Here is a 41238-nt window from a genome sequence, read left to right on the forward strand (position 1 = left end):
ATGGCTGACAGCTAAGCCGGTCAGTTCATGGAGTCCAAGGAGTAACTGTTTACCAAATTGCTGTACCTGTTTGACGGGGTCGTTTGGAATCTGGTTGGCTGGGTCCTTTGCCATGATGTGTTCCTTTTTATTATTTTATAATCCATTTATTTTTATAATATTAATAAGTCATTATGCTTTTAATCATTTAAATCTATTCATTTTCCTGACGGTTATCAGAAATTGACAAGTGATAGTTTGATAATAACAAACCGAAAAACGTTATCGGTTGTGAATAGATATTACAGTGTGTTTAAAGGAAGGCGTGTAATGTTTAAGTCGCATCAAAATTCGATTATAAATAGGTTTTCTACATGTCCATTTGTCGAAAACTACGATCACCCAACTGCGCTTTAACTTCCTTGATCGCTATCCTAATTGAATCACTTTTTTAAATTAACGATATTAGTTATCGGTATAGATTAAATAACATAATATAAAAATTACATGATATTATGAGTTTTTGCAAGTTTTTTGAAACAAATTAAATAAAATCAATAAATTAATTTTAAAAAGTAAATTTATTGAAACTGATAGAATACCAACCAATTAGTATTTAAGTCGTTTAAAATTTATCGAAGCTTAAAATGAAATAAGCAATGTTAGATAAAAAGAGGTGATCTGAATGATTGCAACCGGAAAAAAATCGTTCTGCAAGCTTAACTTGCAGAACGCTAATTGAGACAATCTTAATTAAATAATTTATGCCCCTGTAAGCAAATCCAATCCCACATACTGCCAAAGAATCCTGTTTCTTCAACATTTTGTAATGCAACTAATGGTTGCTCATTGATGACTTTACCATCTAATAAAAATTGCATTTTGCCTACAGTTGTTCCTTTTTTAATTGGCGCATAAATATAATCGTCAATTTTGTATTGAACTTGAACATCTGCAGCACGGCCTTTTGGTACAGTTATAAATGCACCATTAATAGCCCCTAGTTGAATTTTGTTCTCATCACCATACCATATTGATTCAGTGGTAAGTGGTGTACCTTCCTTGACTGGATTTGCGGTTTCGAAGAAGCGAAAGCCCCAAACCAGTAGTTTTTTACTCTCTTGTTCACGACCTTTAAAAGTGCGCCCACCTAATACAACTGAAATTAATCGGGTATTTCCGTCGACAGCGGAAGCGACTAAGTTATAACCCGCAGCATTGGTATGACCTGTTTTAATACCGTCAACATTTAACGTCGTATCCCAAAGTAAACCATTTCGGTTCATTTGTGGTTTTGATAATGTATAAGTAAACTCTTTTTCTTTATAAATAGCGTATTCTTGCGGCAAGTCACGGATAAGTGCTTGACCGAGTAATGCCATATCTTTAGCGGTAGTATATTGCCCCGGTGCATCTAATCCATGCACAGTTTCGAAGTGAGTATGGGTTAAACCAATTTTTTGCGCATAATCATTCATTAAGTTTACAAATGCGCCTTGGCTTCCGGCAACATGTTCAGCCATTGCAATACAGGCATCATTACCTGATTGGATGATAATACCTTTGTTGAGATCGGAAACCGAAACGGTTTTACCCACTTCGAGAAACATGAGTGACGAGCCTTTTAATATAGGATTTCCGGTTGCCCAGGCATCTTTACTAACCACAACCATGTCATCATTTTTAATTCGACCAGAATGCAACGCTTGACCAACGACATAACTGGTCATCATTTTGGTTAAGCTAGCCGGATCGCGCTGTTGTTCAGCATTATGTTGCGCAAGAATTTCGCCTGATTTGGCGTCAATTAAAATATAAGCTTCAGCATCTAATTTGGGAATAGCTGGAATAGGGATATCAGCTGATGCTGAAGTACAAATAGCAAGTGCTAACCAAGCAAAAGATAATTTAAATTTCTTTTTCATGTAATTAAATTCCGTTAAATATTTTTAGATAACATATATCGATGTGTATGAATAGACATCATAATGCCAAAACTTGCCATTAAAACGACTAAAGATGAGCCACCATAACTTATTAGCGGTAATGGTACACCAACTACTGGTAAGATTCCACTGACCATACCAATATTAATAAACACATAAACAAAGAAGACTAAAATTAAACCACCTGATAATATTCTGCCAAAAGTGGTTTGTGCTTGTGCAGAAATAACAAGTCCACGTATAATTAAACACAAAAATAGCACTAATAAAACCACAGTTCCGATAAAACCAAACTCTTCAGCAATCACCGAAAAAATAAAGTCAGTATGTCTTTCTGGCAGGAACTCTAATTGCGATTGAGTACCATGAAGCCAACCTTTACCCCATATACCACCTGATCCAATGGCGGTTTTAGATTGAATTATATGATAGCCAGTACCATTTGGATCGCGTTCAGGATTAAACAGGGTTAATACCCGTTCTCGCTGATAGTCATGCATTAAGAAAAACCACATAATCGGTAAAAATGCCGCAATTAAAATCAACGCAACAAGAATAAATCGCCAGTCAATGCCTGCCAAAAAGATAATGAAGATACCTGACATGACAATTAAAATTGCGGTACCTAAATCCGGTTGCATAGCAACTAATAATGTTGGCACACCAATGATTGCAAGGGTTTGCAACGTTGTTTTAAGTGGTGGAGGGCAACCATCTCGATGAATAAATTTAGCCACCATTAATGGTACGGCAATTTTAGCAATCTCAGAGGGCTGAAAACGTATTACGCCTAAATCTAACCAACGTTGTGCGCCTTTACTGGTGTAACCAAATATATCAACTAACAAAAGAACAATAATACAAACTACATATAAATATGGTGCCCATTTTTCATAGGATCTCGGTGAAAATTGCGCAAAGAAAATCATAACAATAAAACCAAGTAGTATTTGTACTACACGCTTTTCCATCATATCGATGCTTTGACCACTAGCACTCCAAAGAATATAAAGACTGTATGCAAGTAATAAACTAATAAATAGAAAAAAAAGTGGATCTATGTGTATCTTTTGCCAGAAAGATTTTTTAATATTATTCATAGTTAATCTTCATTTCCTTGTCCTGAATTTGATGAAGCATCATCTGACTCGCTAGAATTATCACCAAGCAGATAGTAATCAAGTATTTTTCGAGCCACGGCGCCGCCGTTAGAGCTACCGCCTCCGCCATTTTCCAGCACAATTGCTAGAGCTATTTTTGGCTTATCATACGGAGCATAAGCGACAAATAAAGCATGATCTCGTAAATGTTCGGGTATTCTATGTGCATTATAAGTTTCGTTTTCTTTCAAACCATAAACTTGCGCTGTACCTGATTTACCTGCAGCTTGATACTGTGCCCCGGCATAAACTTTGCGGGCTGTACCATGCGAGCCAAACATTACTCTATGCATACCTTCTTTGGCTAGTTGCCAATAGTTAGCTTTCACATCAATTAAATCATTAGGTTGCTCAAATGATTGCGGATCTATATCTGGCTTGTTTTCGTTTGAATTGATAATGTCACTTTTTTTATATAATAAAAAGTGAGGAGTATAAGTTTTACCATTATTAATCAAAATGGTTAAGGCTTTTGCCATTTGCATTGGAGTAGCAGTCCAATACCCTTGCCCGATACCAACCGGAATGGTATCACCTTGTAGCCAAGATTTTTTGTGGCGTTTTATTTTCCATTCACGACTTGGCATAACAGCACGAGTTTCTTCATTTGAAGAGATATCTATGCCTGTGCGTTCGCCATAACCAAATTTAGTCATCCAGTCGTTTAAACGATCAATGCCCAAATCATAAGCAACTTGATAAAAATAGGTATCTACTGACTCTTCAATCGCTTTTAGCACATCAACACGGCCATGTCCCCATTTTAACCAATCTCGATAACGTTTTTCCGTTCCGGGTAATTGCCACCAACCGGGATCGTTAACCACCGTTTTTGGTGTAACAACACCTTCGCTTAGCGCAGCAATAGAGATAAAAGGTTTCACTGTTGAAGCTGGTGGATAAGCACCTAATAAAGCACGATTAAATAATGGTTTATTCGGATCATTAAGTAAGTCATTATATTTAGCGCTTGATATGCCACCGACAAAATCATTTGAATCATAACTAGGACTAGATACCATAGCCAATACTTCACCATTATTAGGATCGATAGCCACAACGGCCGCTTTACGCCCAGCTAGGATCTGTTCAATAAAGAGTTGTAACTTAAGGTTGATCGATAAATAGATATCTTCACCTGCTTGTGGTGGATGTTGTTCAAGCATACGGACAATACGTCCCCGACTATTTACTTCGACTTTTTCATAACCTGCCGTGCCATGCAATACATCTTCATAGTAACGTTCAATCCCCATTTTTCCGATATTGAGGGTAGCGACATAATTACTGGTTTTATTCTCCTCTTCAAGACGTTTTTTATCTTGGCTATTGATTTTCGAAATATAACCGAGAATATGCGTAAGTGAAGCGCCATATGGATAATACCGATGTTGTATTTTCACTATTGAAACAAATGGAAAACGATGCTGATCAACAACAAAACGAGCGATTTGATCGTTAGTCAGATTCTCTTTTAGAGGCACTGGCCGATGTGCTCGATAGTTGCGACGCTCTTTATAGAAGTTTTCAATGTCTTCATCGGTTAAATCAACAATTTTTTTTAATTGCTCAAACTGCTCTTTTAAATTTTTGGTTTTATCAGGAATAATATTAAGTTGATAAGTAATATTATTGATAGCTAATGGAGTACCATTACGGTCGTAAATCATGCCACGGCTTGGTGGAATAGGAATGATTTCGATACGATTATTATTCGATTTGGTACTGTAATAACTAAAATTTGAAATCTGCAAATCAGCTAAATTGCCAAGTAAAACAGACAACAATAAAATAATTACAACAAATGCAAATAGCGCCCTACGCAAAAATAAATTAGTTTCTGCCGAATGATCACGAATATTGCCTTTCTTTTTTTTACTTGAGATAGAGATAATATTACTCCTCTATATACTATTGTCTTGTGGATGTTGCTTTTTATTATGGTGTTGTTCTTCCCATTTATCGTAAGCATTCACTATTTTAGCCACTACCGGATGACGTACGACATCTTCGCTATTGAAGAAGTTAAAACTGATTTCATCAACTTGGCTTAACACTTCTATTGCATGTCGTAAGCCGGATTTTTGATGACGGGGTAAATCGATTTGGGTAATATCACCAGTGATGACCGCTTTAGAATTAAAACCAATGCGTGTTAAAAACATTTTCATCTGTTCAATGGTGGTATTTTGGCTTTCATCTAAAATAATAAAAGCGTCGTTAAGTGTACGCCCACGCATATAAGCCAATGGTGCAACTTCAATCACACTTTTTTCAATTAATTTTTCAACCTTTTCAAATCCCAGCATTTCAAATAAAGCATCATAAAGCGGACGTAAGTAAGGATCCACTTTTTGGCTTAAGTCACCGGGTAAAAAGCCCAGTTTTTCGCCCGCTTCTACCGCAGGGCGAGTTAACACAATTCGACGAATTTGTTGTTTTTCAAGCGCATCAACCGCAGCAGCTACCGCCAAATAAGTTTTACCCGTTCCGGCCGGACCAATACCAAAGGAAATATCATAATCTAAAACATGCGCAATATACTGTGCTTGATTTGCCGTTCTCGGTTTAATCACGCCACGCTTAGTTTTGATCATGACTAATTTGCCACCATGTTGATCGATATAGGCAGGTAAATGTTCACTAACTTTGTTAAGCGCGCCTGATTCTTTAATCGCTAGATGAATTTGCTCTGGTTCAATATTAACAACTTTAGTTTTTAATTTAGTTTGTTTATAAAGAGACTGCAAAATTTCATTGGCAGCCTCAACACAAATCTTATCGCCTGTGATTGAAAACAAGTTACCACGATGATTAATTTCAATACCAAGTCGACGTTCAAGTTGTTTAACGTTATCATCATGAGGGCCACAAAGACTATTTAACCTTTGATTATCATCTGGTTCAAGCACGGTTTGATGTGTAATAATTTTCAATAATAAGCCCTCTAATTATTATGTTAATTGCTAAGTTTTCCTTCACATAAAGAGCATTTTTCAACGCCTTTTAAAAATTCCATTTTACAATGCTGGCAAGTCACAATATTTCCCGACACAACCTGATCAACCAACCTGGTCGCCTGTTGTTGATCTAAACCTTGCGTTTTTAGTTTATTGATCATCATTGAGATTGGTGTACCGCTTTTTAATTCTTGCTCAACATCATTGCCTATTTCTTCTTCTAAGCTAGGCGGTACATAGTTTAAAACATTTTCATTATATTCTGAATGACAATGATTACATCTAATGTATCTTCCTAATGTTTGAAAACTGAATATTGGAATAAAAAACAACGTAAAATATCTTGCCATTTTAACTTGCGTATATTTTTGTTGTTTTTCATCTGATTTGATGTTTTGCACAGTACAACAATTAGGGCAATTAAATTGCCCTGTTTCTTCATCTACTTCACGACCTCTAGAACCAAATATAATGAACATTTTCTTTCCTTTCCGTTATGAAATAATATTATTTTTATAATTAAATACGTTATTTAATTATGGATGATAAATACCAACGCCTAGATCGTTTTCTTTGCGAGTTCTTGAAATCACAGACATAGGTGATTGACTCACCCTCAGATCCATTTCATCCTCGGTACGCACGACTTTACCTCTTAATGAATTTGGATAAACATCGGTAATTTCAACATCAACAAATTTACCAATCATATTTGGATGACCTTCGAAGTTAACAATACGGTTATTTTCAGTTCTGCCCGTTAATTCCATGAGATCTTTTTTGGATGGTCCTTCGACTAAAATACGTTGCACTGTATTTAGCATACGACGGCTAAATTGCATTGCTTGCTGATTGATCCGTTCTTGCAGGATATAAAGACGTTGTTTTTTCTCTTCCTCAGAAACATTATCTTCCATTTCAGCTGCGGGTGTGCCAGGGCGTGCTGAATAAACAAAGCTATAGCTTAAGTCAAAATTGACATCGGCAATTAGTTTCATGGTTTGTTCAAAATCTTCCTGTGTTTCACCCGGAAAACCGACAATAAAATCAGAACTGATTTGAATATCAGGACGAACTTTACGTAATTTTCGAATAATCGATTTATACTCAATCGCTGTATGAGTTCGTTTCATTAAATTTAAAACACGGTCAGATCCACTTTGCACCGGTAAATGCAAAAAGTTAACCAGTTCCGGCGTGTCACGATAAACATCGATAATATCATCAGTGAATTCAATAGGATGACTAGTCGTGAAGCGAATTCGATCAATACCGTCAATGGCAGCAACTAAACGAAGTAGTTCGGCAAACGAACAAATATCGCCATCAAAAGTAGGACCACGATATGCATTCACATTTTGCCCAAGCAAATTAACTTCACGCACACCTTGTTCTGCTAACTGTGCTATTTCGTAAATTACATCATCACAAGGCCTACTGACCTCTTCGCCACGGGTATAAGGTACAACACAATAAGTACAATATTTATTACACCCTTCCATAATTGACACAAAAGCCGTTGGGCCTTCGCTACGTGGTTCAGGTAAGCGATCAAATTTCTCAATTTCAGGAAAGCTAACATCCACAACATGGTTACCTTTACCGCTACGAATTTGCTCAATCATCTCTGGCAAACGGTGAAAAGTTTGTGGCCCAAAAATAATATCGACAAATGGGGCTCGTTTACGTATGTGGGCACCTTCTTGAGAAGCCACACATCCCCCCACACCGATAATAATATCAGGGTTATGTTGTTTTAAGTTTTTCCAGCGTCCCAATTGGTGAAAAACTTTTTCTTGTGCTTTTTCTCGAATAGAGCAGGTATTTAATAATAAAATATCCGCTTCTTCTGCATTGTCTGTTAATGTTAAACCGTGGGTGGATTCAAGGAGATCGGCCATTTTAGTTGAATCATATTCATTCATCTGGCAGCCCCAAGTTTTGATATGTAATTTTTTGCTCATCAATAACTCAGCTATATTTAATTGTTAAAATGAAAACGGGTTTAAATCCGCGATTTTAGCGTGCTATATTGTAATCCTTTGTGAATGTAGGGTCTATATAAAGATGAGCTTAAATTAGTCTTTTTATCATTGATAAGTAAAAAAATATTTTTTAATTCATTCTAACTAATAATTTCATAGAAGTTTATAGTTAATGAGTAATAAATAAACAAATTGAAACCGTTTTCATTACAATTTTTTATCGCCAATAAATTCCAGCTAAAATAGACCTAAAAACCCAGATTAAAAAAGTCTAAATCGTCTTAATCGTTATTTTAAACGCATAACACCCGGTGATATATGTTTTATTATTGGCATTAATAATATAAAAATGATTATCAACAAAACCTTTTATAACTGAGCAGACTAAATTTTTAATTAAACAACCGATTATGATAATCATTCTTCTTAACATGTTTTTATTTTATGTTATTATCTGCGACTAATTTACCTAACAGATGAAAGTAAGAAGATATGTCAAAAACATTTAGTCCAACAAAACGTCTTTTAGTTAAGGGCATTATTGCGACTTGTTTATTGTCAGTTTCTCGTGTTGGCTTTGCTGCGACAAAGGCACAGATTGTTGCTGTTCGTGTTTGGCCTTCTTCAACTTATACTCGCATCACGTTAGAATCAAATATCAAACTTAACTATAAACGTTCTGCACTACGTAACCCTGACAGAATGGTGATAGACATAGATAAAGTGGATTTAAATACTACACTAAAAAGTATTTCATCAAAAGTTTTAAACCACGATCCTTATATAAAATCAATCAGAGTTTTACAACTTGATCCTAAAACGGTCAGAATAATGATTGTATTAAAGCAAGGTGTAGAGCCAAATACATTCACGTTACCGCCTATTGAAACGTTTAAACATCGTTTAGTGATGGATCTTTATCCGTCTAAATCTGCTTCACCGGAAGATGACGATCCGTTACTGGCATTGCTCGAAGAGTACACCAAAGGCGACTTGAACCAAAAACAATCACAGATCAAAACAACTACGAATAAAAATAAAAATGCCCCAGTTGTTGTTGTGCTAGATCCAGGCCATGGTGGTGAAGATCCCGGCGCTATAGGATATAAAAAGACCCGAGAAAAAGATATTGTTTTACAAATTGCTCGCCGGACTTACAACCTGCTAAAAAAAGAGCCAAATATAAAAGTCTACATGACGCGCAACGAAGATGTCTTTATCCCTTTAAATGTGCGAGTTGCAAAAGCTCGCTCGTTGCATGCAGATCTGTTTATCTCAATCCATGCTGATGCCTTTACCAACCGATCGGTAAAAGGATCGACAGTTTTTGCCTTATCAACCAAAGGTGCCAGTAGTTCAGCAGCTAGCTATTTAGCGCAAACTCAAAATAAAGCTGACCAAATCGGTGGCGTTAGCCGTAGTGGTGATAAGTACTTAGATAATACAATTTTAGACCTGGTACAAAAAACCACACTAAGTAATGGTGTGTTATTGGGTAATGCCATTTTAAATCGTATGAAAGTGGTCAATCAATTACACAAACCATCAATTGAAAAAGCAGGTTTTGCGGTATTAAAAGCCCCCGATATCCCTTCTGTTTTGGTTGAAACAGCTTTTATCAGTAATATAAATGAAGAGAAAAAGCTAAAAACGGCTTCATTCCAAAATCAGATATCAAAAGCCATTTTAAATGGTATTAAAGATTACTTAAAAAAACGTAAGAATTAGTTTTGTCAAAAACTTTCAGAAAATACCTACGTTTTAGTATAAAACTATTGAATGATGACTAAACGCCGTTCAGCATCTAACTCAGGAATCGTTAATTTAATATCTTGTTTCAAAGTAAAACCGGCAGGAATAGCATCGATTTCACTTCCTTTCAGCGCATAAAAAGATCCTTGTTGATTCGGCAAATGTTTACACCAATTAAGCATATCTTGCAAAGAGGCAAAAGCCCGACTAATTACACCGTCAAACTGTTTATCGCAATAGGCTTCAATTCGGCTCTGAACGGGATTAATATTAGTCAGTTTTAGTTCAAATTGTACCTGCTTTAAAAAGCGAATACGCTTGCCTAAACTATCAACTAAATCAAATTGTTTATCAGGATTGATAATGGCCAACGGAATGCCCGGTAAGCCCGGTCCGGTGCCAACATCAATAAAACTGTTACCAACTAAATAAGGTGAAACGACAACGCTGTCCATGATGTGTTTTATCAACATTTCATTAGGATCACGCACAGCGGTTAAATTATAAGCTTTGTTCCACTTATTAAGCATTTGAACATAATCAATTAACTGATCTATTTGCTGATCTGTGATCAAAAGATCCGTTTGATCAATTAGATTAATGAGTTTCTTTTTTAACATAATTTTTCTTTTTTAAATAAACCAATAGCATCGAAATAGCCGCAGGTGTAATACCTGAAATGCGTGAAGCTTGACCAATTGAAACTGGCTTGTGTTGTTTCAACTTAGCCACCACTTCATTCGATAACCCCGATATTTCGGCATAATCGATATGCGCCGGAATTAATGTCTCTTCGTTGCGTTTTTGCCGCTCGATTTCTTCAATTTGCAGCTTAATATAACCATCATATTTAACTTGAATTTCAACTTGTTCAGCCGCTTGCGCATCATTCAGACCTGGTGCAAACAATGACAATGATTTTAATGTTTGATAACTCATTTCAGGACGTTTGAGTAACTCTTCACCATTAGCTTCTTTGGTTAAATTGGCGCTTAATACCGCATTAACTTCATCAATAGTTTCAATATGCGGATGCACCCAAATGTCTCGTAATCGAGCTCTTTCTTGTTCAATGGCTTCAAATTTTTCATTAAATCGCTGCCAACGATAATCATCAACCATGCCTAACTTGCGGCCGATCTCGGTTAGACGAATATCAGCATTATCTTCCCGAAGCATTAAACGATATTCAGCTCGCGAAGTAAACATACGATAAGGTTCATTTGTCCCTAAAGTACAAAGATCGTCAACCAGTACCCCTAAATAAGCTTGATCACGAGTTGGATACCATTGATCTTGATCATAAACAAATCTGGCAGCATTTAATCCCGCTAACATCCCTTGCGCCGCAGCCTCTTCATAACCGGTCGTTCCGTTGATTTGACCGGCTAAAAATAGCCCTTTGATCACTTTACTTTCAAGTGTAGGTTTAAGATCCCGTGGATCAAAATAATCATATTCGATCGCATAACCCGGTCTGACAATATTGGCATTTTCAAGCCCTTTCATACTACGCACAAAAGCAAGTTGCGTATCAAATGGTAAACTTGTTGAGATCCCATTTGGATAGATCTCGTTGCTGTCTAATCCTTCCGGCTCAAGATAGATCTGATGCGAATTACGATCAGCAAAACGCATTATTTTATCTTCAATAGAAGGGCAATATCTTGGACCAACCCCTTCAATAACACCTGTATACATTGGGCTACGATCTAAACTGTTACGAATGATCTCGTGGGTTGTTTCATTGGTACTTGTTATATAACAAGGGATCTGTTTTGGATGCTCACTTGCATTGCCTAAAAATGAAAAAACCGGAACAGGATCATCACCATACTGTGTACCTAATTTTGAAAAATCAATGGTTCTGGCATCAATTCTTGGTGGCGTTCCTGTTTTTAAGCGCCCCATTCTAAAAGGGTATTGGTGTAATGATTTAGATAAGCCGATCGCTGCAGGATCCCCTGTTCGTCCGCCACTGTAATTATCTAAGCCAATATGGATCTTACCGTCTAAAAATGTTCCAGTTGTGAGTACAACCGCTTTAGCTTTAAAGCTGACACCCATTTGGGTTTTTACACCGACGATCTGATCGTTTTCGATGATCACATCTTCAACCGATTGTTGGAATAACATTAGGTTTTCTTGGTTTTCAAGCGTTGTGCGGATCACTTTACGGTAAAGCGATCGATCTGCTTGAGCACGTGTTGCCCTAACTGCTGGACCTTTACTGCTGTTTAAGATCCTGAACTGGATCCCAGCTAGATCGATAGCATGTGCCATTAACCCACCCATTGCATCGATCTCTTTAACCAAATGTCCTTTGCCGATCCCGCCAATAGCTGGATTACAGGACATTTGACCTAACGTATTGATATTATGGGTTAAAAGAAGTGTTTTGCGGCCCATTCTTGCTGATGCCATGGCAGCTTCTGTTCCTGCATGACCGCCACCAACAATGATGACATCAAAAAGATCCGGATAAAACATATAAAGCCTCGTTGTTATTTATCTATCGGTGATCGTATTTTTTTGATCGGGTGATCTGATTTAATTTAGCGTTAGGAATTGTACTCATCTTTTCAGTTACGTCAAATGATCTATTTTGATCGCGCTTTAAATTAAATAAGATCTTTTATGTGATCTTTTTTATTTTTACTACTATTAGTGTGGATCCTTTTTGTTGATAACTAGGTTTTCTTGCAATTTTATAGGATCTTATCGATCGTGAAATTCTGTTAATTGATCGGATCTTTTTTTGGTTAAAGCTGTTGATAATTGTTTTAGTTATCCACAGAAGATTTATTTTTTTAGGTTATTAATACCCTCATCACAGCTTATTAGGGGAATTTGTCACAGAGTTATCCACAAAAATTAAGTTTGATCGCTTGTTTTTTGTCCGGTTTTCTTGCAATTTTTCTTCTTGAATAAGAACAATAATAAATAACATAACTCTATTTGATAGCATTACATATTATAAATGCGTGTATAAAATAAGTTAGTCTGACGGTAAAAGTGTAATTGAAACAGATAATGAAAAAGTAGTGATCAAAAAATTCATTTATTCAATAAACGCTATTTCAAAACACTATTAAGATCTCAGGCAATATACAATCAAGCAGAGCCTTTTTGGGCTGGCGTTATGGAAGTAATCTAAATCTAAAATAACACGAAAAATTCTGTGTGAAATTGCTCAAAGCCAATAGGAATCATTACAAGATATTGCAATAAAGAATAAATATGCTAAGTTGCCCATAAAGGCAATATCAGATTTACTTTAAGTTGCTGTAAATGATTATCTTTAATAAAGCACAATAGATGTTAATAAGATTAACTCACAAGTGTAAGGAATTTATATGAAAAAGATACTAATATTAATTACTGCCATGTTTTTATTCGGATGTAATGAGAAGACCTATACTGTAGAAGACTTCAAAAATAACAAAGAACTACTCGATCAATACCGTAAAAAATGTATCAACGGTGAAATTTATGGTGATAGCTTAAATTGTCAAAACTCGCACAAAGCCTTAATTTTACTTAACAGACCAACTAATACCGGAAAATGGACTGATTAATTTAAGATTATGACATTTAAGCGCATAAAAATCACACATGTGGCTTTTAAAGTTCTATCTGTGATAAGTTTATAGCGTTAATTTGCTCTTTATTTATTATAAACTTATCATCTTGTATTATAATTCTCTCTCCTTTTTATATGAAAGTGATTGATTTTTATAAAAGCAAATTTATACTTATCATGTATGTATTTTTATTGTGAGGTTACTTTATTACTCTTTCACAGTTACCTTTACCTTTTTCATCACCTAATAATGAAACCTTTGATAGTTTTTATGTAGGTGATAATCAATTATTGCTTGAATCATTACAAACCTTATTTGATAAGGAAGGTTTTAGTGTCTTTTATTTATGGTCGGCTAGCGCTGCTGGTCGGACGCATTTATTACATGCAGCAAGTCAAAATAAATTAGCGAGTTATATTCCTTTAAAACAGTATTATCACCTTGTTCCCGAAATTTTACAGGGGTTAGATAATTATGATTTAGTCTGTTTAGATGATATTGATGCTATTGCCGGACATCGTCATTGGGAAGAGGCTATTTTCGATCTATTTAATCGTTTAACCGAAAAAAATATTAGTAAGTTGTTAATTACAGCCAGTGCACCACCAAGACAGATCGCTTTTACGCTACCGGATTTAGTTTCCAGATTGACATGGGGGCAAGTTTATCAATTAAAACAACTTAGTGATGATGATAAACTTAAAGCACTGCAATTAAGAGCACAGTTAAGTGGTTTTGAATTATCAACCGAAGTGGGTTTATTCTTATTAAAACGTGTTAATCGTGATATGCGAACACTATTTTCTTTACTGGAAAAGTTTGAGGTAGCAACGTTAGCTCAACAACGTAAATTAACCATTCCTTTTATTAAACATATTTTGGATTTGTAAAATGAGTAAAAAACCTGAAGCTATCGTTTTTTTTGATTTAGATGGCACATTATTTAACAGTCAAGTTGATGTATTACCTAGCTCTTATCAAGCCATAGAAAAGTTAAAGCAAAATAATATTATACCAATGCTCGCAACGGGCCGTACTCCTTGTGAGGTGGCTAATTTAATGCGAACAACACATATCAATTCGATTGTTGGTATGAATGGGCAAGTTGTGGTCTATCAAGGGGAAGTTGTTTACACCAATAACATAGATAAAAATGTTATAACCCGTATTTATGAATTTTCACAGCAGCAAATGAATATTCCTTTAGCATTTTATAACTATAAAACGATGAGGGTTTCGGAAAATAGCCAGCCTGCGAACACTTTTTACCACTATTTAAAACAAGAAGTGCCACCAGTTGATGATCAGATCTATTTAAAAGAACCTATTCAAATGCTATTGCTACTTTGTGAGCAGGGCGAAGCTAATTATCGTGATGTTTTCCCGGAGTTAACCTTTATTCGTAATACCCCTTATTGTGTCGATGTCTTTAATCACGGTGGCTCCAAAGGAAATGGTATTAATGAGCTGTTAAAAACCAAAGGATTTACTGATGTGCCGACCTACGCTTTTGGTGATGGTATGAATGACTTTGAAATGTTTTTAACTGTTGATCATCCTATCGCAATGGGTAATGCGGTCGATGATTTGAAAGCGCAAGCTGAATATATTACCGATACCAATGATAATGATGGCATTGCTAAAGCGTTGCAAAAATTTGGGTTAATCTAATCAATAGCTATAAAAAAATCATCTAATATAAACAATTAGATGATTTTTTAGTTGCGTTTTTATTTGTGTTTAATGATGTTTGAAACCAACATTATTATTACCAAAACAGTTGTCGTAATCATATCCGGTTAACTCTTTGACTAATTGTCTTATTTCCGGTGTAGCATCTTGTTTTTTACCACCATTTTTAAGTCTATCAAGTTCTTGAATAATCTGGGCGTGGGTACCTTTATCCAATTTCATTCGATAAGTGAAGATAATACCTAAAATCGCCATGCCGCATACCCCAAATATCATCACCATATTAATAGCAGTAACGGCGCTTTCTGGTTGTACGGTGTTGACGCCTGAGACAAATCCGGAAAACTTCAAAACAAGCCCAAGAATAAAGACAATGGTTGCACGCATTAATTTACCGGCCATTGTCATCGCCCCTGCATAAATACCTTCACGACGTCTTCCGGTAAGGACTTCGTCGATATCAGCTAAAAACGTATACACACTCCAAGGAATATAGTAAACACCGCCGGTACCTAATCCAAACCAAATTGTAATGCCAATGACGATCCAAGTTACATGTGGCATATTTAGATAATAGATACCAATATAGCCAATTACCGATGAGATAACGATCAATATGGCGATAACAAACGGTCTTTTAAATCCACGTTTTACGCACCATGCCATAAAAAATGCGGTTGAAATTAATTGACAGATACTACTTAGACTATTCATTTCTGATACAAATGTTTTCGGTTGTCCTAAGTTAAAAACCACAAAGTAGGTAAATGTTGCAGCAAATAGCCATTCAGCGCCAAAACCAAATAAATACATACCTAAATGATTTCGGAAAGTTTTTAAACGGAATGTTGAAAACACATCAGAAAATAATTTTACAATACTTTCCCAAAGACCGGATGTGGTTTCATCTTCAATTTCATCGGCTGGTTTTTCCCAACTATTGGCATAAAGCATAATCAGCGCAATAGCCATGATAGTTGCATAAGTGATACCGGTAAGTAAGAATGGTAATGGTGAATCTTTGCCTTTAAATAGATAGAAAAATACCCCCGGGATTGCCGCAGCTAAGAAGTTAGCAACTTTACCAAACATCGCTTTAGAACCTGCCAGATAAGTTCTTTGATCGAAGTTTTTAGTCATCTCTACCGGTAAGGTATTATATGGAATCATAATCATGGTATAGATGAATTCAAATAGAATATAGGTGGTTAAGTAGTACCAAAAATTCATGCCATCAATCCACAATAATGGATAAATAATCATGCAAGGAATGGCTAACAAAATAAAAAATCGACGGCGACCAAAGCGACGTCCTAATTTAGTATGATTAAAATTATCCGTGATAAATCCCATTAAAGGATTTAAGATAACATCTAAATAGGTCGCTATTGAAAATATTAACGTTGCTTGAAAAGCCGAAAGGCCACAGAAGGTTGTATAAAAGTAAAGTAGCCAAGCCGCACTAATCGCCAGCGCTCCACTTCCTATCAAGTTACCACTCCCATACGAAAATCGAGTTAGTGTGGTTATCTTTTTTTGATTGTCAGCCATAAATCTCTTTCCTTTAATAATGAAATGCTGTTTTAAAAATATTATCTAAAGAATACTAAATTTATTGAAATTTACTTTAAATTTTTTTAAGAAATGTGATATGGGTAACAATTTATTTGTTTTTTAAAGATTAATTTATCGTGAAAAGTAAAAATAAAATGATAACTATCATATAGTTGAAAAAAATTTATCACTGTTTATCTAAACTGTGATCTTATTAACAGAAAAATAGATTAAAAACATAAAAAATATAAAACAGTATTTCAAAAATAAGAATTAGGGATAAGGTGACAGTGATGCGTCATATAAAATTAAAAAAAATTTCTTTAATGGTGTTTATTTCGACATTTTCGGCATATGCATTTGCCGGATCAGGTCAAACGACTTTTCAATATGAGCATAATTGGAAATCGATGGATCGAATTCATGCTGATACTTTGAAGTTAATTCATAAAACAGATGATAATTGGCAATTTGAATTTAAGTTTGGTGTAACCGAAGGTGGCGGAAATAAACGCGATACTTTATATGATGATATGTATGGTGGATCTGGTGGGGTCGTTATTCAAAAAGCATTTAATCTTCCTAATGGCTTTGGATCGTTAATTCCGGCATTAGAATTAGGCTTTGGTAAAGATTTAACGCTTTATCAACCAGGTTTAAAGTACAGTTATAAATTTAATAGTGACTGGTCAAGTAGCTTACGTTATCGCTATGAATGGAAAAAAATATCCCAATCAGAGCGCTATAAAACAGCCAAAATTGCCGGTAATCGGGTCAAATATCTCGCAAGCAGCAATACCGGAAGGCATCGTTTAGATTGGGCGTTAAACTATTCAGGATTAAAACGACTTAATCTTGCCTATACCTTTAATTATTATATCGGTGATTTTACCAATGACTCCTATAAAGTGGTAAATAACAAGCTGGTTAAAAATAAATATAAAGCTTATAACAACAAAAAAACTGATTATGAGCAAGAATTTAAAATAACGTATAACTACTCAAAACTATTTCGCCCCTATTTTTCGATTTCCGATGTTTCTAAAAATAAAACAACAGATACCAGACAGGCTAAATTTAAAGTTGGCTTCAACTACAATTTTGGGCAATCAAATAGCGCTGCGCCTAATTTTGCTTATAAAACCTTTTTCAAATATATGCATAATTATGGGCTAAATTCCCACTACCATAGCGATAATTTTGGCTTGCATCTCGACTTTGCTAACAAAGGTTATTTAGGCATCGGAATTAGTACTTATAATCAAATGAAAAACAAAATGTTTTTCGAAAATTTAGTCTCCAGTCATTATCAAATGTATGGTGGTTACCATTTCTACCTTGCTGATAATTGGGTGTTGACCCCGAATATGGAAGTAAGATTCTATTCAGGCGGCGGCTATAAAGCGAAAAATAAAGAAAATATTCCACATTATCAATTAGGTGATGTGAGTGACTCACAACGTCCGGGAATGCGATATGCACCAGCATTGAAACTAACTTGGTTAGCAACTGACGATCTTTCATTGTATGGTCAGTATCGATTTGAATATCGCAAGGTTTCGCGTAGTAAGCGTGAAGATAGTGTTCAAGGCTATGTTAATAACCGTTCGCGTAATCGTTTTGATATTGGCGCCAATTATGCCTTATCAACTGATTGGAATATTGGATACCGATTTGCTTATTTTAGAGCTAACTATGTATTACAAAATGATAAAAAGCATGACTACCGACAAGAAATAGATATCAATTGGCAAGCCACAAAAGATTGGCAAATTAATTTTGCAGCAGAAGATGTTGCGAAAAAAGTTCACTCTGATGCAAGGGAAACTAAATTAGGATTGGGATTAAGTTACCTATTTTAATTTTGCTTTGAGCGATCCAAATCATAGTAAAACTTATTTTGGGGTGAAAATATGATAAAAAAATCAATTTTAGGCTTTTCAATGCTGGCTTTGCTGGCCGCTGAGACCAATGCCAGCACCTTATTACAAGGTCATGTTTATGTGAATAAACCGGTTGCTAATACTGTAGTGACCATTCGTGATGCCAATAATAAAACCTTGAAAGTGACAACCGATCATCAAGGATTTTATCAACAAGATGTTTCACAATTATCAGCCCCATTGGTGCTATTTGCTGATAACAATTTATTGAATCGAGCTGTGCAAAAGGGCGTTTGTGCCGGCAACTGTATTGTTGCAATGGTGAGTTCATTACAACAAGATCAGGTTAACACTGCCAATATTAATCCATTAACCGACTATTTTGTTAGCGAAGTAGCGAAGCAAATTTCGCTTGTTGGTCCTGAGCAACTGATTGAACAAAGCGTTATATCGCCAATAAGTGACGATATTTTAACTAAAGCAGAAGAACAATTACATACGCTTTTTGATCAGAGTTTACGTCAAGCCGGGATCGCCGATCGATTATTTGATCCTGTGAGCACAAATGATCCTGCCCTAAACCGTTTACTCGATCTTATTATTTTCAATCGAGGCTATCACTCGGTCAGTGGCGAGGTGGGCGCAACTGTTTTGTTGGATATGCGTTTTAAACCGATAAGTCAACAATCGGTTTTTGATTATGATCGTGCTGTAAAACAAAAAGAGGAAAATATTAAAGCTAAAAAACGTATTTTTATTGTTGGTGATTCAACCGCATCTAACTATGATCTCAACGTTTATCCAAGAATGGGGTGGGGACAAGTATTTGACCAGCTTCTTGATAAACAAGCCAACATTGTTGTGATAAATAGTGCACAATCGGGGCGCTCCAGCCGTAGTTTTGAGGCAGAAGGTTGGTTTGATCTGATCAAACCGCTCATGCAAAAAGGCGATTATTTGTTTATCGCTTTTGGTCATAACGATGAAAAATGTGATGCAAGCAATGTCAAACGAGGGCAAGCTGATGTCAGTCATTTATGTACTTACCCTAACGATGCTAATAATCATAAGCAGTATCCGGCAGATAAGGTAAGTATGTCTTTTCAAACCTCCCTTGAGCGTTATATAAATTTTGCTAAACAAAAGCAAATGACCCCTGTATTAATGACGCCGGTTACTCGATTTCGTGATGCCAATAATAAAATTGCTTATCAAAATCAAAGCACTTTGCCAGTAAGCCATATGCATTACACCGGTAATAAACCGGGTTTTGCTTATTTTGGTGATTATGCCAATACCATTAAATATACCGCTAACGCTAATCAAGTTGCACTCATTGATTTAGAGACATTGAGTATCGAATTTGCTAACTTACATAAACATGATTGGCAATCTTACTGGTTAGTTATCGATCCGAATAATCCAAACTACCCATACTACAAAACACAGTCAACAGGGGTGATAGATCATCCAGATACGACACATTTTCAAGAAAAAGGCGCATTAGCTATCGCCAAAATTATTGCTAATGCCATAAATAACGATCCTTGGTTACAACAAGGAATCACTTTTGATCAAAGTCAGATAAACTAATAAAAAGGTATTTGTTAAATGAAAAAATTAATCATTGCGCTATTCATTCCTTTGGCAATTAATTCATCTATTGCAGCATGCCATGCATTATCTCCTTCACCTATCAAAATTAGCGAAGCTCGTGATGTTGCACCTAGAGACGGTTTTGGTGGTTATGATTTAGCGACAAATACCGGCACGATTGGTGGTGCTAAAGCAAATGAAAAAATGATCTTTATGGTGAGTAACAAACAAGATCTTTTAGATGCGATTGCGATCAATAAAAATCAGCCTCGTATTATTCAAGTTTCCGGGATCATTGATCTTAGTAAAAATAAGCCGTACCAAAATTTTGACGATCAAAAATCACGATCCTTAATCAAACTACCAAGCAATACAACATTAATCGGTATTGGCAATAATGCTGGATTTATTCATGGTTCGATAGTGCTATCAAACGTTAGTAATGTCATCATCCGTAATTTGAAGATTGAAGCCCCCGTTGATGTTGAGCCGAAATTTGAAGAGGGTGATGGCTGGAACGCCGAATGGGATGGCATTAATATTATCACTTCAAGCTATATCTGGATCGATCATGTCACTTTTACCGACGGCCAATTTACCGACGATAAATATCAAGAAAAAGCAGGTTACAAATATGTACAACACGATGGTTTATTAGACATTAAGCGTGGTAGTGATTTTATTACCGTTTCTTATTGCTTGTTTGAAAACCATGATAAAACCATGTTAATTGGTCACAGTGATAAAAACGCCGAGCAAGATGAAAACAAATTAAATATTACGCTTCATCATAATGTTTTTTCTGATATTGGCCAACGTGCTCCAAGGATTAGATTTGGCAAGGTCCATATGTATAACAATCTCTTTAAAGGCACTGTTGATACATCTAAAACTGCCTATCCTTACCTTTATTCAATCGGTTTAGGTTATAAAGGCAGCGTTCTTTCAGAAAAGAATCAATTTATGATTACTGGCCTGAAAGACAGTTGCAAAATAGTCAAACAGTTTAAAGGCAATAATCTTCAAGATAACCACTCTTTATTCAATCAATCAACGGTTAATTGGTCGTCGTGCGGCTTTGATAATAAGGTAACTTGGTCTGTTCCTTATCAATACACGCTAGATGATGCTAAGTTTTTTGCTAAGCAATACTCACGCTTAGTAGGTAATGGAAAGCTTTAATAATCAGTACAAATAAACTGTTAGGATACATAATGAAAAAAATATTTACTTCGGCACTTTGTCTATCAGCGCTCTATTTTGGCACTGCTGATGCACAACAATGGAAAACAATAGCCTTTGGTCAATCAACAGATTTAAACTTTGCTTCACTTATTAAGCCCGAAAAAGTCGGAACCAATAATGCGTGGATTGCAGGTCAAAGTTCATTTTTAATCCCTAATCAGCCCTATCAATTGCCGGCTGATTTTTATCTTGAAAGTCGAGGCGGTAAAATAGCTAACTCACATGATGGAATGGTGGTTTTTTACACTCAATTACCGGTTAATCAAACCTTTACTTTAGAAAGTGATGTTACCTTAGAACAGATTGGCCCGGAAGTCGACGGTAAAACTCCGGCAGCACAAGAAGCTGTGGGTTTATTTGTGCGTGATACTATTGGCGTTGCCAGAAGTGATCCTCAGCCGGCAGGTTATGAGGAGTTTCCCAATGCTTCAAATGTTATTATGAATGCCTTAATTACCCAAAATAAAAAGAATGATAATTTAGTCAAAGTCACCGCATTGGTGCGTGATGGCGTAAAAAAAGCTTGGGGTAATGAAGGTATATCAATTAATAAAGATGATTATGTTCAAAACGTCAATTATGTTGAGGTTAAAAATATGCATTTAACCCTAACACGAACGGCTGACAAATTTATTTTAGCGATGAAAGACAACGCTTCAGGAGTGGTGAATAAATGGCAAATGAATGACTATCAAGGCTTTATGAATCAACAAGATAACACCAATATTTATGTCGGTTTTTTTGCTTCGAGAAATGCTAAAGTTGAGTTCAAAAATTCGGCATTAACCCTTGGTGATGAGCTGGTCAACTACAGCCAATTACCGGAAAAACCACCGGTTATTGTGGATATTAAGCCAACATTAACCCTCGCTTCACCACTCAAGGTTTATCATAAAAACTACACATTACAATTTTTCCCTAACACGTCAGGGACAGTTTTTGTAAAAGAGATCAATAAAACATTTACTGCTAAAGTGGGTGAATTATTACAAATTACAACCGAATTATCACAAGGGGCTAATACCTTCACGGTCGAATTTAAAGATCAGAATAAAACCAATAGCCAAACCTTTACGGTAAATCTGGATAAATCAACAATTGAAAACTTATCGCATATTGTTGTTTCCCCTACTGGTAAAAGTCACAATCAAGGGACAAAACGCTCGCCAGTTGATCTACAAACAGCTATCAATAGTGTTGAGCCAAATGGTGTGATTTATTTAATGGATGGTTATTATAATGGCGTAACTATTACCCCAACATTGAGTGGTTTACCGGGCAAATTAAAAACCATTGAAGCGATAAATAAACATAAAGCGATATTTATCAATGAAACATTTAATTTAGATGGTTATTACTGGTCAATAAAACAGGTAATTTTTGACGGTAATATTGATGATAAAGATAATCAACCTGCCTATTTAAGAATTGCCGGTAGCCATAATATTATCGATCAAGTTATCACCCGTAATAATAGCGATACCGGATTAGCCATTTCTGCTAAAAGCAAAAATCGACTGTTTTGGCCGTCTTATAACTTAGTACTTAATTCTGATTCCTATAATAATATGGATAAATCCGGTAAAAATGCCGACGGTTTTGCCGCTAAGTTAGGGGTTGGTAAAGGTAATGTGTTTAGAGGGTGTATTGCGCATAACAATACCGACGATGGATTCGATCTGTATAATAAGATTGAAGATGGCCCTAACGAACCGGTTTTAATTGATAGCTCGATAACTTATTCTAACGGTTTTCCATTCTCTAAACCCAATATAGCTAAAGGTAGTATTGGTAATGGCTTTAAATTAGGCGCTGAAGGGCAGCCAGTAAACCACAGAATTATCAATTCCATTGCGTTAAATAATAATATGGATGGATTTACTGATAATTTTAATACCGGTTCTTATACAATAAGTAACAATATCGCTATCAATAGTGCCAGATATAATTATATCTTACGGGCTAATCCTTATACCTTTTTAAACCCGGTGGTAACTTTTGAGCATAACTACTCTATTCGTGATAGCTGGCAATCGGTGATTAAAGATTCATTAGGACCACAAGTTGTTGTTAAAGATTTTCAATCTGTTACGCGTGATGCATTGTGGAAAGATGATATTAAATTCACAATAACACGTGATCAAAACGGAAATATTGTTTTACCTCCCGAATTAAAAACATTAATTGACCAGCACTTGGTTAACTAGTTAATAATCAATGTTAGCGCTAAACCAACAATTGGGTTTAGCGCACAATATCACGGTATACTGATTTTATTTTTACCAACATCAACCCTTATTGCGTTTATATTGTTGCAGCTAATTTTAATTGTGCTGACGGTTTATCTTTGGGATACGTAAGTGAGATAAGTGATTAGATGATAATTGGATTAAGACGATATAGATTTGCCATTTCATGCAACGACCGTTACGTTTGAAATGGCAAATAAGCCATGATAATTAAGCTAGTAGGCTTTTAATATAGGCAGTGATTTGAGGATCTTGGCTATTTTCAAATAGGCATTTTTGGAAACGTTCGCCTTTGATTGCATCTTTTAACAGTGATTGATCAATTGATTTTAATGATTCAATTAAGCTTTTACCTGCGGCGTTTTTCATTTCATTTAAAATAATAGCATTCGCATTTTGCGATTCACGGCGCTCCGGTGGGTAACCTAAGCCTTTTTCGCCTTCAAATGCTTTTTCAAAAATATAGCGCGCGTTTAGTTCAGCACCCCAACCAAATCCTTTGGCAAAAGCGAGAGATAAAGCATTGCCATTATTAACTTGAGCAAATAAATAAGCGTCAGTAGGCTCAATACAATAACCACAATTAACGCCAGGAAAAGCATTTAATGCCATTAGTGCGCCTTGCCCGGTACCACAACCGGTAATAACGAAATCAACCGCTTTACTGTTTAATAAAATAGCGCCAATAATACCCAAATGAACATAAGTTAATTTATTGTCATTGTCGCCATCCATGCCGACATTAAAAACGGTATGGCCGTGCTTTTCCGTCGCATTTTTTAATTCATTTAGAATAATTGGATTTTTAGCCGCTTGGCTAAACTCATTCATTAGTGCTATTTTCATGATTTACCTCTAATTTTGTTAAAATAATAACAAATTACATAAAAAACAGATCCTGCGTTTGTTATTAATGTGCTTTATATCGATTATAAACGTGCAAAAAAATATAGCAATTTTTTTAACTAAAATAAAACGATGTTTTAATAAATTTATTGCAATGTGATGAAAGTCACAAAACCATCCCCTTTTTTATATTACTATAGCCCAAAATAATAATTTAAGTCTTTTATACATTTAATTTTTTTAGATTCAGGGAGTTTATATGGCTAAGGGGAATATTGTACAATTATCATTTTCATCCTTTGTAGATGATGATTCAAAAAATGAAATTATCCGACTCACACCGGAAGGTGTGACATGTCATCGTAATTATTTTTACCAAAAATGTTTTACCAATGATGGTCGAAAAATCCTCTTTGCCGGTGAATTTGACTCCAATCGTAACTACTATTTGCTCGATCTTGAAAATCAGACCGCTAAGCAGCTTACTGAAGGCGCTGGCGACAATACATTTGGCGGCTTTTTATCGCCGGATGATAAATTTTTATACTACGTTAAAAATGAGCGTAACTTACAACAAGTAAACCTTGAAACCCTTGAAGAAAAAAATGTTTATACCGTGCCAGAGCAGTGGGTTGGTTATGGTACTTGGGTCGCTAATAGTGATTGTACCGAAATTGTTGGCATTGAAATCGATAAAAAAGATTGGACACCTTTGACTGATTGGACGATTTTCAAAGCGTTTTATGATAAAAACCCACATTGTCGGTTGATCAAAATTGATATTGCAACAGGCGTTGCAACAACGGTAATTGATCAAAATGTTTGGTTAGGTCACCCAATTTTCAGACCTTTCGATGACAATACCGTCGCTTTTTGTCATGAAGGACCGCATGACTTAGTTGATGCCAGAATATGGTTAGTGGATCGTGACGGTAACAATGAGCGTAAAGCTCATGACAATTTACCGGGAGAGAGCTGTACCCACGAGTTTTGGGTACCGGACGGTTCCGGGCTTGCTTACGTTTCATATATGAAAGGGCGGCAAGAGCGTTATATTCGACTTTATAACCCAGTTACCAATGAAGATAAACAAATTATGGAAATGCCCGCCTGCTCACATTTAATGAGTAACTTTGACGGAACACTTTATATTGGTGATGGCACCGGAAGCCCTGTTGATGTCATTGATACAAGTGGCTACAAAATAGAAAATGATCCTTGGCTCTATATTTTAGCGCCTAAAACCCAAACAGCCCATAAACTCGTTAAACACAATAGCTCTTGGCGAGTATTAGACGGTGATCGTCAAGTAACGCATCCGCACCCTTCGTTTTCGCCTGATAATCAATATGTTTTATACTCATGTGATGCGCAAGATGAACCAGCACTTTATTTAACCAAAGTGCCAACTAACATTTTAAATGAAATGTGATAGACCGTGATTTGTCTGTCATAAATATAACGGAGAATATAACTATGTCGATTTTAAATAAATTTTCACTTAACAATAAAGTTGCGCTTGTTACCGGTGCCTCTTACGGTATAGGTTTTGAAATTGCAAAATCGCTTGCGTCAGCTGGGGCGAAAATTGTATTTAATGATGTTGTACCTGAAAACTTACAAAAAGGAATTGAATCGTATAAAGCTCAAGGTATTGATGCCCACGGTTATTTATTTGATATAACAGATGAAACAGCTGTTGAAAAAGCGATCGCTCAAATTGAACAAGAGCATGGCGTAATTGATATTTTAGTCAATAATGCTGGGATCATTCAACGAAAATCAATGTTAGAAACCAGCGCTGCCGAATACAGAAAAATTATTGATATCGATTTAACCGGTCAATTTATTATGGCTAAAGCCGTTCTTCCGTCAATGATTAAAAAAGGGAGTGGCAAAATCATCAATATCTGTTCAATGATGAGTGAGCTTGGCCGTGAAACCGTTGTCGGTTATGCATCGGCTAAAGGTGGTTTGAAAATGCTTACTAAAAATATCTGTTCTGAATTTGGTAGTGCCAATATTCAATGTAACGGTATTGGACCGGGCTATATTGCTACACCACAAACAGCACCATTACGTGAAAAACAAGCGGACGGATCTCGTCATCCATTTGATCAGTTCATTATCGCTAAAACTCCAGCTGGCCGCTGGGGCACACCTGATGATTTAGCCGGGGCAGCGGTTTTTTTAGCGTCGGATGCATCAAATTTTGTCAATGGCCATATTCTTTATGTTGACGGCGGAATTTTAGCCTATATCGGTAAACAACCTTAATTGTATAATATTGCAAAAAATTGACAGAGATAAGAGATAAAAAACACAGCTTTTTATCTCTTATCTGTTTTAAATATTTAGGAGTGAACTCATGTTTTGTTTTAATTCAGATTGTCAATTAATCGATTTAGGCAATGGTGTTAAACGTAAGATATTGGCGCATGACGGTAATATGATGGCCGTTGAAGTCCATTTTCAAACCGGCGCTATAGGGGCGATGCATCATCATCCTCATGAACAATTAACTTATGTGTTATCCGGTGAATTTGAATTTACCATTGGCGATGAAACTAAAATTGTTCGTGCTGGCGATACTTTATACAAAAAGCCTAATATTGAACATGGTTGCGTTTGTAAACAAGCTGGTGTACTGCTTGATATGTTTACGCCACAAAGATTGGATTTTTTATAAAATAGCTAGTAACGAGTCATAATTAAATATGATATAATTTCGACAGACTAAATTTGAACAAATATATCATTTTATAACTCATTAATAGCTAATTTTAGTAAGGAGATGTGCTTATCATGAACGATAGTTCACCAGAATCCGTTGCTTCAGTATTAAAAGTTTTTGGAATTTTAGAGGCTTTATCTGAGTCAAAAGACATTGCAATATCAGAATTATCGCAAAAAGTAATGATGCCTAAAAGCACAGCTTATCGTTTTTTACAAACTATGAAATCATTAGGTTACGTTAATCAAGAAGAGGATTCTGACAAGTATTCGTTGAATTTAAAACTACTTGATTTAGGTAACCGAGTGCTTTATCACCAAAACTTTTTGACCATTGCTGATTTAGAAATGAGAAAGTTACGTGATAAAACTAAAGAAACTATCCATTTAGCGGTTCGAGAAGGTGATCAAATTATCTATGTTAATAAAGTTGCTTCCGAACAATATAGCCTCTGTTTAACTTCGAAAATTGGTAATCAAGCCACAATTCACGCAAGTGGACTCGGTAAAGTCTTATTAGCTTGGCTCGATGACGAAAGCAAAAAAAGCTTAGTTAATGGTATTGATTTTGTCAGGTATACACCCAAAACCATTACCAGCAAAGAGGCTTTTTTAGCTGAACTCGATGAGGTAAAACGTTGTGGATATGGTAAAGATAATGAAGAATCTGAGCTAGGCTTACGATGCTTTGCGGTGCCGATTTATAATCGTTTAGGCAATATTATTGCGGCATTAAGCCTATCAACCTCAATTTTTCGATGCAACACTGCTGATGAAGAAGCGAAATTAATTAATGAAATCAGTCAGTCTGCGGCCAAAATTTCAGAGTTGATTGGTTATAACAAACAATCAAAAAATATTGATTAATTGCTGTTATTATTGATATATCACGCCTAAACATACCGCTTGGCTTGCGCCAGTCACTTCCGGAATATTCGAAGGAATATGATTAATGCGACAATAAGCCAGCCAAGCAAAAGCAATCGCCTCCATGTCATCACTGTTTATACCCACTTGATCGGTTTTCATTACCTGCCATTGAGGTAATAACATCGATAATCTTTGCATAATAAGCGGATTTCTTGCTCCCCCGCCACAAACCAATAGTTGGCAAGGTAGCTGTTTATTAATCGGTAATTTTCTAATCTCTTGTGCGATAGATAACGCCGTAAACTCAACTAATGTGGCTTGTATATCTTGAGGTAATAACGCAAATTGAGTCAGTTTTTTATGTAACCAAGGTAGATTAAATAACTCACGCCCGGTACTTTTAGGGGCAGGCATTTTAAAATAGTCTTCATCAAATAATTGGGACAATAACGCTTGATTAACCTTGCCTGTTTTCGCCCATTGCCCGTCTTTGTCATACCTTTTACTCAGATTTTGATATATCCAACTATCGAGTAATACATTACCCGGTCCGGTGTCATAACCAATAACGGCTTGATTGGGGATTAATACTGAAATATTACTGATACCACCAATATTTAAAACCACTCGATTAATCTGTTGGTTTTGCAGCACCGCTTTATGAAAAGCGGGCACGAGTGGCGCACCTTGCCCGCCGTAAGCCATATCTTTACGCCGAAAATCGGCAATTGTTGTGATTCCTGTTTTGGCAGCGATAATATTGGCATCGCCAATTTGCATCGTAAAAGGATATTGTGTGTTTGGTGCATGATAGACAGTTTGACCGTGACAGCCGATCGCTTTAATTTGCTTTCTATCAATATCATTTTTAAGTAAAAACTTATTGATGCTATCGGCATATAACAAACCCAGTTGGTGATCAAGCTCGCCTAAATTTTGCAGTGTTGTGTGCTTTGTTTCACAGAGGTTAAGTAACCGTTGTTTAATTGATTCCGGCATTGGCTCACAGTCACTGGCTAATGTCACAATCTTATTGGCGGTAATATCCACTAACGCCATATCAACCCCATCCATACTTGTTCCAGACATGACACCGATATATAAGTTTTGCATGGGTTATCCTTGTCGAATAATGTGACCGGTTAAGATATCTCTAATTTCCGAAGGTTGCGATCGATTACCTGTCTCACCTTGTAAAATTGGAAAATCCTCACCAAATTGTTTAGCAACTTCCGCCGCAGTTTTACAAGCCTGATAGCCCGATAAATTAGCACTGGTTGATACCAGTGGTTTACCGAATTGCTCACAAAGCTCGCGCACTAACGGATGCGCAGTTACACGTACGGCAATTGAATCAAATTGACCGGTTAAGAAGTAAGGCGTGCTAAGATTTTTAGGAAAAATCCAAGTGATTGGACCAGGCCAGCTATTCAAGGCTAATTGTTTTTGCTCAGCGGTGATAGCATTAAGATTGATATAAGGAGTCAGTTGTTGAAAATTACTGGCAATTAATATCAGCCCTTTATCAATTGATCGTTGTTTTAATTGTAGCAGTTTGAGTACAGCTGACTGGCAATCAGGATCGCAACCTAGCCCGAACACCGCTTCTGTCGGGTAAGCAATCACTTCCCCATTTTTCAATCGGATTGTTGATTGAGATAAAGATAATAAATTGGCCATTAAAATTTGAAAATTAACGAAAAGAATTGAAAATCATATTAAACCTAGCAAATCAGATTTGCAAATGTGCCAATATTTGCTTGAAGCCTAGGCTGGTTAGGTTAATAAAATGAGATTAAAGGTAAAACCTTTAACCATAAGCATTGGCAAAAGGCCATAAATCGATTATTCCCAGTTTAATTGTGGGTGATATTTTGCGGTTAACTCTACAGCTTGTTGCATATTAATGATACTAATTCTTGCGTCGATCAATGCGATTAATCCACGTGCGGCAATGTCACTATCAAGTGCAAAGCAATATGGCGTTTTTTTGACTATTTCATCGAGTAATGGGATATGTTGTCTGGCTAACATCACGCCATTTTGCCAAAATAGCACCGCATCTTGATCAGATATTAGTTGGGTATCAATAATCGATTGGTTAGCTGTTGAAATTGTATGTAACATTATTTTTCACTTTTTATACTTAAACGTATATATTTTCTGAAACTTCTTGACAAGATATCACGTTAATCTTGCATGGTACATCTTTAATAGTTATTAGTATATAATAAGGACTATTTATTGAGCAAAGAATTCGTCATGAAATCGATCATTTTAGCTAACGAGCACGAAACCATTTTGTTTGGTCAGCAACTGGCAAAACAATCGCTACACTATTTATTGAATCATGATAGTGCAATAGTTATCTATCTTATTGGAGACCTTGGCGCAGGAAAAACGACATTTAGTCGTGGTTTTTTACAACAATTAGGTCATATCGGTAATGTTAAAAGTCCAACCTATACTTTAGTTGAACCTTATGAGTTTGACGGGTTTAGTGTTTATCATTTCGATCTATATCGGCTTAGTGATCCTGAAGAGTTGGAGTTTATGGGGATTCGTGAATATTTTGCTGCAAAATCTATTTGCTTAATTGAGTGGCCCAATCAAGCTCAAGGTATTTTACCTAACGCCGATATCGAAATTCATTTGGATTATTTGGCGCTTGAACGTAGTGTTTGTTTAGAAGCAAAAACAGATACCGGCCAAGCTATTATCAATCAATTAAACGATGAACTAGTGAAAAAACAATGAAAAAACTACTCACTTTTTTAATGCTTTTACTTCTTTGCAGTTCAGCTTATGCCGCCAAAGTAATTATTGCTGTTGATGCAGGACATGGTGGTAAAGATTCGGGTGCAGTAGGTAAAAACAAATTGTATGAAAAGACAGTCACCCTGTCTATTGCTAAAAAACTGACTAATTTATTAAATAAAGATCCTCAATTTAGTGGGGTGCTCACTCGAACTGATGATAATTTTATTTCTGTTGCAGAGCGTTCAGAAATTGCCCGCAATAATAAGGCCAATTTATTGATTTCGATTCATGCTGATGCGGCACCAAACCGAAAAGCGACCGGTGCTTCAGTTTGGGTATTATCGACCAAACGGGCTGATACGGAGCTTGGTCGCTGGTTAGAGCAAGATGAAAAACAGTCTCAGTTATTAGGTGGCGCCGGTGATGCCTTGAGCGAAGATCACAATCCCCATTTGAGTCAAGCTGTGATTGATTTACAATTTTCCTACTCTCAACGTGTAGGATATGAGCTGGCAACGCAAGTGATAAAAGAGTTGAATCGGGTTATTAAATTACATAAACATAAGCCCGAACATGCAAGTTTAGGGGTATTACGTTCGCCTGATATTCCGTCAATCTTAGTTGAAGTGGGCTTTATTTCTAATCAAGGCGAAGAGAGCTTACTTGCAAATAATGCACATCAAGAGAAAATTGCCAAAGCAATTTATCGAGGTGTTAAAAACTATGTAAAACAAAATCCGAAATTTGGAGAGCAACATTAATGGCAATTCATATTCTATCACCTCAATTAGCTAATCAAATCGCAGCAGGTGAAGTGGTAGAACGACCGGCATCGGTTATTAAAGAGTTAGTTGAAAATAGCCTTGATGCCGGCAGTACACAAATCGATATTGATTTAGAACAAGGTGGCTGTAAGCTAATTCGTATTCGTGATAATGGTTGTGGGATAGCCAAAGATGAACTGGCTTTAGCCCTAGCGCGTCATGCAACCAGTAAAATTACTACGCTTGATGATTTAGATTCGATAATGAGCCTTGGCTTTCGTGGCGAAGCGCTAGCCAGTATTAGCTCTGTTGCCAGATTAACGCTAACTTCTCGTACGGCTGAACAATCAGAAGCATGGCAAGTTTATGCTGAAGGCCGGGATATGCAGCCAACAATCAAGCCTGCCGCTCATCCTGTGGGGTCAACAGTTGAAGTGCTTGACCTATTTTACAATACGCCGGCAAGGCGCCGTTTTCTTAAAACTGAGAAAACCGAATTTATGCATATTGAGGAGTTTGTCCGACGAATTGCGCTAGCTCGGCCAGATGTGACTTTTAATTTACAGCACAATGGTAAGCTCGTTAAACAGTATCGTACTCAAGAGTTAGCAAAAAGGGTTGAAATGGTTTGTGGTCGAGCGTTTATGCAAAAAGCGGTCAAATTGGATTGGCAACATGATGATTTAATTATTCAAGGCTGGGTAACCAGTAGCGAAGTGAGTGATCTGCAATATTTTTATGTTAATGGTCGAGTCATTAAAGATAAACTCTTAAATCATGCTTTACGACAAGCTTATGTCAGTCGTACTAATGAACAACAAAGTTATGTCGTATTTTTACAAATTGACCCTAAACAAGTCGATGTTAATGTTCATCCCGCTAAGCATGAAGTGCGTTTTCACGAAGCGAGACTTGTGCATGATTTTGTTTATCAAGCTATCGTTATGGCGTTAGAGTCTGATTTGCCTTCTATAGCCACAGACCAACCCGCTATTATGCCAAATCGATCTGCTGCCGGTGAAAACATCTTTAATCACCCTAAATCGCCGCAATCTTATCAAACCGCCAATCCGCTACCGAAAAAACAGGCTAATCATATTAAAGAAAATACAGCTTATGGGCAGTTAGTAAAGGTTGAGCCGCAACTGGAATTGGTTGCAGCATCTGAAGCGATTGAATCGTCACAAGATACTATTACTGAACCACAAAAAGCGGTGATAGATGCGTTATTTCCGAAACGAAATACGCCATTACAAACGTTACATCAACAGCTTGATAGTGCCTCATTAGTCCAATTTGGTCGGGTGTTAACGGTCATTCAGCCTGATATCGCCTTATTGGAAAAGTATGAAGATAATCAGCAAAAGTTTATGTTAATGAATCTACCAATTGCGCAACAAAAAGTAACTACAATCAAATTATTAACTCAAGAATCGGAAAAATTACTTATTCCACTGACTATTTTAGTTAATCATAAAGAACAGCAAGTGTTAGCCACTTATCAACCACAATTGCAGTTTTTAGGCTTTGAATTTTATGTTGATAAAGCTAAACTCCATTTACAAAGCGTGCCTAAAATGTTGCGAACAATGAATTGGCAACAGCTCTTACCTAGTTTAATCGCTTATCTGACATCGTCTGATAAAGACAACGAGAAGGGTATTGATCCAACGCAAATAGCAGCATGGTTAGCAAGCCAATGCGATGATAATCGTACGGCGAGTTGGAGCGTTGCCAAAGTGATACAACTATTAGCGCAATTAGAGCAGATTGATGCTCAGTTATTACAACAAACGACATTTTTACATCCCGTTGATCTCCAATCATTTACTCAATCAATGTTATCATGAACAAACCAAAAATTATTTCGTTAATGGGGCCAACCGCTTCGGGCAAAACCGCCTTTGCAATGGCTCTTGCTGATAAATACCCAATTGATATCATCAGTGTTGATTCAGCACTGATTTATCGAGGAATGGATATCGGTACCGCTAAACCCACTCAAGATGAACAAAAACAGTATCCACATAAGCTGATTGATATTTGTGATCCGGCGCAGAGCTATTCGGCTGCCAATTTTCGCCATGATGCGATAGTTGAAATTGAAAATTCACTAAAAAATGGCCGAATTCCATTATTAGTTGGTGGCACCATGCTTTATTTCAAAGCATTAATCGAAGGTTTATCACCGCTTCCGGCGGCAGATAGTGAAATTCGTCAGCAAATAGAAGAGAAAGCTAATCGATTAGGTTGGCAAGCCATTCATGAGGATTTAAAAAAGGTGGATCCGGTTTCAGCAAAGCGGATCCACCCAAATGACCCTCAGCGACTAAATCGTGCTCTAGAAGTCTATTTGATTACCGGTAAAAGCTTAACTGAGCTAACTGAGCAAAGCGGCGAAGCGTTGCCATATGACATCAAGCAATTTGCTATCATGCCACAAGATAGAGCAGAACTACATCAACGTATTGAACAGCGCTTTTTACAGATGCTAGATCAGGGATTTGAAGACGAAGTGAAAACATTGATGCAGCGATCGGATCTGCACTTGAATCTTCCCTCGATTCGTTGTGTTGGTTATCGGCAGATGTGGGAATATTTAACCGGCGATGTTAGCTATGATGAGATGGTATTTAAAGGTATTTGTGCAACTCGCCAATTAGCTAAAAGACAGATCACTTGGCTTCGCGGGTGGCAACAGCCAATTACTTGGCTAAACAGTGATAATAGCGAAACAATGCTTAATCAGATTTTTTAATCATTAAAAACTGGTCCGCTTCATTAATTGATAAATTATTTTGCATAACGTTACATTTAATGACAAATTTTTTTCAGTCTGTAAAGAAGTTTTAGGATATTACGACGTTTAAGCATAATTTTTCGTTTGTTTTGTGTTAATTTGTTAAAATTTTAGTTATTTGTGCATAAATTGCAGATGAGCGGTTTAAGAGTAGCCTTTTTTATGTTATTTTGATAATACTAAATAAGTGTTTTTTTGTTACTTACTAATAAAAAAATATTTTAACTAAAGTATAACTATCACACATACATATTTTATTTTATTATCATTTTAAAGGATAAACTCATGTCAAAAGGGCAGTCATTACAAGATCCTTACTTAAATTTGCTTCGTCGCGAACACATTCCTGTATCAATCTATTTAGTTAATGGTATTAAATTACAAGGACAAATAGAATCATTTGATCAATTTGTAATTTTATTAAAAAATACAGTGAGCCAAATGGTTTATAAACATGCTATCTCAACAGTCGTTCCTTCAAGACCTATTTCAGGATTGGTAACCCAGTCTGAAGAGGAAAGCGAAAGCTGATTATTTTCAGTGGAGAATTTGATTGTTTGAGCGATATAAAGGCGGTGAATCTGCCTTATTAGTCCATGTATTCTTCCCCCAAGAAAGCGATATCGAGGATCTAAAAGAGTTTGAAGTATTAGTTTCTTCAGCTCAAATAGACATTCTCGATATCGTGACAACTTCAAGAAAATCACCACAAGCCAAATATTTTATCGGCGAGGGTAAAGCCCTAGAAATCGCTGAAAAAGTTAAACAACTTGAAGCATCGGTTATTTTAGTCAATCATACACTAACACCCACTCAAGAACGTAACCTTGAAAAACTGTGCGAATGCCGTGTAGTTGATCGAACAGGATTGATTCTCGATATTTTTGCTCAGCGAGCCAGAACGCATGAAGGTAAACTGCAAGTAGAGTTAGCCCAATTGCAATACCTTTCCACTCGTTTAGTTCGAGGATGGACACATTTAGAACGCCAAAAAGGTGGGATAGGATTGCGTGGTCCCGGTGAAACTCAGTTAGAAACGGATAGACGCTTAATCCGGCATCGAATTCAATTAATTTTATCCCGACTTGCCAAAGTTGAAAAACAGCGTAATCAAAATCGCCAATCAAGAAACAAAGCCGATCTGCCTACCGTTTCATTAGTCGGTTATACCAATGCCGGTAAATCAACACTCTTTAATCAGTTAACAAATGCTGATGTCTATGCCGCAGACCAATTATTTGCAACACTCGATCCAACATTAAGGCGTATTATGGTCGATGATGTTGGCGAAGTTGTGTTAGCCGATACCGTGGGATTTATTCGTCACTTGCCGCATGATCTTATCGCAGCTTTTAAAGCTACTTTACTTGAAACGCAAGAAGCGGCACTACTGCTACATGTTGTTGATGCAGCCGATCCTAATTTACTGGATAATATTCATGCTGTTGATGAAGTACTGTTAGAAATTCAAGCACATGAAATCCCAACGTTATTAGTGATGAATAAAATCGATCTCATGGACGACAAACAGCCCTGTATTGATCGTGATGAAAATGGAATGCCAATTCGTGTTTGGATTTCTGCGCAAAATGGTTTAGGATTAGATCTCTTATTTATTGCATTAAAAGAAAGGCTTGCTAGACAGATTCAAGTTTGTCAATTAAGCTTACCAACTCATTTAGCCAGACTTAGAAGTCGTTTTTATCAGTTAAATGCAGTGGAACATGAATTCATTAATAAAGATGGTAGTTTTCATCTTGATGTGAGGATGCCTTTAATTGAATGGAATCGCCTCTGTAAACAAGAACCAGATCTGCTATACTTAACCAATACGCAAAATAACAACTAAACTAATTGTTAAATGGAGCATCTAAAATATGGCGTGGAATCAGCCCGGTAATAACGGACAAGATAACGACCCATGGGGAAATAACAACAAAAAACCGTCCAAATCATCAGGCGGTTTATTGGATATCATTAATAACCTTCTAAAAAAGGGTAACTCAGGAAACAATAATGGTGGGTCACAAGGCACTAAGTTGCCAATAAATGCCTCAAAAATTATTGGTATTATTGTTGTCACCCTTATCCTCATTTTGGCAGGAAGTGGGTTTTATACTATTAATCAAAGCCAGCGTGGTGTGATAACTCGCTTTGGTCAAGTTCAGCCAGAAATTATTCAACCCGGATTAAATTGGCGAATACCTTTAGTTGATAATTTGTATGTTGTTGATACGCAAGGTACACAAAATTTCAATGTTAAAGGCTATATTGTGACCACCGGTGAAAATCTGGTTTATGTTGAGATGAATGTTCAGTATCGTATCAACGATCCGATAAAATATTTATTTAATGTAACAAATGTTAAAGATAGTCTTCACCAAGCGGCAGATAGTGCACTTAGAACGGCAGTAGGAAGCTCTAATATCGATGCAATTATTTCAGATGGCCGTGCGGCTCTTGAAAGCAGCACTAAAGATGAGCTAGTTAATGTTATTACGCAGTATGATATGGGGATTAATATCGTTGATTTAAATTTCCAGGTTGCCGGTCCTCCTGATCAAGTTCAAGATGCTTATGATGATGCGATTCGTGCTCAAGGCGATAGTGAGCGTGAAATCAAAAAAGCTGAAGCCGATAAAGTTCAATTAATCCAGCAAGCAGAAGGTCACTCAGCAAGAATTATAGCTGATGCAGATGCCTATAAAGTCAAAGTTGAACTCGAAGCAGCGGGTGATGTAGCACGCTTCGAAAAATTACTACCACAATATAAAGCGGCGCCGGAAATAACCAAAGAGCGTTTATATATCGAGACAATGGAAAAAATATTGAGTAAAACCAATAAAGTCATTGTTAATGATAAAAGTGGTAATTTAATGGTATTACCTTTAGAACAATTAATGAAAAATAAAGGTCAACCAGCGACTAATTCAATTGATTCAAATAGCGAATACAATTTTAATACACCAAGTTCTTCTGAACCAATAATCACTGTACCAGAAGCTAAGAGTGAATCACAACAAAGCGTTAACCCGAACAATCAGCCAACTGATAGAACAATGCGGGAACCGCGGTTTATTGGACGTTAAGGAGAAATATAAATGCGTAAATTATTGATTCCTCTTGTTTTGATTTTAATTGGTGTACTTGTCTCAAGTGTCTACGTGATTGAAGAAGGAACTCGTGGTGTGGTTTTACGATTCAATAAAATTATTGAGTTATCAACACCGGGACTACATTTTAAAATTCCGGGTATGGATAGCGTTAAAGTTATTGATGCAAAAATTCAAACAACCAATAGTTCAAATAATAATCGAGAACAACGATTTTTTAATGTTCAGAAAAAAGAGTTGATTGTAGACTATTTTGTGCAATGGAAAATTGTGGATTTTAACCGTTATTATGAAACAATTGCCGGCGGTAATAATGTCGAAGATTTATTATTAGCTCGTTTAAACGGACGGTTAAGAGCTGAGATCGGTAAACTCAGTAATGAAGACATTATCAACGATTCTAATGCAGATACTAAATCACGTAACTCATTAATGATTCGTGTGAAAGATGCTTTAAATGGTACTCATCATGAAACAGTTGATAATACACCGATCGATAAACTTGTAAATGATGCCAAGAAAGATCCGGAAGGTTCTAAAACCAGCTTACGAGCATTTGGTGTTGAAGTAATTGATGTGCGAATTAAAAAGATCAATTTCCCTGATGCGGTTTCTGGTTCTATCTATGCAAGAATGCGAGCTGAACGTGAAGTTATTGCACGTGATAAACGTTTTGAAGGTGTCAAAAAAGCTGAAGAAACACGAGCAAGTGCGACTTTACAAGCCACTAAAATATTATCTGAAGCAGAACGCCAATCACGTGCTACCCGCGGTGAGGGCGATGCCAATGCAGCTAAACTTTATGCCGATGCATTTAGTAAAGATAAAGAATTTTTTAGCTTTATTCGTAGCTTAAAAGCTTATGAACAAAGCTTTGTTGGCAATGATGTTATGGTCATTAGCCCGGATAGTGAATTTTTCCAATATATGAAATTAAAATCTGATAAATAACTGAATGAGTAAATAGTCTATGAGTAATAATGTTGTTGTGCTAGGTACACAATGGGGTGATGAAGGCAAAGGTAAAGTTGTTGATTTACTCACAGAAAAAGCAAAATATGTAGTTCGTTATCAAGGTGGGCATAATGCAGGCCATACCTTAGTGATTAACGGTGAAAAAACGGTATTACATCTAATTCCTTCGGGCATTTTACATAATAATGTCATCAGCATTATTGCTAACGGGGTTGTGCTTTGCCCGGATGCATTAATGAAAGAGATGAAGGAACTGGAAAATAGCGGCATACCTGTTAAAGAAAGATTATTGATATCTGAATCATGTCCATTAATTTTGCCTTACCATATTGCACTCGATCAAGCCCGTGAAAAAGCGCGCGGCAGTAAAGCAATCGGTACAACCGGTCGTGGTATTGGTCCTGCATATGAAGATAAAGTTGCTCGTCGTGGACTTCGAGTTGGGGATTTACGTGATCGCCAAGCTTTTGCTGAAAAATTAAAAGAGGTAATGGAGTATCATAACTTCCAACTAGTTAACTACTACAAAGCCGAAGCAGTAGACTACCAAAAAGTGCTGGATGATACACTCGCTATCGCTGACATTTTAATTGCGATGATAGCTGATATACCAACGCTATTAGAAGAGGCACGCAAAAAAGGCGAAAGAATCATGTTTGAAGGTGCGCAAGGCACTTTACTTGATATTGATCATGGTACTTATCCTTTTGTTACCTCTTCAAACACAACAGCGGGTGGTGTAGCGACCGGATCAGGGTTTGGTCCTCGTTACGTTGGCTATGTATTAGGTATTGTTAAAGCTTATTCTACTCGTGTTGGCGCTGGTCCTTTCCCGACAGAGTTATTTGATGATGTGGGTGAGTATCTTTGCAAACAAGGTAATGAGTTTGGGGCAACAACAGGCCGCCGTCGTCGTACCGGTTGGCTTGATGCGGTTGCAGTTCGTAAAGCTGTGCAACTCAATTCGGTTTCCGGATTTTGCTTAACTAAACTTGATGTGTTAGACGGCCTTAAAGAAGTTAAAATCTGTGTTGGTTATCAATTACCAAATGGTGATGTAATTAAAAATGCACCAGCAGCAGCGGAAGACTGGAGCTTGGTAAAACCTGTTTATGAAACTATGCAGGGTTGGAGCGAATCAACTTTTGGTGTGAAAAATTTTGATGCATTACCGTCCACCGCAAAAAACTATATCAAACGGATAGAAGAATTAACTGATACCCCTATTGATATTATTTCAACAGGTCCGGATCGTAGCGAAACCATGATTCTACGTGATCCTTATCAAGCGTAATTGTAAATAAAAAATCGGGAGCATTTTCCCGATTTTTTATTTTTAGGATATTAAAACTAAAAATAGTTAACTGAGTATGAGGACATTATGGCTAAATTAGGGACGCCGTTATCACCCACTTCAACCAAAGTTATGCTGTGTGGCGCAGGTGAATTGGCTAAAGAAGTGGTGATAGAACTACAAAGGTTTGGTTGTGAAGTTATTGCTGTTGATCGCTATGCGAATGCGCCAGCAATGCAAGTTGCTCATCGTTATCATATTATTAATATGCTAGATGGTAATGAACTGAGAAAAATTATTGAACAGGAAAAACCCGATTTTATTGTTCCAGAAATCGAAGCCATTGCAACGCAAACTTTAGTTGAATTAGAGCAAGAAGGATTTACCGTTATTCCCACTGCAAAAGCAGTCGCGTTAACCATGAATAGAGAAGGAATTCGTCGCCTTGCTGCTGAACAACTAAATCTACCTACTTCTCCTTATCGGTTTGCTTCAACCGAAAAAGAATTTAAAAATGCGGTAAAAGAGATTGGTTACCCCTGCTTAGTTAAACCAGTGATGAGCTCTTCCGGTAAAGGGCAAACATTATTACGTAGTGAAGCTGATCTTCAATTAGCTTGGAAATATGCACAAGAAGGTGGTCGAGCTGGTGGCGGTAAAGTCATCATAGAAGGTTTTATCGACTTTGATTACGAAATTACCTTATTAACCGTTAGGCATATCAATGGTGTCTCTTATTGTGAACCGATTGGGCATCGTCAGGAAAAAGGCGATTATCGTGAATCTTGGCAACCTCAACAAATGTCTTGTAACGCTTTAGAGCAAGCAAAAGATATTGCAACTAAAATAACACAAGCATTAGGCGGGCACGGTTTATTTGGTGTCGAACTGTTTGTTAAAGGTGATAAAGTTTGGTTTAGTGAAGTATCGCCTCGTCCTCATGATACCGGAATGGTAACCTTAATTTCGCAAAATTTATCTGAATTTGCCTTACATGCCAGAGCTATATTAGGCTTACCTATCCCACTTATTGAACAATATCATGCTAGTGCATCTGTGGTGATAATGGTTGAAGGTGAGTCAAAACAGGTATCGTTCACAAATTTAGATAACGCATTAAGTCAACCAAATACTGATTTACGTTTATTTGGCAAGCCACAAGTTGAAGGTTGCCGAAGAATGGGGGTTGCACTTGCTAGCGCTGAAACAGTGGAAGAAGCAATAAATAAAGCCGATGCTATTGTAAAACAGTTAAAAATAACCCTATAGGGCATTACTTTGTGTAAAAAGCAATCACTTAATTCAAAAAAAGCAAATTTTGCAAAATAGGGGTTGACGTAAACATGTGAAGTGAGTAACATACGCAACCCTTGAGACAGCAAACTAAAACAACAAAATGTTTGGTTAAATTTAAAGCTGTCAGCTCTTTAAAAATAAGAAACAGACAATCTGTGTGGGCACTTGCGAGACGAAAAATTAAAAGTCTACGGACTAAAAA

Annotated in this window: 34 protein-coding genes and 1 pseudogene; 22 read left to right on the top strand and 13 right to left on the bottom strand. The window is 36.5% G+C overall.

The features are described from left to right. Nucleotides 1-728 precede the first annotated feature (728 nt). The 6 genes from J3U42_RS10805 to miaB are packed head-to-tail and all read right to left on the bottom strand — an operon-like array spanning nucleotide 729 to nucleotide 8009. A complete protein-coding gene (locus J3U42_RS10805) occupies nucleotides 729-1904 on the bottom strand; it encodes a serine hydrolase (RefSeq protein ID WP_267336450.1) in 1176 nt (391 codons plus the stop codon). Between the two features lie 14 nt (nucleotides 1905-1918). Next, the gene (mrdB, locus tag J3U42_RS10810) at nucleotides 1919-3025 is read right to left on the bottom strand and encodes a peptidoglycan glycosyltransferase MrdB (protein ID WP_267336451.1); all 1107 of its coding nucleotides are present in this window, start codon (nucleotides 3023-3025) and stop codon (nucleotides 1919-1921) included. A 2-nt stretch (nucleotides 3026-3027) separates the two neighbouring features. After that, nucleotides 3028-4971 (bottom strand): penicillin-binding protein 2, encoded by a 1944-nt coding sequence (gene mrdA / locus J3U42_RS10815; protein WP_366915718.1) that lies wholly within the window; start codon nucleotides 4969-4971, stop codon nucleotides 3028-3030. Between the two features lie 18 nt (nucleotides 4972-4989). After that, entirely contained in the window at nucleotides 4990-6021 is a 1032-nt protein-coding gene (locus tag J3U42_RS10820; RefSeq protein WP_267336452.1) for a PhoH family protein, read from the bottom strand. Between the two features lie 23 nt (nucleotides 6022-6044). After that, the gene (locus J3U42_RS10825; RefSeq protein WP_220218477.1) at nucleotides 6045-6524 is read right to left on the bottom strand and encodes a zinc ribbon domain-containing protein; all 480 of its coding nucleotides are present in this window, start codon (nucleotides 6522-6524) and stop codon (nucleotides 6045-6047) included. A gap of 57 nt (nucleotides 6525-6581) precedes the next feature. Beyond that, nucleotides 6582-8009, bottom strand: coding sequence for a tRNA (N6-isopentenyl adenosine(37)-C2)-methylthiotransferase MiaB (gene miaB, locus J3U42_RS10830; protein WP_220218478.1), 1428 nt, complete (start codon nucleotides 8007-8009; stop codon nucleotides 6582-6584). A 513-nt stretch (nucleotides 8010-8522) separates the two neighbouring features. On the opposite strand from miaB, the gene J3U42_RS10835 reads away from it, so the two are divergent. Then, nucleotides 8523-9758: an N-acetylmuramoyl-L-alanine amidase gene (locus J3U42_RS10835; protein WP_267336453.1), complete on the top strand. Its 1236-nt coding sequence runs from the start codon at nucleotides 8523-8525 to the stop codon at nucleotides 9756-9758. Between the two features lie 44 nt (nucleotides 9759-9802). Here the strand turns inward: J3U42_RS10835 and rsmG are convergent, their stop codons facing one another. Continuing rightward, nucleotides 9803-10402: a 16S rRNA (guanine(527)-N(7))-methyltransferase RsmG gene (gene rsmG, locus J3U42_RS10840; protein WP_220218480.1), complete on the bottom strand. Its 600-nt coding sequence runs from the start codon at nucleotides 10400-10402 to the stop codon at nucleotides 9803-9805. Then, entirely contained in the window at nucleotides 10380-12272 is a 1893-nt protein-coding gene (gene mnmG, locus J3U42_RS10845) for a tRNA uridine-5-carboxymethylaminomethyl(34) synthesis enzyme MnmG (protein ID WP_267336454.1), read from the bottom strand. Before mnmG ends, rsmG begins: the two co-directional genes overlap by 23 nt. An 866-nt stretch (nucleotides 12273-13138) precedes the next feature. Between mnmG and J3U42_RS10850 the strand changes: the two genes are divergently transcribed. The 3 genes from J3U42_RS10850 (at nucleotide 13139) to J3U42_RS10860 (ending at nucleotide 15037) form a co-directional block, all read left to right on the top strand. Further along, a complete protein-coding gene (locus J3U42_RS10850) occupies nucleotides 13139-13360 on the top strand; it encodes an EexN family lipoprotein (protein WP_267336455.1) in 222 nt (73 codons plus the stop codon). Between the two features lie 212 nt (nucleotides 13361-13572). Then, entirely contained in the window at nucleotides 13573-14256 is a 684-nt protein-coding gene (hda, locus tag J3U42_RS10855; protein WP_220219598.1) for a DnaA inactivator Hda, read from the top strand. Between the two features lies 1 nt (nucleotide 14257). Next, nucleotides 14258-15037 carry a Cof-type HAD-IIB family hydrolase gene (locus tag J3U42_RS10860; RefSeq protein WP_220218483.1) on the top strand — a complete coding sequence of 260 codons (780 nt, stop codon included), beginning with the start codon at nucleotides 14258-14260 and terminating at the stop codon, nucleotides 15035-15037. 69 nt (nucleotides 15038-15106) lie between these two features. On the opposite strand, the gene J3U42_RS10865 is transcribed toward J3U42_RS10860, so the two are convergent. After that, the gene (locus J3U42_RS10865) at nucleotides 15107-16609 is read right to left on the bottom strand and encodes an MFS transporter (protein ID WP_220218484.1); all 1503 of its coding nucleotides are present in this window, start codon (nucleotides 16607-16609) and stop codon (nucleotides 15107-15109) included. A gap of 296 nt (nucleotides 16610-16905) precedes the next feature. On the opposite strand from J3U42_RS10865, the gene J3U42_RS10870 reads away from it, so the two are divergent. Genes J3U42_RS10870 through J3U42_RS10885 form a run of 4 tightly spaced genes read left to right on the top strand, consistent with a single transcriptional unit; the run spans nucleotide 16906 to nucleotide 23543 of the window. Beyond that, complete coding sequence (locus J3U42_RS10870; RefSeq protein ID WP_267336456.1) at nucleotides 16906-18474, top strand: oligogalacturonate-specific porin KdgM family protein; 1569 nt, start codon at nucleotides 16906-16908, stop codon at nucleotides 18472-18474. A 51-nt stretch (nucleotides 18475-18525) separates the two neighbouring features. After that, nucleotides 18526-20088, top strand: a complete 1563-nt coding sequence (locus J3U42_RS10875; RefSeq protein ID WP_267336457.1) for a GDSL-type esterase/lipase family protein — start codon at nucleotides 18526-18528, stop codon at nucleotides 20086-20088. 18 nt (nucleotides 20089-20106) lie between these two features. Then, nucleotides 20107-21273, top strand: a complete 1167-nt coding sequence (locus J3U42_RS10880) for a pectate lyase family protein (RefSeq protein ID WP_267336458.1) — start codon at nucleotides 20107-20109, stop codon at nucleotides 21271-21273. A 32-nt stretch (nucleotides 21274-21305) separates the two neighbouring features. After that, a complete protein-coding gene (locus tag J3U42_RS10885; RefSeq protein WP_267328831.1) occupies nucleotides 21306-23543 on the top strand; it encodes a right-handed parallel beta-helix repeat-containing protein in 2238 nt (745 codons plus the stop codon). 252 nt (nucleotides 23544-23795) lie between these two features. Here the strand turns inward: J3U42_RS10885 and J3U42_RS10890 are convergent, their stop codons facing one another. Beyond that, nucleotides 23796-24431: an RpiB/LacA/LacB family sugar-phosphate isomerase gene (locus J3U42_RS10890; RefSeq protein WP_267336459.1), complete on the bottom strand. Its 636-nt coding sequence runs from the start codon at nucleotides 24429-24431 to the stop codon at nucleotides 23796-23798. A gap of 259 nt (nucleotides 24432-24690) precedes the next feature. Between J3U42_RS10890 and J3U42_RS10895 the strand changes: the two genes are divergently transcribed. The 4 genes from J3U42_RS10895 to kdgR all read left to right on the top strand — a co-directional run bounded on the left by J3U42_RS10895 (nucleotide 24691) and on the right by kdgR (nucleotide 28031). Beyond that, a complete protein-coding gene (locus tag J3U42_RS10895) occupies nucleotides 24691-25863 on the top strand; it encodes an oligogalacturonate lyase family protein (protein ID WP_267336460.1) in 1173 nt (390 codons plus the stop codon). Nucleotides 25864-25913: 50 nt separating this feature from the next. Continuing rightward, nucleotides 25914-26708, top strand: coding sequence for a gluconate 5-dehydrogenase (locus J3U42_RS10900; RefSeq protein WP_366915719.1), 795 nt, complete (start codon nucleotides 25914-25916; stop codon nucleotides 26706-26708). 91 nt (nucleotides 26709-26799) lie between these two features. Further along, the gene (locus tag J3U42_RS10905; RefSeq protein ID WP_220218492.1) at nucleotides 26800-27120 is read left to right on the top strand and encodes a cupin domain-containing protein; all 321 of its coding nucleotides are present in this window, start codon (nucleotides 26800-26802) and stop codon (nucleotides 27118-27120) included. A 116-nt stretch (nucleotides 27121-27236) separates the two neighbouring features. Next, entirely contained in the window at nucleotides 27237-28031 is a 795-nt protein-coding gene (gene kdgR / locus J3U42_RS10910; RefSeq protein ID WP_220218493.1) for a DNA-binding transcriptional regulator KdgR, read from the top strand. 9 nt (nucleotides 28032-28040) lie between these two features. Here kdgR and J3U42_RS10915 read toward each other — a convergent pair whose 3' ends face one another. The 3 genes from J3U42_RS10915 to tusB form a co-directional block, all read right to left on the bottom strand. After that, nucleotides 28041-29147 carry an anhydro-N-acetylmuramic acid kinase gene (locus J3U42_RS10915; RefSeq protein ID WP_267328827.1) on the bottom strand — a complete coding sequence of 369 codons (1107 nt, stop codon included), beginning with the start codon at nucleotides 29145-29147 and terminating at the stop codon, nucleotides 28041-28043. 3 nt (nucleotides 29148-29150) lie between these two features. After that, complete coding sequence (locus tag J3U42_RS10920; RefSeq protein ID WP_267328826.1) at nucleotides 29151-29714, bottom strand: Sua5/YciO/YrdC/YwlC family protein; 564 nt, start codon at nucleotides 29712-29714, stop codon at nucleotides 29151-29153. 165 nt (nucleotides 29715-29879) lie between these two features. Then, entirely contained in the window at nucleotides 29880-30161 is a 282-nt protein-coding gene (tusB, locus tag J3U42_RS10925) for a sulfurtransferase complex subunit TusB (protein WP_220218496.1), read from the bottom strand. A 135-nt stretch (nucleotides 30162-30296) separates the two neighbouring features. Between tusB and tsaE the strand changes: the two genes are divergently transcribed. The 10 genes and pseudogenes from tsaE (at nucleotide 30297) to purT (ending at nucleotide 41009) form a co-directional block, all read left to right on the top strand. Then, nucleotides 30297-30791: a tRNA (adenosine(37)-N6)-threonylcarbamoyltransferase complex ATPase subunit type 1 TsaE gene (tsaE, locus tag J3U42_RS10930; RefSeq protein WP_220218497.1), complete on the top strand. Its 495-nt coding sequence runs from the start codon at nucleotides 30297-30299 to the stop codon at nucleotides 30789-30791. Between the two features lie 56 nt (nucleotides 30792-30847). Next, a pseudogene (locus J3U42_RS10935) lies at nucleotides 30848-31534 on the top strand (N-acetylmuramoyl-L-alanine amidase); the annotation flags it as partial. 20 nt (nucleotides 31535-31554) lie between these two features. After that, nucleotides 31555-33408, top strand: coding sequence for a DNA mismatch repair endonuclease MutL (gene mutL / locus J3U42_RS10940; RefSeq protein WP_267336461.1), 1854 nt, complete (start codon nucleotides 31555-31557; stop codon nucleotides 33406-33408). Then, nucleotides 33405-34316 carry a tRNA (adenosine(37)-N6)-dimethylallyltransferase MiaA gene (miaA, locus tag J3U42_RS10945; RefSeq protein ID WP_267336462.1) on the top strand — a complete coding sequence of 304 codons (912 nt, stop codon included), beginning with the start codon at nucleotides 33405-33407 and terminating at the stop codon, nucleotides 34314-34316. The genes mutL and miaA overlap by 4 nt, the downstream gene beginning before the upstream one ends. A 327-nt stretch (nucleotides 34317-34643) precedes the next feature. After that, nucleotides 34644-34889 carry an RNA chaperone Hfq gene (gene hfq, locus J3U42_RS10950; protein WP_220218501.1) on the top strand — a complete coding sequence of 82 codons (246 nt, stop codon included), beginning with the start codon at nucleotides 34644-34646 and terminating at the stop codon, nucleotides 34887-34889. 22 nt (nucleotides 34890-34911) lie between these two features. Beyond that, nucleotides 34912-36207 (top strand): ribosome rescue GTPase HflX, encoded by a 1296-nt coding sequence (gene hflX / locus J3U42_RS10955; RefSeq protein ID WP_220218502.1) that lies wholly within the window; start codon nucleotides 34912-34914, stop codon nucleotides 36205-36207. Nucleotides 36208-36235: 28 nt separating this feature from the next. Further along, nucleotides 36236-37447: an FtsH protease activity modulator HflK gene (hflK, locus tag J3U42_RS10960; RefSeq protein WP_267336463.1), complete on the top strand. Its 1212-nt coding sequence runs from the start codon at nucleotides 36236-36238 to the stop codon at nucleotides 37445-37447. 12 nt (nucleotides 37448-37459) lie between these two features. Next, the gene (hflC, locus tag J3U42_RS10965) at nucleotides 37460-38422 is read left to right on the top strand and encodes a protease modulator HflC (protein WP_220218504.1); all 963 of its coding nucleotides are present in this window, start codon (nucleotides 37460-37462) and stop codon (nucleotides 38420-38422) included. A 19-nt stretch (nucleotides 38423-38441) separates the two neighbouring features. Next, nucleotides 38442-39740 carry an adenylosuccinate synthase gene (locus J3U42_RS10970; RefSeq protein WP_267336464.1) on the top strand — a complete coding sequence of 433 codons (1299 nt, stop codon included), beginning with the start codon at nucleotides 38442-38444 and terminating at the stop codon, nucleotides 39738-39740. 87 nt (nucleotides 39741-39827) lie between these two features. After that, the gene (purT, locus tag J3U42_RS10975; protein WP_267336465.1) at nucleotides 39828-41009 is read left to right on the top strand and encodes a formate-dependent phosphoribosylglycinamide formyltransferase; all 1182 of its coding nucleotides are present in this window, start codon (nucleotides 39828-39830) and stop codon (nucleotides 41007-41009) included. Nucleotides 41010-41238 lie beyond the last annotated feature (229 nt).

It is taken from the genome of Gilliamella sp. B2923 (assembly GCF_026536565.1).
GTDB lineage: Bacteria > Pseudomonadota > Gammaproteobacteria > Enterobacterales > Orbaceae > Gilliamella.

Excerpts from the sequence above, each read along its gene's own strand:
- mutL (WP_267336461.1), top strand. The coding sequence starts at position 31,555 with ATGGCAATTCATATTCTATCACCTCAATTAGCTAATCAAATCGCAGCA.
- J3U42_RS10915 (WP_267328827.1), bottom strand. The coding sequence starts at position 29,147 with ATGCAAAACTTATATATCGGTGTCATGTCTGGAACAAGTATGGATGGG.
- hflC (WP_220218504.1), top strand. The coding sequence starts at position 37,460 with ATGCGTAAATTATTGATTCCTCTTGTTTTGATTTTAATTGGTGTACTT.
- J3U42_RS10870 (WP_267336456.1), top strand. The coding sequence starts at position 16,906 with ATGCGTCATATAAAATTAAAAAAAATTTCTTTAATGGTGTTTATTTCG.
- J3U42_RS10895 (WP_267336460.1), top strand. The coding sequence starts at position 24,691 with ATGGCTAAGGGGAATATTGTACAATTATCATTTTCATCCTTTGTAGAT.
- J3U42_RS10850 (WP_267336455.1), top strand. The coding sequence starts at position 13,139 with ATGAAAAAGATACTAATATTAATTACTGCCATGTTTTTATTCGGATGT.
- miaB (WP_220218478.1), bottom strand. The coding sequence starts at position 8,009 with ATGAGCAAAAAATTACATATCAAAACTTGGGGCTGCCAGATGAATGAA.
- purT (WP_267336465.1), top strand. The coding sequence starts at position 39,828 with ATGGCTAAATTAGGGACGCCGTTATCACCCACTTCAACCAAAGTTATG.
- J3U42_RS10865 (WP_220218484.1), bottom strand. The coding sequence starts at position 16,609 with ATGGCTGACAATCAAAAAAAGATAACCACACTAACTCGATTTTCGTAT.
- J3U42_RS10890 (WP_267336459.1), bottom strand. The coding sequence starts at position 24,431 with ATGAAAATAGCACTAATGAATGAGTTTAGCCAAGCGGCTAAAAATCCA.
- tusB (WP_220218496.1), bottom strand. The coding sequence starts at position 30,161 with ATGTTACATACAATTTCAACAGCTAACCAATCGATTATTGATACCCAA.
- miaA (WP_267336462.1), top strand. The coding sequence starts at position 33,405 with ATGAACAAACCAAAAATTATTTCGTTAATGGGGCCAACCGCTTCGGGC.
- hflK (WP_267336463.1), top strand. The coding sequence starts at position 36,236 with ATGGCGTGGAATCAGCCCGGTAATAACGGACAAGATAACGACCCATGG.
- J3U42_RS10860 (WP_220218483.1), top strand. The coding sequence starts at position 14,258 with ATGAGTAAAAAACCTGAAGCTATCGTTTTTTTTGATTTAGATGGCACA.
- J3U42_RS10970 (WP_267336464.1), top strand. The coding sequence starts at position 38,442 with ATGAGTAATAATGTTGTTGTGCTAGGTACACAATGGGGTGATGAAGGC.
- J3U42_RS10805 (WP_267336450.1), bottom strand. The coding sequence starts at position 1,904 with ATGAAAAAGAAATTTAAATTATCTTTTGCTTGGTTAGCACTTGCTATT.
- J3U42_RS10875 (WP_267336457.1), top strand. The coding sequence starts at position 18,526 with ATGATAAAAAAATCAATTTTAGGCTTTTCAATGCTGGCTTTGCTGGCC.
- mrdB (WP_267336451.1), bottom strand. The coding sequence starts at position 3,025 with ATGAATAATATTAAAAAATCTTTCTGGCAAAAGATACACATAGATCCA.
- mnmG (WP_267336454.1), bottom strand. The coding sequence starts at position 12,272 with ATGTTTTATCCGGATCTTTTTGATGTCATCATTGTTGGTGGCGGTCAT.
- J3U42_RS10880 (WP_267336458.1), top strand. The coding sequence starts at position 20,107 with ATGAAAAAATTAATCATTGCGCTATTCATTCCTTTGGCAATTAATTCA.
- J3U42_RS10825 (WP_220218477.1), bottom strand. The coding sequence starts at position 6,524 with ATGTTCATTATATTTGGTTCTAGAGGTCGTGAAGTAGATGAAGAAACA.
- rsmG (WP_220218480.1), bottom strand. The coding sequence starts at position 10,402 with ATGTTAAAAAAGAAACTCATTAATCTAATTGATCAAACGGATCTTTTG.
- tsaE (WP_220218497.1), top strand. The coding sequence starts at position 30,297 with ATGAAATCGATCATTTTAGCTAACGAGCACGAAACCATTTTGTTTGGT.
- J3U42_RS10905 (WP_220218492.1), top strand. The coding sequence starts at position 26,800 with ATGTTTTGTTTTAATTCAGATTGTCAATTAATCGATTTAGGCAATGGT.
- kdgR (WP_220218493.1), top strand. The coding sequence starts at position 27,237 with ATGAACGATAGTTCACCAGAATCCGTTGCTTCAGTATTAAAAGTTTTT.
- J3U42_RS10835 (WP_267336453.1), top strand. The coding sequence starts at position 8,523 with ATGTCAAAAACATTTAGTCCAACAAAACGTCTTTTAGTTAAGGGCATT.
- hfq (WP_220218501.1), top strand. The coding sequence starts at position 34,644 with ATGTCAAAAGGGCAGTCATTACAAGATCCTTACTTAAATTTGCTTCGT.
- J3U42_RS10920 (WP_267328826.1), bottom strand. The coding sequence starts at position 29,714 with ATGGCCAATTTATTATCTTTATCTCAATCAACAATCCGATTGAAAAAT.
- J3U42_RS10885 (WP_267328831.1), top strand. The coding sequence starts at position 21,306 with ATGAAAAAAATATTTACTTCGGCACTTTGTCTATCAGCGCTCTATTTT.